55 protein-coding genes and 1 pseudogene (2 of these 56 running past the window's edge) are annotated in these 55,171 nt (G+C 70.7%); 9 read left to right on the plus strand and 47 right to left on the minus strand.

Annotated features, from left to right (window positions below; translation table 11 throughout):
- On the minus strand, positions 1–408 hold the 5' portion of the coding sequence (locus ACZ4VK_RS25970; protein ID WP_468356538.1) for a SpaA isopeptide-forming pilin-related protein. 1,305 nt of this gene lie to the left of the window's left edge; 408 of the gene's 1,713 nt are visible here — the first part of the coding sequence; its start codon is at positions 406–408; its stop codon lies beyond the left edge, outside the window.
- A gap of 500 nt (positions 409–908) precedes the next feature.
- Here ACZ4VK_RS25970 and ACZ4VK_RS25975 point away from each other — a divergent pair, with 500 nt between their 5' ends.
- From ACZ4VK_RS25975 to mihF, 3 genes are all read left to right on the plus strand, one after another.
- Positions 909–1,418, plus strand: coding sequence for a hypothetical protein (locus ACZ4VK_RS25975; protein WP_468356541.1), 510 nt, complete (start codon positions 909–911; stop codon positions 1,416–1,418).
- A complete protein-coding gene (locus ACZ4VK_RS25980) occupies positions 1,415–3,673 on the plus strand; it encodes a tetratricopeptide repeat protein (protein ID WP_468356544.1) in 2,259 nt (752 codons plus the stop codon). The genes ACZ4VK_RS25975 and ACZ4VK_RS25980 overlap by 4 nt, the downstream gene beginning before the upstream one ends.
- Before the next feature lie 74 nt (positions 3,674–3,747).
- Positions 3,748–4,062: an integration host factor, actinobacterial type gene (gene mihF / locus ACZ4VK_RS25985; protein WP_468356547.1), complete on the plus strand. Its 315-nt coding sequence runs from the start codon at positions 3,748–3,750 to the stop codon at positions 4,060–4,062.
- An 8-nt stretch (positions 4,063–4,070) separates the two neighbouring features.
- On the opposite strand, the gene ACZ4VK_RS25990 is transcribed toward mihF, so the two are convergent.
- Positions 4,071–4,937: a helix-turn-helix domain-containing protein gene (locus ACZ4VK_RS25990; protein WP_468356550.1), complete on the minus strand. Its 867-nt coding sequence runs from the start codon at positions 4,935–4,937 to the stop codon at positions 4,071–4,073.
- Positions 4,938–5,284: 347 nt separating this feature from the next.
- On the opposite strand from ACZ4VK_RS25990, the gene ACZ4VK_RS25995 reads away from it, so the two are divergent.
- Together ACZ4VK_RS25995 and ACZ4VK_RS26000 are read left to right on the plus strand one after the other, a co-directional pair.
- The gene (locus ACZ4VK_RS25995) at positions 5,285–6,358 is read left to right on the plus strand and encodes a hypothetical protein (RefSeq protein ID WP_468356553.1); all 1,074 of its coding nucleotides are present in this window, start codon (positions 5,285–5,287) and stop codon (positions 6,356–6,358) included.
- Between the two features lie 277 nt (positions 6,359–6,635).
- Positions 6,636–7,748, plus strand: a complete 1,113-nt coding sequence (locus tag ACZ4VK_RS26000) for a helix-turn-helix transcriptional regulator (protein WP_468356556.1) — start codon at positions 6,636–6,638, stop codon at positions 7,746–7,748.
- A 13-nt stretch (positions 7,749–7,761) separates the two neighbouring features.
- Here the strand turns inward: ACZ4VK_RS26000 and ACZ4VK_RS26005 are convergent, their stop codons facing one another.
- The 10 genes from ACZ4VK_RS26005 to ACZ4VK_RS26050 all read right to left on the minus strand — a co-directional run bounded on the left by ACZ4VK_RS26005 (position 7,762) and on the right by ACZ4VK_RS26050 (position 15,669).
- Entirely contained in the window at positions 7,762–9,720 is a 1,959-nt protein-coding gene (locus ACZ4VK_RS26005) for a hypothetical protein (protein WP_468356559.1), read from the minus strand.
- Between the two features lie 302 nt (positions 9,721–10,022).
- On the minus strand, positions 10,023–10,409 hold the full coding sequence (locus ACZ4VK_RS26010) for an SH3 domain-containing protein (RefSeq protein ID WP_468356562.1): 387 nt from the start codon (positions 10,407–10,409) through the stop codon (positions 10,023–10,025).
- Positions 10,410–10,909: 500 nt separating this feature from the next.
- Complete coding sequence (locus tag ACZ4VK_RS26015) at positions 10,910–11,038, minus strand: hypothetical protein (RefSeq protein WP_468356565.1); 129 nt, start codon at positions 11,036–11,038, stop codon at positions 10,910–10,912.
- Between the two features lie 202 nt (positions 11,039–11,240).
- Complete coding sequence (locus ACZ4VK_RS26020; protein WP_468356568.1) at positions 11,241–11,780, minus strand: hypothetical protein; 540 nt, start codon at positions 11,778–11,780, stop codon at positions 11,241–11,243.
- Between the two features lie 250 nt (positions 11,781–12,030).
- Entirely contained in the window at positions 12,031–12,387 is a 357-nt protein-coding gene (locus ACZ4VK_RS26025) for an SH3 domain-containing protein (protein ID WP_468356571.1), read from the minus strand.
- A 215-nt stretch (positions 12,388–12,602) separates the two neighbouring features.
- Positions 12,603–13,061 carry a hypothetical protein gene (locus ACZ4VK_RS26030; protein WP_468356574.1) on the minus strand — a complete coding sequence of 153 codons (459 nt, stop codon included), beginning with the start codon at positions 13,059–13,061 and terminating at the stop codon, positions 12,603–12,605.
- Positions 13,062–13,237: 176 nt separating this feature from the next.
- Positions 13,238–14,131 (minus strand): alpha/beta fold hydrolase, encoded by an 894-nt coding sequence (locus ACZ4VK_RS26035; RefSeq protein WP_468356577.1) that lies wholly within the window; start codon positions 14,129–14,131, stop codon positions 13,238–13,240.
- Positions 14,132–14,134: 3 nt separating this feature from the next.
- On the minus strand, positions 14,135–14,653 hold the full coding sequence (locus tag ACZ4VK_RS26040; protein ID WP_468356580.1) for a GNAT family N-acetyltransferase: 519 nt from the start codon (positions 14,651–14,653) through the stop codon (positions 14,135–14,137).
- 185 nt (positions 14,654–14,838) lie between these two features.
- On the minus strand, positions 14,839–15,171 hold the full coding sequence (locus ACZ4VK_RS26045; protein ID WP_468356583.1) for a hypothetical protein: 333 nt from the start codon (positions 15,169–15,171) through the stop codon (positions 14,839–14,841).
- Between the two features lie 45 nt (positions 15,172–15,216).
- Positions 15,217–15,669 (minus strand): hypothetical protein, encoded by a 453-nt coding sequence (locus ACZ4VK_RS26050; RefSeq protein WP_468356586.1) that lies wholly within the window; start codon positions 15,667–15,669, stop codon positions 15,217–15,219.
- 313 nt (positions 15,670–15,982) lie between these two features.
- Between ACZ4VK_RS26050 and ACZ4VK_RS26055 the strand changes: the two genes are divergently transcribed.
- Together ACZ4VK_RS26055 and ACZ4VK_RS26060 are read left to right on the plus strand one after the other, a co-directional pair.
- On the plus strand, positions 15,983–16,786 hold the full coding sequence (locus ACZ4VK_RS26055) for a GP88 family protein (RefSeq protein WP_468357263.1): 804 nt from the start codon (positions 15,983–15,985) through the stop codon (positions 16,784–16,786).
- Positions 16,787–17,201: 415 nt separating this feature from the next.
- Positions 17,202–18,728, plus strand: a pseudogene (locus tag ACZ4VK_RS26060) (MinD/ParA family ATP-binding protein); the annotation flags it as partial.
- A gap of 42 nt (positions 18,729–18,770) precedes the next feature.
- Here the strand turns inward: ACZ4VK_RS26060 and ACZ4VK_RS26065 are convergent.
- Entirely contained in the window at positions 18,771–19,169 is a 399-nt protein-coding gene (locus ACZ4VK_RS26065) for a hypothetical protein (protein ID WP_468356587.1), read from the minus strand.
- Between the two features lie 400 nt (positions 19,170–19,569).
- On the opposite strand from ACZ4VK_RS26065, the gene ACZ4VK_RS26070 reads away from it, so the two are divergent.
- The gene (locus ACZ4VK_RS26070) at positions 19,570–20,286 is read left to right on the plus strand and encodes a SpoIIE family protein phosphatase (protein ID WP_468356590.1); all 717 of its coding nucleotides are present in this window, start codon (positions 19,570–19,572) and stop codon (positions 20,284–20,286) included.
- A 73-nt stretch (positions 20,287–20,359) separates the two neighbouring features.
- On the opposite strand, the gene ACZ4VK_RS26075 is transcribed toward ACZ4VK_RS26070, so the two are convergent.
- Together ACZ4VK_RS26075 and mobF are read right to left on the minus strand one after the other, a co-directional pair.
- The gene (locus ACZ4VK_RS26075) at positions 20,360–21,109 is read right to left on the minus strand and encodes a hypothetical protein (protein ID WP_468356593.1); all 750 of its coding nucleotides are present in this window, start codon (positions 21,107–21,109) and stop codon (positions 20,360–20,362) included.
- An 80-nt stretch (positions 21,110–21,189) separates the two neighbouring features.
- Complete coding sequence (mobF, locus tag ACZ4VK_RS26080) at positions 21,190–25,404, minus strand: MobF family relaxase (protein WP_468356596.1); 4,215 nt, start codon at positions 25,402–25,404, stop codon at positions 21,190–21,192.
- Between the two features lie 350 nt (positions 25,405–25,754).
- Here mobF and ACZ4VK_RS26085 point away from each other — a divergent pair, with 350 nt between their 5' ends.
- Entirely contained in the window at positions 25,755–26,333 is a 579-nt protein-coding gene (locus ACZ4VK_RS26085) for a hypothetical protein (protein WP_468356599.1), read from the plus strand.
- A 129-nt stretch (positions 26,334–26,462) separates the two neighbouring features.
- Here the strand turns inward: ACZ4VK_RS26085 and ACZ4VK_RS26090 are convergent, their stop codons facing one another.
- From ACZ4VK_RS26090 to ACZ4VK_RS26245, 32 genes are all read right to left on the minus strand, one after another.
- Positions 26,463–27,077: a hypothetical protein gene (locus ACZ4VK_RS26090; RefSeq protein ID WP_468356601.1), complete on the minus strand. Its 615-nt coding sequence runs from the start codon at positions 27,075–27,077 to the stop codon at positions 26,463–26,465.
- A gap of 170 nt (positions 27,078–27,247) precedes the next feature.
- Positions 27,248–27,799 (minus strand): hypothetical protein, encoded by a 552-nt coding sequence (locus ACZ4VK_RS26095; protein WP_468356604.1) that lies wholly within the window; start codon positions 27,797–27,799, stop codon positions 27,248–27,250.
- Between the two features lie 28 nt (positions 27,800–27,827).
- Entirely contained in the window at positions 27,828–29,213 is a 1,386-nt protein-coding gene (locus ACZ4VK_RS26100; RefSeq protein ID WP_468356607.1) for a DUF3145 family protein, read from the minus strand.
- A 116-nt stretch (positions 29,214–29,329) separates the two neighbouring features.
- Complete coding sequence (locus ACZ4VK_RS26105) at positions 29,330–29,626, minus strand: hypothetical protein (RefSeq protein ID WP_468356610.1); 297 nt, start codon at positions 29,624–29,626, stop codon at positions 29,330–29,332.
- A gap of 255 nt (positions 29,627–29,881) precedes the next feature.
- Complete coding sequence (locus tag ACZ4VK_RS26110) at positions 29,882–30,811, minus strand: hypothetical protein (RefSeq protein WP_468356613.1); 930 nt, start codon at positions 30,809–30,811, stop codon at positions 29,882–29,884.
- 111 nt (positions 30,812–30,922) lie between these two features.
- Positions 30,923–31,642, minus strand: a complete 720-nt coding sequence (locus tag ACZ4VK_RS26115; protein ID WP_468356616.1) for a hypothetical protein — start codon at positions 31,640–31,642, stop codon at positions 30,923–30,925.
- A gap of 402 nt (positions 31,643–32,044) precedes the next feature.
- A complete protein-coding gene (locus ACZ4VK_RS26120) occupies positions 32,045–32,911 on the minus strand; it encodes a hypothetical protein (protein ID WP_468356619.1) in 867 nt (288 codons plus the stop codon).
- 58 nt (positions 32,912–32,969) lie between these two features.
- Positions 32,970–33,626, minus strand: coding sequence for a DUF5983 family protein (locus ACZ4VK_RS26125; protein WP_468356622.1), 657 nt, complete (start codon positions 33,624–33,626; stop codon positions 32,970–32,972).
- Between the two features lie 150 nt (positions 33,627–33,776).
- On the minus strand, positions 33,777–34,280 hold the full coding sequence (locus ACZ4VK_RS26130; RefSeq protein WP_468356625.1) for a hypothetical protein: 504 nt from the start codon (positions 34,278–34,280) through the stop codon (positions 33,777–33,779).
- Between the two features lie 91 nt (positions 34,281–34,371).
- Entirely contained in the window at positions 34,372–35,034 is a 663-nt protein-coding gene (locus ACZ4VK_RS26135; RefSeq protein WP_468356628.1) for a hypothetical protein, read from the minus strand.
- 159 nt (positions 35,035–35,193) lie between these two features.
- On the minus strand, positions 35,194–36,033 hold the full coding sequence (locus ACZ4VK_RS26140; RefSeq protein WP_468356631.1) for a hypothetical protein: 840 nt from the start codon (positions 36,031–36,033) through the stop codon (positions 35,194–35,196).
- A 213-nt stretch (positions 36,034–36,246) separates the two neighbouring features.
- Positions 36,247–36,795, minus strand: a complete 549-nt coding sequence (locus tag ACZ4VK_RS26145) for a hypothetical protein (protein WP_468356634.1) — start codon at positions 36,793–36,795, stop codon at positions 36,247–36,249.
- Between the two features lie 103 nt (positions 36,796–36,898).
- Positions 36,899–37,120 carry a hypothetical protein gene (locus ACZ4VK_RS26150; RefSeq protein ID WP_468356637.1) on the minus strand — a complete coding sequence of 74 codons (222 nt, stop codon included), beginning with the start codon at positions 37,118–37,120 and terminating at the stop codon, positions 36,899–36,901.
- 40 nt (positions 37,121–37,160) lie between these two features.
- A complete protein-coding gene (locus ACZ4VK_RS26155; RefSeq protein WP_468356640.1) occupies positions 37,161–37,442 on the minus strand; it encodes a hypothetical protein in 282 nt (93 codons plus the stop codon).
- Positions 37,443–37,606: 164 nt separating this feature from the next.
- A complete protein-coding gene (locus ACZ4VK_RS26160; protein ID WP_468356643.1) occupies positions 37,607–37,978 on the minus strand; it encodes a hypothetical protein in 372 nt (123 codons plus the stop codon).
- Positions 37,979–38,329: 351 nt separating this feature from the next.
- Positions 38,330–39,028, minus strand: coding sequence for a hypothetical protein (locus tag ACZ4VK_RS26165; RefSeq protein ID WP_468356646.1), 699 nt, complete (start codon positions 39,026–39,028; stop codon positions 38,330–38,332).
- A gap of 486 nt (positions 39,029–39,514) precedes the next feature.
- Positions 39,515–39,877: a DUF6354 family protein gene (locus tag ACZ4VK_RS26170; RefSeq protein ID WP_468356649.1), complete on the minus strand. Its 363-nt coding sequence runs from the start codon at positions 39,875–39,877 to the stop codon at positions 39,515–39,517.
- A gap of 68 nt (positions 39,878–39,945) precedes the next feature.
- Positions 39,946–40,293: a hypothetical protein gene (locus tag ACZ4VK_RS26175; protein ID WP_468356652.1), complete on the minus strand. Its 348-nt coding sequence runs from the start codon at positions 40,291–40,293 to the stop codon at positions 39,946–39,948.
- A 175-nt stretch (positions 40,294–40,468) separates the two neighbouring features.
- Entirely contained in the window at positions 40,469–41,053 is a 585-nt protein-coding gene (locus tag ACZ4VK_RS26180) for a hypothetical protein (protein WP_468356655.1), read from the minus strand.
- Complete coding sequence (locus ACZ4VK_RS26185; protein ID WP_468356658.1) at positions 41,050–41,847, minus strand: hypothetical protein; 798 nt, start codon at positions 41,845–41,847, stop codon at positions 41,050–41,052. Before ACZ4VK_RS26185 ends, ACZ4VK_RS26180 begins: the two co-directional genes overlap by 4 nt.
- Before the next feature lie 46 nt (positions 41,848–41,893).
- Positions 41,894–42,043, minus strand: coding sequence for a hypothetical protein (locus tag ACZ4VK_RS26190; protein ID WP_468356661.1), 150 nt, complete (start codon positions 42,041–42,043; stop codon positions 41,894–41,896).
- A 596-nt stretch (positions 42,044–42,639) separates the two neighbouring features.
- Positions 42,640–43,644 carry a DUF3427 domain-containing protein gene (locus tag ACZ4VK_RS26195; RefSeq protein WP_468356664.1) on the minus strand — a complete coding sequence of 335 codons (1,005 nt, stop codon included), beginning with the start codon at positions 43,642–43,644 and terminating at the stop codon, positions 42,640–42,642.
- A 449-nt stretch (positions 43,645–44,093) separates the two neighbouring features.
- Complete coding sequence (locus ACZ4VK_RS26200) at positions 44,094–44,570, minus strand: hypothetical protein (protein ID WP_468356667.1); 477 nt, start codon at positions 44,568–44,570, stop codon at positions 44,094–44,096.
- 591 nt (positions 44,571–45,161) lie between these two features.
- Positions 45,162–46,709, minus strand: coding sequence for a hypothetical protein (locus tag ACZ4VK_RS26205; protein ID WP_468356670.1), 1,548 nt, complete (start codon positions 46,707–46,709; stop codon positions 45,162–45,164).
- A gap of 804 nt (positions 46,710–47,513) precedes the next feature.
- On the minus strand, positions 47,514–47,891 hold the full coding sequence (locus tag ACZ4VK_RS26210; RefSeq protein WP_468356673.1) for a hypothetical protein: 378 nt from the start codon (positions 47,889–47,891) through the stop codon (positions 47,514–47,516).
- A gap of 451 nt (positions 47,892–48,342) precedes the next feature.
- Positions 48,343–48,816 carry a hypothetical protein gene (locus ACZ4VK_RS26215; protein ID WP_468356676.1) on the minus strand — a complete coding sequence of 158 codons (474 nt, stop codon included), beginning with the start codon at positions 48,814–48,816 and terminating at the stop codon, positions 48,343–48,345.
- Between the two features lie 125 nt (positions 48,817–48,941).
- Positions 48,942–49,880, minus strand: coding sequence for a deazapurine DNA modification protein DpdA family protein (locus ACZ4VK_RS26220; protein WP_468356679.1), 939 nt, complete (start codon positions 49,878–49,880; stop codon positions 48,942–48,944).
- Between the two features lie 122 nt (positions 49,881–50,002).
- Positions 50,003–51,214, minus strand: coding sequence for a DUF932 domain-containing protein (locus ACZ4VK_RS26225; RefSeq protein WP_468356682.1), 1,212 nt, complete (start codon positions 51,212–51,214; stop codon positions 50,003–50,005).
- A gap of 333 nt (positions 51,215–51,547) precedes the next feature.
- Positions 51,548–52,177, minus strand: a complete 630-nt coding sequence (locus tag ACZ4VK_RS26230) for a hypothetical protein (RefSeq protein ID WP_468356685.1) — start codon at positions 52,175–52,177, stop codon at positions 51,548–51,550.
- 951 nt (positions 52,178–53,128) lie between these two features.
- Positions 53,129–53,350 (minus strand): hypothetical protein, encoded by a 222-nt coding sequence (locus ACZ4VK_RS26235; protein ID WP_468356688.1) that lies wholly within the window; start codon positions 53,348–53,350, stop codon positions 53,129–53,131.
- Between the two features lie 84 nt (positions 53,351–53,434).
- Positions 53,435–54,115, minus strand: a complete 681-nt coding sequence (locus ACZ4VK_RS26240) for a hypothetical protein (protein ID WP_468356691.1) — start codon at positions 54,113–54,115, stop codon at positions 53,435–53,437.
- 23 nt (positions 54,116–54,138) lie between these two features.
- Positions 54,139–55,171: the 3' portion of a M23 family metallopeptidase gene (locus tag ACZ4VK_RS26245; RefSeq protein ID WP_468356694.1), read on the minus strand. The gene runs 23 nt beyond the window's last position; the window shows 1,033 of its 1,056 coding nt (coding positions 24–1,056); its start codon lies off the right edge, out of view — the gene reads right to left on this strand; the stop codon is at positions 54,139–54,141.

Genomic DNA, 55,171 nt, shown 5'->3' on the forward strand with positions numbered 1-55,171 from the left:
GGCCGCGGCCTGAGCCGCGTTCTGGGTCTGTCCGTACCGGCCGATCACGTAACTGGCGTACGCGACCTGGGCGTCGGGCACCTGCTTGCCGGTCACCGAGGAGGTCCAGTGGCTGGTGGCCGCGGGCTCGCCGTACCCGGCACCTTCATGGGGACCGGCCTTCTCCGGGTCGGCGCAGTAGGTCTCCCAGTCGCCGTGAACCCGCATCCCCGGCGGTCCGTACGCGCCGATGTGGCTGGTCGCAGCGTTGCCGTCGCTATCAGGGATCGACCACCCGGGGCCGAAGCGATCAGCCTGGGGTGCGGCCGACACCGAGGGGGCCCAGGCGAGGGTGCCGGAGACTGCGGCCGCGACCGCGACCGCAATGGACGCCGGACGCGAGAGGGCGCGAGCGGGGCGAAGGCGCATGTGCAGAGGGCTCCTTGAGTCGACAGTCGCCTGGAGAGTTGCGGAGGGCGGCCTCCCTGGCGGTGATCCTGGCGCGAAGTTAGTGCGGTCGATGGTCGCGACGCCTTTGCTTCCTATCCGGCGGTCACCGCAGCACCGGGGCTCCCGCCCCGCGGGCTGCTGCGAGCCGCCCCGGCCCGCCTGGCGAACCACATCGGCAGGAACCGGTGTTCCGCCAGTTGGGCCGGGGCGGACACCTGCCCGCCACAGGAGCGCTTGGTCGGCGGAGTGCCCGCCAGGCGGGAGAGCAGGAACTTTGGTGTGCGCACGCCGGGAGCGCACGTGATGACGAGGCTCCAGCCCGTGAGTGTGGGCGCAGTCCCGGATCGATGCCCGGGGCCGCAGCGGCGTGACCGGTGCCGCCGTGACGGATGACGGACTGCCCGGAGCCCTCAGGAGGTTCGATGCCCGAAGAGACACCACGATGGCTGGGCCCTGACCCCGCCATGGAGGGGGAGCGCATGGACCTCTTCGGGTCCGCTGAGGGGTGGGAGGACAGCACCCGGACCCAGTGGCTGATCAGCCCTGGTCCAGGCTGGCAGCGGCTCGAAGCCTCGTTCGCGGTGAGCAACATCCAGAGCGAGATCGAGGATGCGGCCCACTACGTCGAGAACGACGGCGGTTCCGTGCGGCAGTTGCGCCGCCAGCCCGTCATCCTGCACGCCTACCGCAGCCGGGGCGATGAGGAACTCGGCGACTTCTGCCTCACCGCCGTATTGCGCACCCCCCAGGGATGGCTGGGTGTGGACCGGCACGAGGAACCATTCGTCGACGACGGCGAAGACGACGAGGACGAGCATTTGCAGAACGGGCCGGTGGCATGGCTCCGGCCCACGCTGGTCGAGCTGCTCGCTACCGGCACATGGCACGACCTGGCGGACGGCGTATGGGAATCGTCGGAGACCCAGTTCTGCAGCACCTACCTCGCTCACGGTGCCGCCCACCTACTGACCAACAGGACCTCGTCATGAACCCCTCGGCCCGCCAGGGTCAGCCGCTCGAAGAGGAAGAGGCCGTCAGCGTCCACTGCGCGGAGGACGGGCTGCGGCGCGTGGCCCGTGCTCGTACGCTCGCTCACCAGGCCCCGAGCGGGTGGCTGCCGTGGCTGCAACTGGCCAATTCCATCAACGACTTGCTCGCATGGGACCTGTTCAACCATGGGCCCCTCGAAGTCACCGGCATCTCGCCTGCCGATGAGCTCGATGAGGAGGAGCGCGCGGCGCTGCGCCGTGAGCAAACCCGTGCCCTGAGCAGTGCCGGGGTCGTGCCGCAGGAACTGGCGCTGGCCCTGTGGCGGGAAGGAGACACTCAGCAGGCGCGCAAGGAGTTGGAGCACGCGGTGCGCTGGGCATCCGAGGACGCCGGCCTGCGCGCTCTGTGGGGCACCTTCCTGTGCGATCAAGGCGATCGTGACGCCGGGCTGGAGCAGCTACGTGCCGCCGTCCGGCTGGCTCCGGACAGTGCCCACTACCAGGTACGGCTGGGGCTGTTCGCGCAAGGGCAGGAGCGCCTGGGAGCCTTCCGCGCGGCAGACCGGCTGGAGCCGGGGCACGACTGCCTGCGCGAGCAGGTGGTCTTCGCCCTGCGGGACAGTGGCGGAGAGGAACTGGCGGACGCGGCGCTTGCCTCTGCGGGGGTCCAGCGGAGTGAACACGTCCACCCCCTGTGGTGGCAGCAGGATCCGCTGCGGGTGGCCGAGCACGAGGCGGTGCTGCGGGCCTGGCTGGAGTTCGCGCCCACGGACTTGGAGTGCGCCGAGGACCTGTACCGAGAGCTGAGCTACCAGTTGCAGTGGACAGGTGCCTACTTCGGGGTTGCCGAGTGGTGGGACCAGCCACTGTGGAGGGAGCCCGAGGGCCACGACGGCTGTGTGCCCTCGCAGCCCTACGTCGACCTCGGTCGTTCCCTGGTGCGCCGTGACCGTCCGGGCCAGGCCGAGCATGTGCTGCGCCGGGGGCTCGCCGTGCATCCGGACGATCCGGCGGTGCTGACCGAACTGGCCGGCGCCGCCATGGCACAGGGCCGCCATGCGGACGCGGAGCAGCAATTGCGCGCCGCGCTCGCCCATAGTCAGCCGCAGGACCCGCACGACAGCCACCGCCACCGGCTGCTGGGGGAAGTACTGCTGTGCCTGGCCCGGCCTGCGGCAGCCGCCGTCGTGCTGCGCCGGGCCATCACGCTGGACCCGCTGAACGCCGCCGCGCACACCGCGCTGGCCGAGGCTCTGGAGGCGCTTCGGCGCTTCGACGAGGCCATCGCGGCCGCCCGCCGAGCGGTGCTGCTGGCACCCGAACAGGGTTGGATGGCCGGGGTTTTGGGGCGGATACTGCTGGGACGTTCCGATGTCGCCGGAGCGCGCGAGACGCTGGAGGCAGCTGCCCGGCTGGACCCGAACAGCGCGGTGATCCAGGAAGACCTGGCCGAGCTGTGGCGCGTCGCGGGTCCGGATGCCCCGGCAGGGGCAGGGCTGGCTGCCGCCCGGCGCTGCCTCGAGCTGGGCCCCGAGCGGCTGGGCGGGTACGAGGCACTCGCCGCGGCGCTGCATGATCTGGGGCGCGGCGCCGAGGCGCTGCAGGTCGCGGCGGACGCCGTGACGCGCTGGCCCACATCCGGGCGCGCTCACAACCTGCACGCCCTCGCGCTGTGGGAGGCGGGTGACCAGGTCGGGGCGCTCGCCGCGGCGAGCGAGGCCGCGCATCTGGAGTGCAGCGCCCTTCACCTGCACAACTGGGCCTGGTTGCTGGTCCGTACCGGCCACCCGGCGCTGGCGTTGGCCTTGTACGAGGCCGCCCAGGACAAGGACCCCTACGACCCGCGGGTCAGTCACGGGTTCGCCCTCGCTCAGCTGTTGGCGGGCCGCCCCGGCGCGGCCCGGGTGCACTTCGAGCGCAGTCTCTCCCAGCGGGCGGACCCGGACACCGCGGGCCGGGTCCATCTGTATCTGGCCGCGCTGAGCGGGTGGGACGGCGACAGGCTTCCCCATCTGGTCTCGGCGCGCTGGGCGCGCAGCTACCCCGGTCAGCGCGGGTTCTGGTCCGGGCCGGCGGACCGGGTCCGGGGCCAGGAGGTCACTGCGGAGATCGCCAACCTGAGCTTGAGCGGGCTGCAGGACATCTCGGAGGCGCTGTCGGAGAGGATCGCCGCCGACCCCGAGCAGCCGGCGCTCCAGTGGGCTGCGGAACGACTCGGCCTGACCGCTCGGGCCTGGCTACCGTCCGCGGCGTAAATCGCCTGTTCACAGGGCTCGTTGTCAGGGCATGATGGCCGAAATTGATCGACGGAGAGAACGGGTGAGGCTCTATGGCGCTTCCTGCGTTGAGTCCCGAGGTGCGTGCCGAGGCGTTGCAGAAGGCTCTGCGGACGCGACGTGAGCGCGCGGACGTGCTGGCCGCGTTGAAGTCCGGTGAGCTGACACTTGCCGCCGTGCTGGAGCGTACGGACGACGTAGTCGGCAAGACGCCGGTGCAGCAACTGCTGCGCGCGCTTCCGGGAATCGGCACGGTGCGCGCACAGCAGCTGATGAGCGAGCTGAACGTCCCGGCGCGTCGCAAGGTCCGGGGGCTGGGACCGCGGCAGCGCGAGAGGCTGATCGGACTGTTTCCCGCCCCGGGCTGACCCTGCGGTCAGCCCGGGATGCCTCCGTCGAGCCATTCGAGGTAGTGCGGGTCGTCCAGTTCGGCGCGCCAGGCGGTGAACGCGGCAGTTGCCGCGGCCTGCTGGTACAAGGCGGCGCTGTTCTGAGCGAGTTCATCGAGTTCTGCGGCGAGGTAGCGGTCCTCGTCGGGCAGGCTGCGGGCGAGGTCCGCGCAGATCGTTGCTTCAGCGCGTACGCAGGCCACGGCGTGTGCCCAGGTCTGTCGTCCCAGATGGTCGGGGATCTCGCGGCGGCTGCGGCGCGGCCGGCGTTCTTCGCGGGCCGATCGCTGTGCCGCGAGGTCGATGGCGCAGGCAAGCGCGGTAACCGCCTGGCGGGCGCCTGAGCCGACCGGCTTGAGGCGGCGCAGGAGCTGCTCATCGTGCGGGTGGGGTCGGTGGTCGCTGACGGTCTCCAGCCGGCGTCGGGGGGCAGCGGCCTGTCGGGTCAGGACACGCAGTTCGTAGAGCCATCCCAGTGCTTCGCCAGGGGTGGGTCCGTCCGGGACATCGGCCCGGAAGCCGCCGTGCTCGCGTTGCAGGCAGAGAGGCAGCAGGCGGGCCAGCACGGGTTCTTTGACCCGGTAGGGCTGGCGGGCGGTGAGCCGGTCTTCCTGGAAGGGGAAGGTGGGCTGAGGTTCTGTCCGTACCAGCAGTTCCAGCCTGCAGCCCATGCCTGCGATCAGCCGCTGCAAGTCGGCGAAGGTGGGCTCGCGTTCCCCGGTGAAATAGCGGTGCACCGAGGGCTGGGCCACCCCGAGGAACCGGGCCAGCGCTGTCTGCGTGGAAGGTTCTTTGCGGGCCCGCTGCAGCAGCCATGCGGCCGGAACGGCTGTCATCGGATCTTGGACGGACACGACCCTCTCCCCGATCGTCGAGACGTATACCGATACGGTATACCCGCAGATGCGCGGGGGATTCCTATCCGACGCTCTGCGTCGGCATCCTGGCGGGCATTTCCTCGCCGCAGTCGGAGTTGGAGGCAAGGAGAGTCCTCCACGGGACAACTGAAAATCGAGGACGGCCGCGCGCGCATCTTCGTGCGTGCAGACGCTGGGGCGCGGGGCGATCGCGGGCTTTCGCGAGCCGCGGAGTGCGCAGGCGGCGCACTGCACCCCGGAACCGAAAATTGGTTCGATTGCACACTCTGTCGGACCGTAGGATTCCGCATCCGGCCTGATCAACCAAGGTGAGAGGGGCAGTAGTGACAGGGGGCGTAGAGCCGCACCAGCACCCCGAGCACGAGGACGTCTGTGCAGAGGGTGCCGAGATCTACGAGCACGCTCTGCGGTCGGGAGGATCCGTCCCCCGGGCCGAGGCCGAGCGGGCGCCGTGCCTGATCGACCTGGGTCTGCTCCACCCCGATCCCGACCGGCAGGATGTCTTCTTGGCTGTGGAGGCCGCTGTGGTGCTGCCTCGGCTGCTGGACACGATGGAGCGCCGGGTGGCGGTCGAGCGCGAGCGCGGCGCCCGCCTGGCTGATCTCCTCAACCCGATGATGCGCCTGGACGTGGCGCAGTCCGTTCAGGGCGGGCCGTTCACGATCCTGGAGGGCCCACCCCGGATCAAGGCCGCCATCGACGAGGCTGCGGACAACGCGCAGGAGCGGATGCTGGCCATTCAGCCCGGCGGAATCCGTTCCGAGTCCGCGCTGGCCGACGCACTGCCCCGCTCGCTCAAACTGGCAGAGCGGGGGGTTCAGATGCGCACCCTCTACCAGCCCTCCGCCCGCTACGGCCGCGGCTTGGTGGAGTACTTCACCGCCCTCGAGGGCATGGCTGAGGCGAGGATCCTGGATGAGCTGCCCGAACGGCTGCTGCTGTTCGACCGGACCGTGGCCATCATCCCGGCGCAGGAGGACCGCCAGGTCGCTCTCGAGGTCCGCCAGCCGGCGCTCGTCGACTATCTGGCCGGGGTCTTCGAACGGTTGTGGTCCACTGCGACTCCGCTGTATGCGCCGCCCGAGCCCAGCGTCGACGGGGTCACCGATCGCCAGCGGGCCATCGCTCAGTTGCTGGTCGACGGACATACAGACGCGATCATCGCCAAGCGCTTCGGCCTCAACGAACGGACGGTGCGCAACCACATCGTCAAGCTGAGCGATGCGGTCGGTGGCAGCAACAGCCGACTGCAGCTGGGCTGGAAGCTGGCTCAGGCGGGACTGCTCGACGTCTCCGACGCCGACTGCCGCGTCCCGCCGATGCGGGCCCGCCCCGCGTGCGAAGGGGCGGCGGGCCCCGGCGGGAGGCTCTCGGGGTCGCATCCCACCTCACGGTAGCCAGGCACGATGGCGCAGGACTGCCAGCCGCTCCGGGCGGGTCTCAGACGTGCCCATTCGGCCGAGAGGCGGGCCTCCGCCATGTTGTGACAGTCCGTTACTTTAAGCCTGAATCACCGCTTCGTCCGAGCTGTGCGGTCCAGACCAGGGCGGGTCATGACCCGTTGCACACCGCTACTCTCCCTCCCCCTGGTGACTGAGCGTGGCATGGGCGTTTATGGTTGTGCGCCATCAGGCCTCGGGCAGGGGGCGGCACCGGCAATAAGGACTACAGGGCATGTTCAGTGCGACGGTCGGACAGACCCTGCGTACCTACCGCACCCGGTCCGGCAGGTCCGCCGGAGACATCGCGCAGGCGGCAGGGATCAGCGCACAGCAGTACGAAGCCCTCGAATCCGGGACCGGCTGGCCGGGCAACCATGCCTTCACGGCAGCCGTCGATGCCCTGCAGATCCCCGCCGAGGCGCGTAGCCGCACCGGCCTGAACTTCTGCGGGCGGCCTCTCGGCACAGCCATCGCCGCCACGCTGAAGGGGTTCACGGTGCCGGCCATCGTGGTGGATCACACTTGGCGCATCGTGGACGCCAACCACGAAGCGACCGGGTTGCTGCCAGAGCTGGGGCGGCCGGGCTGGAGCCTGCTGCGCTGGATCCTGTGCTCGCCCGAAGCCCGCCGGCGGTTGGTCAACGCAGCCGATGTCGCTGGGACCTTCGCCGCGGTACTGCGCGAGACGCTCGCACTGACCCCCTCCGATCCGGACCTGCGTGCCCTGTACGAGGAGATCGGGACCGACCTGCGGGCACGCGGTGCGGCCGCGGTCGCGGACGTGGACGGACTGGACCTGGTGTGGCGCACCGACAGCGGGCCCTATCAAATGGTCTCCCTGTTCGTGTCCGTACCTGCCCGGCGTCCGGACCTGCGGCAAATCGCTCTGCACGTCGAGCCACTGCTGCTGCCCGGCCAGGATCTGGACTCCGCGCAGTGGTCGGACGCCGTGCTGGCGGGCATCGCTCACTGTGCAGCCTGCCGGTCGGCCATGGGCTACGAGTGGGGCCCGGTCTACCGGTGCCCGCAGGACTGCTTGACGCCGGTGGACGCTTCGGTCTTGGAGGAGGAGGTCGCGCAGCTGCTGCTGCCTCGCGTCTACACGGACGGGGCGCTCGCCGGGCTGGCCCGGCTACAGGAGGTCCTCGTGGCCTGCGGCAGCGAACCGGCCCTGCTCGCGCCGGTGTCCCTGCGGCATGCCCTGTACCAGTGGCGTCACCAGATGCCCATGTCTGTCCGCCGGGAGCTTGTGGCCGGCTGGGTGGCCCAAGTCTCGGTCGGTCGCGGCGGCGCGGCCTCGGCAGCCGGGCTGGTTCTGGACATCTGCTGGCTTTCCGGGCCCTGAACGGCTGTTGCCGTCACCGGCGCGGCGCTGCGGCGCCGGGGGCCGGTCCCCCCGGCTGCTGGTGCTGGTACCGAGTCCGGTCGGTCTCCTCTGCGACGGCGGATGCGCTGGCAGGCGGCGGCCCGGCAGCGAGGTCCTTTTGTCTCGCCGCTGATTCGGCGATGACCGTCAGGGCCGCCTCGCGGAGCCGGTCGGCCCTGCCCGCGTCGGGTGCCTGGGCGAACAGACGGGTCAGGGCGGCCTCCGCCCGGTGCAGTGCCGACGCCTCGCGCGCCGACGCCGACGGTGCGGCCTGGCCGGTCTGGTCGCGGAGGACGGCCAGCGCCTGGTCGGCGGAGCCGAAAACAGCCTCGATCCGCTCGCGCCGGGGCGCGGCCCGGTCGGGCCGGGCGGAGGCGTTGGCGAGCTGTCGGCGCAGCCAGAGAGCCTGTGCCTGGTCCTCGCGTGCTGCCCGGTCGGTGGCCATCGGCCAGTCGTACTCGTTCCACGCGTCGTCATGGTGGAGCTCGAGGTGCGCGGCCTGGGCCAGGGCTGACAGCTCGACCGTGACCCGGCGGCCGTAGGCAAGATCGGCGGTGATCTCGACGGGCCTGTGTGGGCTGTCGTGCTGCAGGAACTCCATCCACGCCACGGCCGCGTTGGGGCAGGGCTGTTCGTAGGCCGGGATCGACGTGAGGGCAGGCCCGGACAGTATGTAGCGCACGGCCTCTCGCGGCTCCTTGATGCCGCTGCGGCTCTGCTCGGCACGGTGGTCGTGCTCGGCACTCCAGTGGGTGTCGTAGGTGACCTGGGCCTGCTGGAGGACCGCTGCGAAGGGCACCTCGGTGCCACGGCTGCGTTCCTCGAGCAGGACCGCCATCTGCCCGGCCAAGCCGGTCTGCTTGGGCCAGGTGGGCGCAGTGGTCTCTGTTGGCTTCAGAAGCAGACGGCCGGGCAGCCCCTGGGTGTCGAGGAGCAGGGCAAGGTGGGCCAGGAGTGCGGCGGCCGTCTCCGGATGATCGGGCGCGTACGGCAGGCCGGTGCGCTTCAGGAAGCGGCGCAGTGCCTCGTCCAGTGCCTGGGCTGGGGAACTCTCGTACTCCTCCTGCTGGAACTCGAACTCGTCTCTCGCCTTCAGCGCCGCCAGGAGACTGAAGAGCATCACCGGCGAGTGGTTGCTCTCCTCGCGCACCTCTGGGGAGACCGGCTCGAGGTAGTCCGGATCGGCACGATGCGCCGCCTCCTTCCACGTCAGATGCGCCTGCTCGAACCCCGCGGCGCGGGTGTGGAGCCACTCCCCCGGCGTTCCGGCCTCCTCCAGGACGTTCTGCCACAGCGACGTGTGGTCGACCGGTCGGTGGCTGCCGTCGGCCAGCAGCTGGGTGACCTGTGCCGGGCGGCCGGGGCGGTCGTGGGCATGGAAGGCTCCGAGCGCGGCGATCGCGGTGGGCAGGTAGGAGTTCTCGGCTGCGGGGTCGGCGGACTGTGAGGCTACGGGGTGAAGGACGTATCGCAGGCCCGTTGTCTGCGGGGCGGCGCTCTGGGCGGCGTGCTGTTTCCAGTAGCTCTCGGCGTCCAGCCACTCCTCGGTGTAGGTCGCCAGCGCCTTGTCGGCCGCGTCACGCATGGAGACACTGTGCTCGGCGGCGAAGGTGACCAGTGCAGCGGCGAGGTGCCGGCCCGGCCCGTCGAGTTCCTTGTAGGGGCGCCGGGTCGACCGGGCGCGCACTTGGCGCAGCATCTCCTGGCCGCCCTGCCCGTGGACGTCCTCCCACAGCGCCAGGTCGGTCAGCAGGTCGCGCAGCACGACGGCTGCGTAGTCGCGGCGCACCTCGCCCCGACGGGTCCGGCCTTCGGCATCGAGGCCTGGGTAGCGGCGCACCGCTCGGGCCACGGCCTCGAAGTCCTCCATCCGGGAGCGGGCTTGCAAGAACGCGTTGACGGCCGCATCGGCGCGTTCGATCTTTCCTGTGAGGTCGGGGGAAGGGCGCACGCCAGAGCTCCTTTGGCAGACGGTGCCTTGCAGCCTGGCTACCCATGACGAACGGCGGCAAGAGGAGGATGCGGCTCTGTCGCCCGCAGCCCGGTACGCGGGCTGCGGATGCGTTGTCCTCCCGCCGGGCCGGCTGTTCCGGATGGGCTGGGCCCGCACCGCGCGCGGCGGGCGTCCTGGTGCCGTGGACGCGAAGCGCCCGCCCGGTTGCATGGGGCGGGCGCATGAGCGGGTCCGCGCATCCAGCGGCATGCGATGGCCAGTCGCATGGAGGCCGCGGCCCTCTGGCTGCGGCGTCCTTGTCAGGCGATGTGGGTCAGCGGGACGTAGACCCAGCCCCAGGTGCCGGTGTGGTTGCCGCTGATGACCCTGCCGTACATCCATTCGTCCATGCGGTTGCTGCTGATCCAGGTACAGGACACCCTGATCACGCTGCCCTTGGAGAGCTGGCCCTTGGAGTAGTAGCCGGTACTCGGGCCGTTGCGGAGATTGACGCTGCTGAAACCGGTGGCCCAGTTGCCACTGATGGTGTTGCTGTTGCAGCCGGCGGAGCCGACTGCGCTTGCCGAGGGCGCGGCTGTCAGCAGAGCACCGGCGGCGATGGCGAGCGCGCCGGTCAGTGTGGCCAGGCGCCGGCCACGGCGCTTCGGGGGCATCGCCTTAGCGCTGGTCGTGGGTGCGTTCGTCAAGGGTCTCTCCCAGGTAGTGGTCCGCCAGGCGGATGTGGTGCGGGTGCGGGTCGGAACGAGGGGTGATGCGGGTGGCGAACGGCAACTGTGCGGCGGCGTTCCGACCGCGCTGTGGCGCCTGCGGTGCGGGCGAGATCAGCGTGAGGCGAGCGGTGCAAACCCTGGCCCGGCGTGCCCGGCAGACGGGCTTGCCTTGCTTCCTAGGCCCACTGGGTGCGCGGAGAACTTCTAGGTATCCCGCCAGGCGGGCGGAGACGGTGGGGTCCTCGTCTTGGCTGGTGGGGCTCCGAGATCTACCGATCGGGAAACGGCGACGAAGAGCGGGCTGTGTCTGTTCCGGGCGCTTTCCGAGGGCAGGGCGGGCGCGCTCAGGGCTCCTCGGCTGCATGTGGTGGGTCCGCGCGGAGTCTGTTGGACTTTGCAGCGTGCGGACGCGAGTGCGCCCGCCCAGGATCGGGACCGGGCGGGCGCATCAAGGTGGCCGGGGGGGCCAGCGGACGTTACGGCCGGGCGTCGAGCTCCGACTCCGGGCGGAACGGGCGCTCCGCGAGACGCGCCGGGCGCTCGGACTGGAACGAGGGACGCGCGGACATCAGGGCCGGACGGACGGACTTGCACGGTCGGTTCATGAGAACTCCTCGTGGACTCGGGACTGGTACGGGGCTGATCTCAGCAGCAGACCGGTCCGGTGCCAAGGCGGTCTACGCAGTTGCCCGTCCCGCTCCCGTGGGACGGGCGGCAACCTTGCACGGAGGGTCAGCAGGCGGGCCGGGGCGGGCTGCCTCGGCCCGCCTGGCCAACACCAACCAGGTGCGCGAGACGGGACGGCTTCTACACAGTCGGGGATGCGCTGAAATGGATCGGGGCCTGGTAGTCCCTGCCGTCACCCGACCAGTCCAGCTGTATGTAGCCGTCGGCGAGGTAGCGGGCCGATGTGGCCTTGTACTTCAGCGTTCCCGTCTGGTACGAGCCGTTGCCCGTAGCGCTGCTGTTCCCGAGCGCACCCTTGAGTCCGGTGTAGTTGGCGTACTGCACGACCGGGTCCGTGCCGCTCACGCTCTTCTTGGTCTGGAGGTGGAAGCGCGCCTTGTTGAAGGTGAAGTTGTTGTTCGTGTGGGACGAGTAGGGGCCGTCCCAGTAGACCGTGGCCGTGGTGTAGATGTAGCCGCCGGACCTCTTGGAGCACAGCTTGACGTCGAACTCCCAGTTGTCGGAGTCGGGGCCGTTGTACGACGGGTCGTCGTACGAGCTGCTGCTGCTGGTCTTGCAGGAGTAGCTTGCCGCGGAAGCCGTTCCGGCGGTGGCGAGGGTCGTGCCGGTGACGGCGGCTGCGGCGAGCAGGGTGATGGCGATGCGCTTGAGCGCAGGCATGGTGTCTTCCTCCAGGAACGAGCGGGGTCAGCTGCGGGCCGTTCGTGGCCGGGCTGCTCATGAGGGTGAGGGGCAGGAGTCCCCCACCGGGTTGGTCACTGCAATCGCTGTGACCAGCGGGTTTAGTGGTCGTCCCGCAGGGTTTTCACGTCCTCTGCCGCAGCCGCTCCTGCTCCTGGCTCAGCAGGGAGTTTGGAGAAGGGGCACAGGGCTGGGGGCCCCACAGGAGGACGATGGGGAGGACGCGCGGTCAGCCGGCCAGTCCGTAGAGTCCGTCGCTGCGGACCCAACCGCGGGTGCCCTTCGGCAGTCCGGACTTGGATCGGGCGCTCAGCTCGGTGTAGTCCCAGTTCCCGCGGCTGCAGAGGATGTTGAGCCGGTCGCCGTTGTAGAGGTAACCGCGGGAGGTGTAGCCCGTGCTCGGACCGGTTCGCAGGTTCCAGCCGTTGTTCTTCACCTTGCCGGCGGCGTTGCTCCAGTTGACGGTGCACTGCTTGTTCTCGCCGACGGCGTGCGCGGCCGGGGCGGTGGCCACGGCCAGACCCGCGGTCACCGACAGGGCGAGCATGGCCGAGGCGGCCAGGCGGGCGGGAGCGCGAAACTTCATGGGATTCCCTTCATCGCGGCTGGGTGGCACTGTGTCGACCGGCGCCGTCTTGCTGGCGCCACCGACGTCAGCGGCCAGGGCGGGTACAGCCTGGGATGAGCGCTGGGGATCCCGTGCCCATATGCCCGGCAGGCGGGCACACAGGTTGCCGGTTCCCGCCGGGCGCCCGGGATTCGCCGTGGGCGCTCCCGCCCGGCGGGCGCCTCGGCAGCGGGTCAGCCGCAGTGGACCTTCTGGGCGCCGCCGTTGAAGGGCTGGTTGTCGCCGGGCTTGCGGTTGAGCCCGCCGGAGACGTTGATGCACTGGCCGCGCCCGGACACGTAGACCGGGCCGGCGTAGTAGCGGTAGTTGTTGGTGACGCCGTCGCAGTCGCGGGCGTATCCCTTGGTCTGCTCGATGCAGACCCAGATGTTCCCGGCCTTGCCCGCCAGGGAGGAGACAGGCCGGGTGATGGCGCAGTTCTTGCCGGTGGACCGCGAGTAGTAGACGTCGATGTACCCCGCGGTGCCCTCCCAGGAGCGGGTGACCGGATACGAGCCGACCTTGCCGTAGCTGCTTCCGCAGGAGCCGACCGGGGCCGCCGCGCTGGCGGTGGACGGCATGGCCAGGAGGCCGGCCGAGATTGCGGTGGCGGCGGTGGCTACTGCGGTGACGCGGCGCCCGATGCTGCTCATGTCTCCCCTTGCTGTGTCATTCCTCGCCCCGGGCCGTGGCTCTGGGCGCTGTCGGGCGAAAGCCTGGCCACGGGGTCGGCGAGGGGCGGGGGCTGTGCCCACACGGCGGGCACACAGGTTGCAGGTTCCCGCCGGGCGCCCCGGATTCCTCCGGGGCGCTCCCGCCGGGCGGGCGCTCAGGCGCTGCGCAGGCGCCGGAGGGGGCGGTGAATTGGCCGGGCCCGTCCCAGTCCGCACAGCCTCTCGAGCACGGCGCGGACTTGGACCGGCTGCTCGCTAAGCAGGCCATGGCGGCCGTCGGGGACCACATGGAGTTGGGCGTGAGGGAGTTGGGCTGCCAGGCGCAGGGCGTGGACGGCCGGAATGAGGCGGTCGTGTTCTCCAGCCATGACGTGGACGGGGACGGCGTACAGGGAGGCGAGGGATCCCGGCTCGACGTGGTGCTCGGTGACGGCGCGGTACCAGTTGGCCGCGACGTCGATCGGCGGCCTGGGGTCGCTGGTGGGTGACAGCAGGTCGCGGACGGTCTGCGTGGGTCCTGGCAGCCGCAGGCACAGGGCGGCGATGGTGCCGCGCGCTTTCCCCACAAGGCGGTCCAGCGGCGGGTGTTGCGCTCCGGTCAAGTCCATCTGACCGGAGCTGGTGGCAACCAGCAGGACTCCGGACAGGCCAGCCGCGACGGCAGGGTGGTGGACCGCGAGTTGCAGGACGCCCATGCCGCCCATGCTGTGTCCGCCGACCACGACCCGGGAGCGACGGCGGGTATGGCGCAACACGGCCGCCAGGTCGTCGGCGAGCAGCCGGGTGGAGGCGGTGCTGGTGCCGGTCAGGGACGCGCCGTGACCGCGCTGGTCATAGCGGATGACGCGGATGCCGCAGGCGGCAAGGTGGTGGGCGTGATCGTGCCAGATGCTCGCGGTGGCGCACCAGCCGTGGGCGAGGACCACGGTCACCGGGGCGGCGTCGGGCCCGTCGGTGTAGAGGGCCAGTCGGGCGCCGTCGGGGCGCGGCAGGTAGTAGTGGCTGGATGGCGGGGGCTGGCTGTCGGGGCGGGCGGGGGCGTGGTGCATGGCTCACCTCGTGACCGGGATGTCGAGGTCGACGGTGGACGAGGTGGGCGGTGGGAGAACCGCGCCCAGGTTGCGGGCGATGGTGAGCATGGCCCGGTTGTCGGAGCCCGTCATGACCGCGACGGTGTGGCAGTCGAGGCTGGCCGCGTGGGCGATGGCGTGGCTGGTGAGCTGGGTGCCCAGGTGCTGGCGCTGTCGGCTGTCTTCGATGAGCAGGCCCAGTTCGCGTACGCCGTCGCGGTCGGTACGCATCAAGTGGGCGACCGCGATGGCCTGTTCGGGTTCGTCGGCGAGGGCCGTGATCCAGGTCGTGCCGCGGGCCGGGTCGGCCAGCTGGCGCCACTCGGCGGGCCGCAGGTCGCGGCGGGCGGCCTGGTAGCGGCTGAAGCGGGTTGCCAGGGTGCAGCGGGCGTGCAGGGCGTTGACCCGGTCCAGGTCATCGACCCGGGCCAGGCGGGTCAGCGTGAGCTCGCCGGAGGCGAGCAGGTAGGCGGTGGCGTCGTCGAGGGCGGCGGCGGGCATGGAAGCTCCGGGGAGACGGGGGCAAGGGGGGCGGCGCCCGTCGAGGTTGAGCGAGGCCGTATCGGCACCACAAGGCTCGGGGTGACTGCGGACGGCCGGTGTCCCGGCTGGAGGGCAGCGGGTTTCGTTACCCGCCCGTACGGCGGGCACCCGGCTCTCCTGCGGTGCCCGGGTGTGGCCCGGCGCTATCGCCTGCCGTGTTCCAGGATGCTAGCTGTGATCCAGAACGGGGTGGTCAACAGCAGTGCCGCGCCGCCCAGCCGGGCGATTGTCGCAAGGGCGCTGTCGCCCAGTGCGGCCAGCACGACCAGCGGTGCCGGAAGCAGGGTTGCCGCGGCTAGCTGCAGCAGCAGGAAGGCGGCCGCGCCGGAGAGAGCCACCAGTACCAGGGCCACGGCGGCGAATGCGGGGACGCGCAGGCCGCGGCGCAGAAGGGGGTTGGCCGCCCAGCCCAGCGGCCCGGTCAGCAGTCGGGGAGTGCGCAGGGCGGCACGGTCGCAATCGGCATGGCCGTGCATGGAGTCCCTCCGGGAACGGGTTGAGTGAGAGGTGGGCGCGCCGCATCAGGCCGCGGCGAAGCCTTCGGGAACCGAGCGGGGAGCGCGGGCAGTGGCGGCAGGGACAGGCGCGGTGCGGGCCGGACGCTTCGTGGTGCGCACGATCCGGCCGCCGGGCATGTGGCGGGCGCAGGAGGTGCAGACTTCGGCCAGGTGCCAGACCCTGCCCGGCATCGAGCACACCAGCACCAGGGCGATCTCTCCGGCGCAGCTGGCGGTCTTGACGTCCCGGTGCCAGGTGGCGCACTGGCAGGCACAGTAGCGGGCCGGCTGCGGCGCGCGGGCCGTGTTCGCGTGGTGCGCCAGGTGGTTGATGGCGGCCTGGGCCAGGTGACGCAGGTCGCGGGAGCGCTCGGGCAGGTCGCATCCGGTGCTGCAGGACAGCTGTGCCTGGCGGTCGGCCCTCCCGGTGACGCGGACGGTCCACTGGCGGCCGGGGGTGCGCTGGAGGGTGCTCATGAGTGCCGTCCCTTTCGTGTGAGGCGGGGCGCGGCCTCGGCCGGCGGCGCCGGTGATCACTATGGGCGGGACGCGGGGCTGGGAGGCAAGCGCGTAGTGGGCCGCTTCCCGTGTGGCGGCCCGTTTCTTCGCCACCGGTCCGCAGGGCGGGCAGCGGCGCTGGTCGTGTGGCGGTCACCGAAGCAGGCTTCTTGGCCCGTGAGCCGGGAGCGCGGGGGGTGTGCTGCCCTCCAGGCGGTTTCCGGGCCGAACCGGGCCGGTGGCCCGGCACAGACTTCAGCTCTTGTTCGCCCTCGCCCTCCGGGAGTTCTCTGTGACGGACGCACCGATATCGGCTGCCCGGGAGCATCCAGCACCCGCAAGGCCCCGGTTCCTGCTGACCGTGATGCGCTCTGGCTGCGCGTCCGAGCGCATCTATCGATGGACACTGCCCGCCCACGAGGGCCGCCTGCCCGATGGCCGCGAGTACAACGCCTGCCCGACCGCCGGTGTCTGCGCGGACCTGTGTTACGCGCAGGCTGGCACCTACAAGTTCCGCAACGTGCTCGCCGCACACCAGCGCAACTTGCAGCACGTCATGGATGATCTGCCGGGCTGGGAAGCGCAGATGACGTCCGAGCTGCAGCACCGGCGCTATCGTTCCGCCGACGGCCAGCCCGTCCATGTGAGGGTCCATGACGCCGGCGATTACTGGTCGCTGCCGTACCTCAAGGCGTGGCTGCGGATCTTCCGGTCCGCCGAGCACGTGATCTTCTACAGCTACACCAAGCAGGTCGCGCTGTTCGAGAAGTGGGTGCGGCCCGATCCGCCCGCCAACTTCCGCTGGCGCTACAGCTACGGCGGCACGCAGGACGACCTGATCGACCCGCTGCTGCATCATCACGCCGACGTCTTTCCCGACGAGACCTCGCTCGATGAGGCCGGCTACACCTCGCAGACCCCCTCGGATCTGCGCGCGGCGTACGGGCCGGAGAAGCTCGGTCTGGCAGCCAACAACATCCCCCATCTCAGGGCCCGCCAGGGAGGGCGTACCTTCCGGGCGCTACAGCGGGCCGCCGACGCGGAGAAGGCGGCGCGGCGCGGCAAGCGCCGTGGTCCGTCCGGCCGTTCGGCATAGTCCCCCTGACCCCGCGGGCCGCCGCCCCTCCCCCGGCTCGGCGGCCCGCGGCTTGCCCGTACCGCGCGCCGCGCGGGAGTAGATCCGTGTGAGCCGCCCGGCGCGAGGCGGTGTCGACCCACCAGGAGGCAGCGTGCACAGCGAGCAGGATGCGGCCACAGCCTGGCCCGGAACCAACGGAGGCTGGTCCGGGGCCAGCGGGGATGCCGACTTCCCCTACAGCTCCCCGGCGGGCTGGTACACCCAGCCGCTCGCGGGTCCCGCGGCGGCATCCTCCCCGCCGGCCGCTGCAGCAGCGGCCGCGCCGCAGCCGGTCCCCGTGCCCGTGCCCGCGCCGCCAGTGCAACCGCAGCAGACGTCCCCCGAATCCGCGCCCCCCGTGGTCGTGCAGGGCGCGGACGGCGGGGCGTTCCCGGCGCCGCCCGCACTGTTCGCCGGCCCGCAGAGCGCCGCTGTTCAGGCGGCCCCTGCGCCTGGTCCGGCGCCCGCGGCCGCCGCTCCGCCCTTCCCCACCGCGCAGGTCCCGGTGCCCGAGGGGTACACCGTGCCGCCGGGGCCCGGGCCCCACGCCAGCGCGCCGTACGTTCCGTCCGGTCCGGCGGCGCCTGCGGCCGCGCCCACGTACGGGTATCCGCCCGCCACGCCTGCCGGGTCAGGCCAAAGCTACGGGTATCCCCCGCCGGTGGGGCCAGTCTCCATGCCTGGGTACCCGGCTGCGGGTGTCGTCCCGGCTGATCCGGCGTATCCGGGGCAGGTCGCGGCGCCGGGTTACGACCCTGCGGCACCGGTGGCTCCGGGCTCTGTTCCGGTGGCGCCCTTCCCCTATCCCTCGGGCGTTTCCCCGGCCGCTCCCCTGGCCGGGCACGCTCCTGCCACGGCGGTACCGCTGGGACACAGCGCGGCGACCGAGCTGTCCTCCGACCGGCTGCTGCGGGGCGGTAAGAACAAGGCCCGCAGCAGCCGCCCGGGCGCCCGGCCCTCGCGGTTCCGGCTCGGCGGCGCGAAGGAGGACGCAGCGCTGCAGCACAAGCTCGAGGTGATCCGCACGCCGGTGCACAGCTGCTACCGGATCGCCGTGATCAGTCTCAAGGGCGGCGTCGGCAAGACGACCGTGACCACCGCGCTGGGTTCCACCTTGGCCAGCGAACGACAGGACAGGGTCCTGGCGATCGATGCGAACCCGGACGCCGGAACGCTCGGCCGGCGCGTGCGCCGCGAGAGCGGCGCCACCATCCGCGACTTGGTGCAGGCGATCCCCTCTTTGCGCACGTATCACGACATCCGGGCCTTCACCTCGCAGGCTCCGTCCGGCCTGGAGATCGTCGCCAACGACGTCGATCCGGCCATCTCCATCGCCTTCAACGACCAGGACTACCGGCGGGCCATCGACGTGCTGGGGGCCCAGTACCCGATCATCCTGACGGACTCGGGCACCGGTCTGCTCTACAGCGCGATGCGCGGCGTCCTGGACCTGGCCGATCAGCTGATCGTCGTCGCTACCCCTTCGGTCGACGGCGCGTCCAGCGCGAGCACCACACTGGACTGGCTCAACGCCCACGGCTACGGCGACCTGGTGCGGCGCAGCCTCACGGTCGTCTCCGGGGTGCGGCACAAGGGCCGGGTGGTCAAGGTGGAGGACATCGTCGCGCACTTCAGCGAGCGCTGCCGCGGGGTCGTGTCGGTCCCCTTCGACGAACATCTGTCGGCCGGTGCCGAGGTGGATCTGGACCTGATGCGGCCCAAGGTCCGCGAGGCGTACCTGACCCTGTGCGCCCTGGTCGCCGAGGGGTTCTCCCAGCCCCGGCGGACCGCCCCGGCGGGCGCCGGGCCGGGCCCGGGCCACCCGGGCTACGCGGGCCACCCTCAGGACGCATGGCCCGGCGGTCCGGCCAGCGCCGGCGGGTACCCGGCGCAGCCTGGCTACCCCGGGCCGCCGCAGTAGCGAAGACGCCCGGGGGCCAGCCCGCCCTCCTGCTCGAGCCCGTCAGGCCCTGGGCGGCATGGTCGCTTCCCACGCCTTCTGCAGTTCTTCACGGCTCCAGCCACAGTCCTGATCGCAGTTGCCGGGGTGGTCCTCGATGAGGAGGCACGTCTCGTCAACGACCTGCCTGCGGCACCCCGGAGCCGTCCGGATCTCGCGGCGGCCGTCTTCGCCCCACAGCAGCCACCACAACACCAGGTCCCCCGCGCCGGTGTACTGCATCTGTACGCAGGCCGCGTGCCGCGTCTCTCGCGGGTGCGCCGCGAAGTCGCAGCCGAGTGGGTGTGCGTCGGCCGTGAAGTCGGCGTCGGGCAGGGCATTGAGATAGCGCGTCTCTTGGGCCGTGAGCGTGGCCTGCGCGCGGCAGTTGTTCGTCTGGGGAGATGTCTGGGGCGGGATCATCGAGTCCTCCGACTGCGTATGGGGTGGGCGCCTTCACTCTTCGGGCGCGGCAGGCAGCGAAACCGACAAAGAATCTTGGAAGCACCGGTGTGTTCCGCATCACTACGACGTCGGCTGGTGCCGGGCGCCACGGTGGAAGGGGCGGCATGGCACCCTCAACGGCTGCCGGCCACGGCCCGTCCGTCCCGCCGGGCTGCGTCCTGTGTTCCTGGCGGGAGGACCGGGCTGGTGCGCGTGCCCGGCCCGGCGTCGGCTCACGCCTGATGCGGCCGCGGGCGGCTTCGTCCCACGCGTCACACCCGCCTCAACTTCGCTGTCTGGCCCTCTTTGCCGCCATGTAGTTGCTCGGCGGCGTATAAGTGGCGGGCCCGTCGGGGGCCCGGACCCGAAGGAGGAACAGATGGACACGATGCTCACCCAGGCGTCCGAGATGGTGATGGTGGGGCTGGCGCAACGCCCGGGCACCGAGCCGCCGTGCGCTGACGGAGCGGACTTCCAGCGTCGCGGCAGCCGCGTGTGCGCCGTCGTCGTCGATGGTGCTGGGCACCGTGAGGAGGTAGTGCGCTATGCCGCGACGGTGCCTGCGGTGATCACGCAGATGGGCATGGTCGAGGGCGGCCTGGCCGGTCTGGTCACGGGTGGCCGGATGGCGTACGCGTACGACGTTCCACCGCATGCCAGCGCCGTGTATGCCTCGGTGGAGCCGGGCCGGCCGACTGCGGTGCACTGGATCGGCGATGCACGCGCCTACAGCTACGGGAACGGCGAACTCACGCTGTGGAGCACCGACATGACCATGGGGAACTATCTGCGCGGACAACGCGGACACGCGCCGGAGCTCGCCAAGGAGTACGACGACTACGCGCGGCTCGGCCTCGCGCAGGCAGGGTGGGCGACCTGCCGGCTCGTGGAGATTCCCGAGGAGGTCCCGCTGGTCCTTCTCGTCTCGGACGGAGTCTCGGACCACGTGGACCAGGGCACCTGGAAGCGGCTGTGCCACCTGCACGAGGCGGACCCGCAGGCCCTGGTAAACGCCTTGGTGGCGGCCGCCGAGGCGGACGCCGACGGGTACCGCGACGACTGCACCGTGATCGCCATCCGCCGCCGCACTCCCTGAGGGGATCCGTCGCGCACCGCGTAGCCGACTACACCGGCGCAGACGGTCCGTGCCGCGCGGGGACGTGTGCTGTTCAGCGCCGTGTCCGCTCGGCTCTTGGACGGCTGCGGGCGCCCGGCCGGGTCCAGACCCGGCCGGGCGCGCCTCGTGTCCGGGCAGAGACGGGGGTGGGACTGGTACGGCGGCGGGGCGCAGGGCGGCCCGCTCGCGGCGGCCGGACCAGGACGGCCGGGTGGCCGGGGTCGGGGGCGAAGCCGTAGCGCAGGTAGGTGCGGTACAGCGCTGGTGTCCGGGCCGTGGCGATGGCGCCGACGTCGTGGCCGTCGGCGTAGGCGAGGGCCGCGTGGACCAGGTGGGCCGCGGAGAGAGGGTCGTCTTCGCGGCAGGCCAGGTTGCCCACCGTCCACCAGGTTCCGCCGGTGCGGAGCCGGGCGCGACGGCAGGACTCGACTGCCCGAACGGTCCGGGCTGCGGCGAGTTGGCGGATGAGCCCGAGCAGCAGCAAGGCAGTGATCAGGGTGGTGGCGGCCGTCGCGCTCCACCGCGTCCAAGGGGCCGGGGCACCGGCGGCCTCGGCTGCCGCGCCGAGCACAGTCGGCAGCAGCAGGCCTGCGGTGAGGGCGAGCTCGGCCAGGAGCAGAGCGCCGGTCGCGGCCAGGGCGCGGGCGGGCGCAATGGCCGGGCCGCGGACGGTCAGGACCGCTCCCCCATAGGCGAGGAGCCGTCCCTGTGCGTGGGCGTAGGTGAGTTGGAACAGCCACAGCGTGGTGCCGGCGGCATGGGATGCACGAGTGCGGGCGGGCGGTCCCAGGCGGCGCTGCACCAGTGCGGCGTGGCGCGGAAGGTCGCGCCAGCGGGCCCGCAAATCGGTCGGCGCATGGGGCGTTGTGGGGTGGTGGAGGTTCACCGGGCGGGCCGTCTCGGCGTGGTCGGGGCGGTGGCGGCGGGCTGCTGTGCGGGCGGGGCGGTAGTGCGCAGCGCGGTGAGTTCGGTGTGCAGTTGCCGCCAGGCGCGGGTATCCGCCGGGTCGCCGGGCGGCGGGCCGAGCAGCTGTTCGCCAAGTTCGGGGCGGTGTTGATGCCAGGCGGCGAGCCGAGTGAACAGGACGCACCAGCGGGCCCGGTGGGCGCTGTCGCCGGGGCGTGGCGAGGGCATCTGCCCCATCCAGACGGCGGGGGGCGGGGCTCCGTCGAGCGCGCTCTGCCAGGCGGTGGTGGCGGTGGGCCAGGTGGCAATCTCCCGGGTGGCTGGGCGGGTGAGGGTGCGGATTCGGGTGGCGAGGTCGTTGTAGGCGGGCACGTCGTGGCCGCTGGTGGGGCGGGGCAGCGGACCGGTGCCGTCGGTGTCGGGCAGGGATGCAGTGCGGTGTCGCCAGGTCTCGACGAGCGCGGCGGTGGTCTGCCAGGCGCGGCGCTGCCAGGTGTCCTGGGGTGGGACGGGCCCGAGCACGGTGGTCCACGGGGGAGGTTCCTGGGCCAGTTGCAGGCCCCGGGCAGCGAGCAGCTGGCCCAGGACGCGGCGCCGTTCGGTGAGGTGGCCGCGCCAGTCGGCAGGGGTGTCCGGGTCGTGTTCGAGGCGGGCGTCGGCAACCCAGTCGGGGACCGGGCCGCTGTGGCGGGCGGCGTGGGGAGTGCGGTCGGGCAGGCGTGCGCGCAGGTCACGCTCGGCGCTGATGAGCTCGACGAAGCGGCTGGCGCGGGCGCGGGAACGGGCGTTGTGGTAGCGCTCCTTGGCGGTGGGGGCGCGGCGCTGGAGGTGGGCGCGGTGGGTGAGGGCGAGGGCGGTCAGGCGGGCGAGTTGGGTGTCGCTGTAGGCGGCCAGCGGCCGGTCGGCGGCGGGGCGCGGGGTGGTGGCGACGAGCTGGTAGATGCGGTCGGCCAGGACGGAGGCGGTGTCGTCTTCGCCGCTGTCGTCGAGCGGTTCGTTGCTGATCCGGGTGAGGGTGCGGCGGGTGCTGTGGCCGGCCAGCTCGGCTGCGGTGAGGGCGGCCAGCAGCTTGGGCCAGCCTTCGTCGGTGTAGGTCTGGTCGGCCAGGGCGGGCAGGATCTCACGCAGCAGCGCCCGGGCGCGGGCGGTGGCGGCGCGGGCAGCGGTGTCGGCGTACTGGGCGGCGTGGAGGGCCGGGCTGGTGGACTCGTCCTGCAGGTCGCGCAGGAGCTGGTGGGCGGAGGTCGCGGCGCGGCGGGCGTGGGCGATCTGGTGCAGGGCGGCGGCCTCGTCGGCCACCGGGTCCTCGGTGGGTTCGCTGATGCCGAGGTAGAGCTTGTTGCTGCGACGTCCGCGGGTGAGCTGGACGTAGACGCTTTCGCGGGAGGAGGAGGCGGTGGCGTAGGCGTGGGCGGTGTCGACTGTCATGCCCTGTGCGCGGTGGACGGTGGCCGCATATCCGAGCTCGACGTGGGCGGCGGTGTAGTCGGCGGGCAGGGTGATCGTGGCGTGATGGGCGGTGTTCTTCACCGTCAAGGAGCCGTCCGGGTGGACTGTCAGCACCCGCCAGGCATCGCCGTTCTTCACGAAGTCCCGGCCCTTCAGGACCGGCAGGGCACGGTTGTTGCGGCGGGTGACGATGGTGTCGCCGGCGTGGGCGCGGGTGCCGTCACGCAGTTGGCGGTGGGCGGTGACGTCGAGCAGTCCGCGGGCGGCGGCGGCCGTCTGGGCACGGGCGTTGAGTTCGCGCACGGTGGCCGCGTCGGGGGCCATCATGACGCTGCTCAGCCCGGCAGCGATGTCCGTGCTCCACGCGGCGTAGATCGCATCGAGCATGTCGGCCGGGTCCCCGGAGCGGATGCGCCGGTGCTGGCGGTGGAAGGTGAAGACGTCGGCCGGGTCGCCGTCGCGCAGTACCAGGGTGGCCGCGCCTTCGCCCGGGGTGGTGAAGCGGTGCAGTTCGTCCAGGCGCACCGTGTCGGGGTGGCGGTCGAGCAGGCGCGGCACGCCTCCTGCGTCGACGGCGGACAGCTGCAGGGGATCGCCCAGGAGCCGGACGTGGGCGCCTGCGGCGCGGGCCTGGGTCAGGATCCGCTGGAGGTTGAGGGTGCCGCCCATGCCCATCTCGTCGACGACGATCACGTCGCCGCGGGCGAGGGGGAACCGCTGGTCGGCCAGGCCTTTGGCGTGCTGGTCGCGGTGGTGCAGCCAGGCATGCAGGGTGGTGGCGGGCGCACCGAGGTCATCAGCGAGGGCCTGGGCGGCGCGGGAGGAGGGGGCCAGGGCGACCAGGCGGCGCCCGGATGCGGCCAGGGTGTCGGCCACCAGTTTCATCGCGGAGGTCTTGCCGGATCCGGCCGGGCCGATGCCGGTCAACAGCAGTTTGTCGCCGCAGGCGAAGGAGCGGGCGAGGGCCAACTGGGCCGCGCCCAGGTGCGGATGGCGGCGGGCTGCACGTGCGAAGTCGGCCTCTTCGGCGGCGGGAATGACCAGGGTGTCGGCGGCTGCCAGGAGGTCGTCCTCGGCAGCCATGAGCCGTCGGGTGGTGTAGGCGGGCGCCTCGACGCGCAGGAAGACGCTGCTGCCGTCGGGGCGCTGCTGCTCGGGGTGCAGGTCGACCAGGGAGGGCGGGCGCAGGTCGACGACGGGGTCATCAAGGGTGGGGTCCGACAGTGCGCGGGCGGTGATGCGCTCGGTCGCCTCGGCCAGGACCAGGCCCTGGGGCAGGGGGCCACGGGCGAGGTGGTAGCCGAGTTGGCGCAGCACCTCGGCGCGCACGTGCTGGGCGGCGAACACGCTGCGGCGTTCGGCGACTTCGGCCAAGGCGGCGGTGGCGACCTGCCGCTCGAAGGTGTCCGGATCCATCTCCTGCGGGGCCGGTTCGGCGTCGGCGGCGGCCTGGCGCACGGCGTCCAGCAGGGCCTGGGTGAGGGCTTCGTCGGGGCGTGCGTCGACGTCGCCGAGGGCCGCGCGGGCGGCGGTGAACCAGATCTTCTGCAGGGTGCGCAGCGGCCGCGCGGCGCTGAGTTCGGGCCGGTTGGTGACTGCGGCCTGCTGCGCGAGCGCGTACCAGACCGCCGGGGGCGGGGTGCGCTGGTGGCGGACGTAGTAGTCGGCGACCAGCCGTTCCAGCTCGGCCCGCACGGTCTTGCCGCGGGTGGAGAACGCGTCGATGAGCTCGTCGGGCAGGCCCGCGATCTCGAGGATCGGCCGCCGGCCTGCAGCGGTGATCCGCTCGCGGACCGCGAGTCCCAGGCGCTCGGACACCAGCCGCATGACAGTGGTGTTGTAGAGCTCGCTGATGGTCACTCCATGCGCGAGCAGCGGCCGCGCGTCGATCGTGCGCCACTTCCCGTCCGGGCCCTGGACCCGGTTGGCGACGATGATGTGATCGTGCAGATGGGGGTCGCCCGGGTCCCCGCGCGCGGTGTAGTGCCGCCACCGGGCGGCGACCAGGCCGGAGGTCACCTGTTCCTGGGCGATGCTGCCCTTGCTGGAGGCCCGGGTAGCCAGCGCGTGGTCCTCGATCCAGGCCAGGGCCGTCTCGAGCGCTTCGGTGTGCGCGGCGTCGATGACCTCGCGTGTCTCCTCCCCTCCCAGGATCCGCAGGGCCTGCAGCGAGCCTTGCGGGGCGGCCACGAAGCTCCAGCCCAGGCAGGGCTGGCGCACCGGCTGAGTGTGCATCCGCAGGTACCCGTCGAGCTCCTCGACAGAGGCCGGGCCTCGGTGGAACTCTGCGCGGAAGTACTGGGCCGCGACGTGTCGGCGGATCGCCCGGCGCTGGTCGTCGGTGAGCGGCCCTCCGCTGCGCGCGGTGGCCTCCGCGAGGACCTCCTCGATGCGCTCCAGCAGCGGGTCGGTGGCGGTCGGGTCGCTGAACTGGGAGTAGGCGGCGCCGAGTTTCCCGGCCCGCCAGGCCTTCTGCTCGCTGTCCCCGGCGGCGATCCGCTCGGCGGCAATCTCCACCGCACGCGGATGCCGGCCGAGACCGAACAGGGATTCCGCTTGTGCCCGCAGCACCTCCTGCCCAGCCACTTGCAGGACCTCAGCGGCACGCCCCATCCACACCCCCGGCGGGGCACCAGCGTTCAGGGAGCCGTCAGCGGCAGGCAGAGACTCGGCGCGGACCGTCTGCGCGAGCAGATACCGGTACCCCGCGGCCGCCGTCAGCTTGCGGATCTCTACTGCCACGGCATCGACGCTACGAGGCGATCAGAGTTGCAAGAGATGTCATTCCCTCCTCCTGTCCCCTCCCTCTGTCTCCCTCTTACAGCCCGGTGACCTGCACAGACACCAGCAGCAAGGAGCAGCGGGGTATGCAGGTTGTCCCGGAGAACGGGGTAGGACGACTTTGCTTCCTCCCGTTGGGTGGGCAGAAATCATGGTCGTGGCCCGTGGGGCGGGAGCGCGGACAGCTCGGTGGGGTGAGCCCTTCGATCGGGCGGGGGTGCCGGGTGAGGCTGCCTGTACGGGGTCCCGGGGAGGGCGGCAGGGTGCCGTCCGGGCGCAGCCCACGGTTCGGGGCCGGTTACGGAGTTGAGATGGCGAGGAAGCCCAAGGCGAAGGCGTCGGCTGCGGCGAACATGGTGGCGGCGCGGGAGCGGGCGCAGCAGTTGGCGATGGCGCCGATGGCGCGGCAGCAGCGGCTGGTGGAGCGGGCGACCGACTTCTTCGTGGCATCCGAGCGTCAGGACCTGGCGCGGGAGGACGGGGAGCGGGAGATCCGGGCGATCCGTGAGCGGGTGGTGGAGCAGGTGGAGGCGGCGCGGGTGGAGGCCGGGGCGGCGGTGGTGGCGATGCTGGGTGAGGACGAGCCGGTGGGGGCGGTCGCGGAGCGGCTGGGGCTGCGGCGGACCGATGTGCAGGAGCTGCGGCGGCTGGTCCGGGCGCAGGAGCCGGTGCAGGAGTCGGGTGCCCGGGGCGGAGAGGCGCGGCTGACGTCGGGACCGGGTGCCGGGGGCCCGGTCGGCACCGGGGCGGCGGATGCTCCGCATGCCGGGGGCGGGGGTGCGGCGGGCGGGGTCCGGCCGGTCGCCTCCGGTGGCCCGGGTGGGACGCGGCCGGCTGGTGGGGACGGGGGTACGGAGGAGGTCAGGGGGACGGAGGCCGGGGCGGTGTAGGGCGCGAGGCGGTGAATGCGGGAGGTGTGTCCCTGGGTGTCCCTGTGCCCCTGGAGGGGGCCTGACTGGGGGTGCGTGGGGAATGCCGGGAAGTGTGTCCCTGGGTGTCCCTGTGTCCCTGGGCGGCGGTCAGCGCATCCCGGGGTGGGCGCCGCCTTGCTGGGGCTGCTGGGGGTAGTGGCCCTGGGCGGGGTAGCCGGGCGCGGCGGGCTGCTGGGGTGCCGTCGGTGCCTGGGGCTGGGGTGCGGCGGGGGCCGGGCGCTGGGGGTTCATCCAGGGCGCGGCGGTACGTTCACCGGTCGGCTGGGGGGCGGCCGGCTGGGGAACGTACTGGGGCTGCGGCTGGGCGGCCGGGGCGGGCTGCTGGGCGGGCGCCGCGGGCTGGACGTACTGCTGCTGGGGCGCTGCGGCGTACTGCTGGACGGCCGGGGCGGGCGCGGCGTAGGGCGCGGGGGCCGGGGCGGGTGCAGGAGTGAACCAGACGTCGATGCTGTGGTCACCCGGGAGGTGGCGGGAGAAGCCGGAGTTGGCGACCTCGTACTGCGGCGTGCCCTCTCGGGTGGGGATCTCCGAGACGCGGTTGACGCCTGTGAGCCAGTGGGTCATGGCGTCCGGGGCGCGGCCGGATCGGGCGTCGCGTGGTTCGGTGAACCGGATGAGGGCGACGGTGTCGAGGATGGTGGCGAGTTCGGCGACGGTGGCGCTGGTGTCGGCGGGCCGCTTGGGCTGCGGTGCGGTGGTCACTGGTGTTTCCCCTCCCCCAGGGTGTGGGTGGTCTGTGAGGGGTGACGGTACCTGCGAGGTGGGAGGTGCGGGAGGCGTGTCCCGTGGGGCGGGAAGGGAGTGTGCGCGGGGACGCGAAAGGGCCCCGGCACGCTGGGTGCCGGGGCCCGTGGGGCGGGTTCGCGGGTAGGTCAGTGGCGGACGGGCTGGGTGAGGTAGACGGTGTAGTGGCCGGGCTGGCTGGGGCGGGTGGCGGTGGCGGTCGCATCGTTCAGGTCGTCCTGGAAGCTGTGGCTGATCCAGGCCAGGAGTCGGCGTTCCGCTTCGTCGGCGGTGGGGGCGTCGAGGGTGTAGACGGTGGTGGCGACCTGGTCGTCGTCGACGGTGGTGTCGGAGACCTTCTCGGTGTTCCAGTGGTCTGCGGGGACGGCTGGGAGGAGATCGGCGGGGAACCGGGTTCCGGGGCGCGGGGTGTGCTGGCCGTGTTCGAGATGCGTTGCCCGGTGGTTGAGGTTGGTCTCCTCGCGCTGGGCGTCGGTGATCTGCTCGGCCAGGCCCTGGGGGGTGAAGGAGGTGCCGCCGAGTCGTTCGGGGAGGAGCGCGGCGAGGGCGCGGCCTATCTCGGGGTCCTCGGCTGCGGTGCGCAGGGTGGTGAGGGCGTCGATGTGGCGGGAGAGGGCTTGGGCGCGGGTGCGGAGCTGGTCCGCCGTGGCGGGCGGGTGGATGGAGTGGGCGTCGGTCATCGTGGGGCCCTTTCGCGGGAGGTGGTGGTCAGTGGTTGTCGTCGGCGCGGAAGGCCGCGACGGCTTCGGGGGAGGCGGCGGATGCTTGCGCGAGGCGCAGCGCGGTGTCGGGGTCGGGCGCGCGCAGGTGGCGCACCCATCCGCTCAGCTGGTCGGAGACGTCGTGGCCGGCGGGCTTGTGCGTGCCGGGCAGGACGATCAGCGCGTCGACATCCGCGGGCGACTCGTTCCAGCGCACGCCGGTGACGGTCCACTCGGGGTCTTCGGTCTGGCCCGGGTGGTGGGCGGGGGTGTCGTCGCGTTCGACTTCGCTGGGGTCGGCGAATGCGATCTCGGTGACCTCCACGCCGAGGCGTTGCAGTGAGGCGGGGCCGTGGACTTCGTCGCCGAGGGCGCGGGCTGCGGTGTCGGCGGCGTTCTCGTCGTCGGCGGGGACGGTGAGGCGGACGTAGGTGGCGGGCACGGTGAAGCTGTAGCCGGGGCGAAGGTCGGGGGCGGGGAGAGGGAGGGGGCGGGAGCCGATGTGGAGGTTGACGGCGAGCTGCCCGTCGGGGGTGGTGCGCAGCGCGGGGTGGGCGGTGTCGTTGAGGATGCCGAGGGTCAGGGTGTAGGTGTCGTCGATGTACGCGCCGATGCGGAGTCCGGCCAGGGCGGTGACGGGGAAGGAGTGGTCGCGGTCGGCGGGGTCGGGCGGGAGGTAGAGCGCGGCCTGGTGGAAGTCGGCCGGGGTGGGTGCGGGGGCGTGGCCGGGGTCGTCGGCGTCTTCGTCGGTGACCGGGCACAGGTCGCGGCCTTCGGGGTCGAGCCAGTGGCCGTAGGGGGTGTCTGCTTCGGGGTCGTCGTAGTACCAGGTGATGTCGGTGCCGCAGGCGCCGCAGCGGGTGGCCTGGCCGTGGTCGGGGGTCTGGTCGGTGTGCTGGAACGCGTGCTGCGGGTGGTCGCTGGTGCGGGCGAGGGCGTGGCGTACGTGGGTGCCGAGGAGCGCGGGGGCATGGAGGGTGAGCCAGGTGCGGACGAGCATGTCGCGGGGGGCTTGGGCGAGGGCGTGGCGGACTTCTTCGGCCGGGATGAGGGGGGTGCCGTCGGCGTTGCACTGGGCGCGGAAGAGGCCGGTGTCGGGGTGGTAGGCGATGGAGACGCCGTCCTGGGTTTCGGCGGGGTCGTTGGAGAGTTCGAAGGTGGTGTTCGGAGCGGTGGTGATGAGGGCGGTGGCGAGGTGTTCGGCGGTGTCGGCGCCGGCGCGGGTGACGTAGGTGTGGCCGGGCTGGAGGTCGGTGAGGGGGTGGGTGTCGTCGGCGGTGAAGTCGGTTGCGACGTGGTGGGTGTTGAGGGCGTGCAGGACTGCTGGGAGGTCGCTGCTGGTGGTGGCGTGGATGGTGATCTGGAGGGCGGGCAGGTGGTCGTCGCTGAGCATGGGTTGTTCCTGTCGTGAGTCGGTGGTGGGGTGCGTGCCGGGCCAGGCCGGGCCGGGCGGCGTGGCTCGGCCGTGGGGGCGGAGCCACGCCGCGGTGGCGGGCGCTCGGCGCGGGCTTAGGGGTGCCGGTCCTGGAGCAGGGATCGCAGCGCCTGCGTTGTGCCGCAGAAGGCGGCGAGGAAGCGGAGCTGTCCGGCGGTGCCGCTGTTGTTGATGCTGCTGGCGTGCTGTTCGGCGTCGTCGTGGAACTGGTCGTAGGCGGCCCAGAAGTCCAGACCGTCACGGTCGCCGTTGACCTTGTTCGAGGCGGTGTTGCTGCACGCGTCGTGGACAAGCTCGTCCAGGTCGTCTTCGGTGAGGCTGAACTCGCGGGTGATCTCGTCGATCTCCGTGTCGGTGAGATGCGCGGTCATCAGGCGTTGTCTCCGGGTCGGGTGGGCGCGGGGATACGGGGTGAGCCGGGCGTCGCGCAGGACAGCGGGCCATGTCGCGCGGGGGCTGTGCTCGGCGGTGAGGGCGTCTTCGGCTGCCGGGGCGGTGGCGAGGACCGCAGCGGGTGGGTGTCGCGTCTGGGCCGGGGAACGTCAGTGCGTGGCGTGGCCGGCCGTGAGCTGGGCGCCGTGTGCGGCCCGGGAGTTGTTCGCCCGCCCGGGGCCGCACTGGTGTGGTCAGTCCCGGGCGCAGGCGACGCGGGCGTGCGCGGGGTGCTTGAGGACGAACAGGACCTTGTTCTGGCTGCCGGAGCGAATCAGCTGGGTGTACTGGGGTCCGCCCCACAGCGTCCACCGGTCACCGGCGATCTGCGGGGACCACGTGAGCGCGTACCGTTCGCCGTCGGCGGTGATGACGTCCCACCATCCCCGCTGGGGGCGGGCCGTGATGGTGGTGTCCGCGACTGCGGGTACCGCCGGGCGCGGTCCGAACCGGCGCTCGTTGTAGGCGAGGTAGGCGCGGGTCGGCACTATCGCCAGTACCGCCGTGTCCCGCTGGGTGGCGTGCTGGCGCCAGTAGGCACCCGGCGCGCACCGGAAACCGGCTTTGCCCAGGGCCGTGATCGCCGCGTCCGCTCCGGCGTGCTGCGGGCTGCGGTGGCTGCCGTCCAGCTTGATGGGCTCGTGGTTCTGGCCCCCGTCGGCGCCGATCAGATGCAACGTCGCACGCCCCGAGAGGGGAGAGACGTACACGTGCGCGCTGGTCGGCCGCGTACGCTCCTCCGCCTTTCGGTCCCGCTCACATGCCTGTTCTTCCTTCTGTTCGGCGGCCGTGCGCGGGGCGGGCGCCTCCTCGGCCTCCTGCTGCACCTTGATCCTCCGTACAGCCAACGCGACCGCTTCCGTACGGCTGGTGATGTTGTCGGCGCGGAGCACGAGGAACGTCCCGGCCTTCGTGGTGGTCGTGGTCTCGGCGTAGCGGACGACCCAGCGGCGCCGCATCCCTCCGCCGGTCAGAGGAAGGGACAGCATCGCGTGAACGAACAGGGTGACGCCGTGGGCTTCGAAGTCGTGTCCGGTGACGTCCTCGGTGGTGTCGAAGGGGGCGCCCGGCGTGACGAACGCGCGGGTCTTCTTCGTGAGCTTGGGGCCAGTGGTGTCGGTCACCGGTAGTTCCTTCCAGGTGGTGAGGTGATCTTGCGAGTGCGTGCGGCTGGGTGCTCCCCGGCCCGACTTGATCGGGCCGGGGACCTGCTGTGGCGGGGGCTGAGCGATGCTCTAGAAGGGAGGGCAGCACTGCGGCGTGCAGACAGCCGCGTGCGCTTCCGCCTCGGCCTCGGCGCGGGCCCGCTCGGCCTCGGCCTCGGATGCCGCCTTCCTGCGCCGCTTCACACACGGCCGGTCGTCGCACGGCCGGTGACCGATCAGGGCATCCGTGGACGCGTGGAAGGTCTCGATGACGCCGGTGTCCTCACACGACCAGCACAGTGGCGCCGGGGCGTGCAGGTTTGCGCCGTCCACGACGTCCACGCATCCGGTCCCGTTTGACGAGTCGTACCAAGCGCCCTGACCGTCGGCCTCGATCCACTCGATACGACGCCCGCAGTGCAGGCACTCGCGCTCCGGCTCTGGGGCCTGGACACCCAGGAATGCGGCGACGGCTTCCGCGCACGTCTCGGCCTGCGCCGCCGGCCGCACGTTGTTGTCGGAGAACCCGTCGTACACGAAGCGGGTGTTCGTCTCGTCGGTGACGACGGCGGCCACGGCCATCAGCTCACCACGCGGGATGTCGTAGTGGGTGGCGCCGTTACACGAGGCGGCGTGTATCCACACCGGTGCCCGGCCGGGCACCTCGGCCACCAGGTACTCGTTCGGCAGCGACGGCCACGGCTTGTCCACGCGGATGCTGGTGACGCCGTGGCGGGTCAGTGCGTCGCGCAGGAGTGCGCCCATGTGCAGGTCGGTTCCGGGGTGGGTGCGGGTCAGTACGGCGGCCATGTGATCGCTCCTGGTTCGGTACGGCGGGACGCTGCCCCGGCTGCTGGTGTCGGGGCGGAGTGACTCAAGGGGGCTGTCGTCACCTCGCCCCGACACATGCAATCTATGTTTTTCAGATCATCCATTCAATATGCGCTGCTCGGGAAGCCGCCCGAGAAATCCAGGTACACGGGGCATGGGACATCAGCCCCAGGGCCACCGCTCCCTTCTTCCTGCCGCGCCGTTTTCAGGCCAGGTGCCCCGCGGGGGCCGTGCTTGGCGGTGAAGGCGTCTTCGGCTCGCAGAGCCTGTACGTCGGGTGTGGTTCAGGTACGGCGGCTGGTCCCGTAGGGGGCGTGGCGGACTCCGCCGGGCTTCGGGAAGTGCAGGTCGGGGTTCTCAAGGCCGGGGAGTTCGGTTGTGTCACTGATCCGCCTGGGGGGTGTGGGCCTGGGCGGCAGCCTCGGCGGTGGCTTCGATGTCGGGCTCTCCGAAGCCGTGGTAGACGAGTCCGTCGCTTCCTCCGTAGGAGTCGAAGTCGGCGGGGTCGGGGCCGGTCGCGTGGGCGGCTGATCCGGTGCCAGCGCAGTGCGGGCAGTGTCCTTCGGGATGGGTGAAGGTGCTCTGCTGGTCGGTGATGAGGGCGGTGAGCATCCGCAGCAGGCCGGGGTGGACGTCGACGGTCGTTCCGGCGACGGTGACGGGCACGGGGGTGGTGTCGCTGGCCTCGGCCGGGATGGCGTGGGGGTGGCCGGTGTTCCAGGCGTGCAGGGCGCGGGTGAACTCGGCGGCGGGGACGGTGTGCGGAGTGCCGGGCGCGTCGGCGGCCACGGCCGGGGGCGGGGTCGGGTACTGGGCGCGGGCCCGGGCGACGACGTCGGCGGGGATGATCGCCACGGGCCGGTTGCGCAGGACGATGGTGCACGGCTCGCCGTCCTCGGCGGAGGCCAGACACACGTAGCGCCAGCCGGTGTCGGCGGTGCGGCTGTGATCGGCGAGAGTCCAGCTGTCCATGGCGTCGCAGGCTTCGCAGCCGGTGCACGGACAGGCGGGCAGGGAGTGCGGGGCGGCCGGGTAGGGGTCGGGGATGTGCTCGACGGGGCGGGGGCCGGGACCGGTCGCGCCGGTGAACTCGGCGAGCAGGAGGTCGCCGGGGCCGACCTGGTGGGCGCGGCGGACGACGGCGTCATCGAGGGTGAGACCGTGCGGGAGCGGCGGGTAGTCGTCGGTGGTGGGCCGGTCGGGCAGGGCGAGCGGTTCGGGGTGGCCGGCGAGGACCAGGGTGCGCATGACGGGGCCTTTCTGGGGGGTGCCGGACGGGGCGGCGCGGCAGGTGGCCGGGCGGGGGTCAGTCGTCGAACACCGGGAGCTGTTCGGTCGTGTCGGCGTCCGCGTCGAAGAGGATGTAGGCGCAGTCGTGGGCGCGTGCCAGCTGCACGATGGGCAGCAGTTCCTCGGGCCAGGCGTGCGTCCGGGCCAGGTCGGCGGCGCCCACTGGTGCGTACATCAGCCAGCCGTGTTCGAGGCGGTAACTCAGCACGCCCTCGATGGTGTTGAGGACGTCTCGGGTGGCTGGCGCCAGGTGCAGGGTGGACAGGTCGAGGAAGGACCGGATGCGGCGGTGAATGCCCGCGGCGGGCTGGGCGGATTCGTCGCGGGCGTGAGGGGCGACGGGAATGCCGTGGGCGTTGCACTGGGCGCGGCGGGTGCCGTCCTGGGGGGTGTGGGTGATGTACAGGCCGTTGTCGGCATCGGTGGGGTACTGGGTGATCGTGAATGCGGTGTCGTGGGTGGTGTCCAGCAGTGAGGCGGTGAGGAGTTCGCCGGTGTCGGTGGTGGTGCGGGTGGCGTAGACGCAGCCGGTGTCGACAGTGGTCAGGGGGTCGGGGTCGCTGGCCCCGGGGTCGACGGCGAGTCGGTACTCGTTGAGGACGTCGAGGACGGTCTCGCGGTCGTCTTCTCCGGTGGCGTGGATGACGGCCTGGAGAATGGTCAGCTTGGGCACAGGGGTGCCTTTCGTGGCGGGCACCGGCGCCCGGGGCGCTGGGAGACGCCGGGACCGGGCGCCGGTGCGGGTGGGGTGGTGAGCGGCAGGAGAGCGCGGTGTCGTCCACGGCGGAGCGAGAGGGCCGGGCAGGGCGCGCGCGGGGGTGGGTCAGGCGGACAGGACGATGCGCATGTGCTCGCAGTAGCCAGGCTTCTCGAAGCGGGTGAGGCCGTCGAGGACCCGCCCGATGGACCCGAAGCGGTCGCGGTCGCGGAATCCGCCCTCGATGGGCTCGGCGCGTCCGCCGTACATGGCGGCCACCTTGGCAGCGCGCCACCCGGGGCCGTCTTCGTAGTCGAACACCACGGCGTCCGGCCGCTGCTCGTCCTGGGCGAAGTGGCCGGTGAGCGCCTGGCGCAGCGCCGCCCACTTCCGCTCCGGTACGCCGTAGTTGCTCGGGGTGATGTCGCCGACGGGCCTGCCCTTCGAGCCCCAACCGCACCCGGTGCAGTACCGCTGTCCCCGCCCGTTGTGGGCGCCGCAGACGGCGTTGGCGCACTGCCACAGGTACCGGGCCGCGCGGGCGGCAGCGAGGATGTGGGGGACGCTTTCGCTGTCGGCTCGGTTGAGCAGCCGGTCGAGGACGATCAGGTCGTTGTCACGTTCAGACATGGGTCTCTCCGGAGTCGGGTCAGGAAGTGAGGGCGGGCGCAGCAGCGGGAGGGCGGGCCGGCCCGGGGGCAGGGCGGGCGCTTCGGCGGGGTTACTTCACCGCGTCGGTGAAGGACTTCACCGTGTGGATCAGGACTGCCAGATCGCCCCACAGGGAGCTGGTACGGGTGAGGGGGATCTCTTCCTCCGGTACGTCCCCGTCCTTGGGCCCACCGTTCAGCAGGCGGTGGTAGGCGCCGAAACGTCGGTACTCGGCGGCCGGGACGGTGAGGGTTTCGTGCACCGTGTCCCAGATGGAGATGTCGTTCCCGTCCGGCAGCTCGGCCAGCAGGCCGGAGTACGACATGGTGCTGCCCGGGTGCACTCTGGTGGGCATGGAGTGAGCGGCGAACGCCCGTTCCAGCATCATGTTGAGGCTCCCGCCGAACCTGTCGGTGAGATCGGTACCGCGCTCGGTCTCGGCGGCGTAGCGGGTGACGGCTTCGGCCGCCCACAGGGCGTCGGTGGCGGCGTCGGTGGCGGCGTCGGTGGCGGCGTCGGTGGCGGCGGGGCTGTCGTAGACGGCGGTGCCTCCTGCGCGCGCTGTCCAGCGGGGGCTGTCACCGCCGGTGGTGGTCACCGTGATCGGGGTGGCGTTGTGCAGTTCGACGGTCAGCACGTGCTTACCGGTCGGGGATGCGCTGAGGCCGTGGGTGGTCAGCATCGTCTGCATGGCGGTGATCGTGCTGTCCGGTCCAGTCTGGCTCTCGGCCATGGTGTGAGTCCTTCTGTTGAGAATCGTCGGTGTCGGGGCGGGGAGGTGGCCACTCCGCCCCGACACCTGCAATCTATGCTGTTGACGATCTCCATTCAATGAAGGTTGCGTATGCAGAGGCATCCTCGCGTCTGCACAGGGCTGGTCGGACTGTCGGGGCTACGGGACGCGGCGGTCCACGATGAAGGAGGCCGCGTTGTCCGCCACGAACATGCCGCGTGAGCCCTTGGGGCCGACGGCCGACCACACGCCGCACCACTCGCCCGTGACCGCGTGCGGGACCGGCTCCAGCGTCCAGTCGATGCCGTGCGCAGTGACGGTCACGACCCCGCCCTGCCGGGCGAAGGGCTCCAGCCCCTTCGCGCGCAGGGCCGCGACGAGCAGCGCCGACGACTCGGGGGCCTTCAGCGGTACTTCGACGTCCCGTCGGACGGCGTTGGCGCCCTGGACGGTCCAGGCATCCTCACGGACCAGGGCCGCGCCCGCCCACCGCTGCAGGAACAGGCGCGGGACGTGTCCGGCGGCGTGGACGTCTGCGAGGTTGAGCACGGTCCCGGCCCAGGAATGGACGACGTCGTCGTCAGCGTCGGTGTCGGTGGAGTGGGGCGGGTTCGGTTCGTCGAGCCGCACGCGCATTCCGTGCGTGCGGACGATGTCGCCCGCGCGGAGTTCGCCGGATGCCTTCGAGACGGTGGTGGTCGCTGGGCGGAGGTCCTTCAGCGCGGGGGCGTCGCTGTCGCCGTCCTCCCGCTCGACGCGTGCGACCACCTCTCCCCCGGCCGCCCACACGTCGCGTATCCGGCCTCGGCCGCCCGGCACGTACCGAGGGTCTTCCTCGGCGTCGACGATCCGGCCGTCGTACTCGACCAGGTCGCCCGGGGCGAGCCCGGAGGCGTCCATGGCCGTGCGGACATCCGAGGCAGAGGACTCCCCTGCCGGGGCCGGCGGATGGCCGGGGGCGTGGTCGGGAACGCGGGTGGCGTCGGTGTTCTTGGTCATGCGGAAGGGGTGCCTTTCTCAACAGGGCGGGGGTTGCGGGCTGCGCAGTGTCCCGGAGGGCCGGGGCCTTGCGGTTCTGTCCGGGCGTGTGGCCGACGCTGCTGGGTGCGGCCAGGGCGTGAGCGGTGCCCGGTGTCGCGTCCGGCGGCTATCGCGGGTGCCGTCGGCGGCGGGGGCTGCCCGGGCGCACCTGGGGGCGCGCCCGGGATCGGGTCAGTGCTGGGGGTCGGACTTCGCCGTGGTGGCCGGTCCGGGCTGCTGGTTGCAGGGGCGGGCGTTGTCGACGCCGGCCTTGCCCGCGAGGCGCATCCACTTCGCGAGGACGGCGAGCACGTTGCGGAACCACCGTTCGGTGTCGGCGGTGGCGGCGAAGGTGTCGGCGTGGAGCCGTTCGAGTTCGGTGCGCAGTACGGACTCCTCGGCGGCGGAGTTGGCGCTGACGGGGTTGAGCGGGGGCAGCTCCGGCAGGGGTGCGCTGGTCAGCGGTACCTCGATGTAGTCGAGGGCGAAGCGCGGGATGCGGGTGTCGGGGTGCTGGGCGATGAGGTCCTGCGCGCTGGAAAGTGCCGGGATCGCCGTGCCGAACGGGGCGTTCGTGGTGCCGTCGTAGGACTCGAACGCGGTGGCGGCGGCGTCCAGGTGGTCGGCGATGAGGCGCAGCACGGGGATGGTGGCGGGCGCGGCGAAGCGGTCACGGGCCACATCGGCGGCGATGCGGGCACGGATGGCGGCCTGCTGAGCGGGGTTCATCGCGTCGTTCATGAGGTACCTCTCTACGGTCGGTGAAGGCGGTCTTCCGGCGCCCGGGCTGGGACCGGGGGGGCCCGGCCGCCCACCGGAACGTGGTGGGCGCCGGGGGCGGCTGTCAGCGGCACTTCTCGATGGCTTCGGCCGGGCTCGCGGCGTGCACCACTCCGACGAAGCGGCTCATGTGCTCGGGCAGTTCCTCGTCCAGGTCCGCGGGGATGTGGAGGCCGGGGAAGACAGCGGTCACGGTCAGGGTGGTGATGGCCCAGTCGTCGAGGGTGGTGTGCAGGCCGGTCACGGTCCACTGCGGGAGCGCGGCGGTCGCCGGGTCCATGTGCATGGCGGTAGTCCTTTCGGGGCGGACGGGTCGCGGGCGGCCGTCAGCGGCAGGTGCAGCCCTTGGGGGTGAGGCGGAGGACTTCCGGCGGGGTGAACAACTCACCGCGCGCCATCTGGTGGGCGAACCAGTAGAGGGGGGTGGCGTAGCCGCCGCGCGCGGCGGCGTCCTCGGTGTCCGCGTGCCAGAACACGGTGCCGTTCTCGACCTTGTCGATGGTGCAGCGGTTCGTCTTGCCGGAGCACCGGTTCATGGGGTGGTGGACGAAGGTCCAGCCGGGCTGCGGCTTGGGCCAGCTGGGGTGCGGTGCGAGCTGGGAAGTCATGCGGTCCTCTCCCGGACGGGCGTGTTCGGTGTCGGGGCGGAGCGGCGGGGGGATTCACCACCCCGCCCAGACACCTGCAAACTATTCTTATGCGTCTACACATTCAATAGTTGGGCCCGGCGGTACGCACCGGCCCCCGGGGGCGGGCCGGTGCGTGCGGCAGGTCAGGCGTTTCGGCGTTCCGCGAGAGACGCACCGCGCCGGATGGCCTTGGCCTCGTCCCAGCCGAGCGCAGCGGACGCCTCGAACACGACTTCCGCGGCCGGGGCCAGCGTCTCCTGCGCCTGGAAGAGGAACAGCAGCCGACCACGGTCGGCACTGCCCTCGGGTGCGCCGAGGAAGAGCGCCTGCGGCGCCGCGAGAGCTGCGGCGCCGTGCTCGGTGACGTGCTTGATCTGGGCGATGTATCCAGCCCAGTAGCCACGGTTCACGGTGTCCTGGTCGGCCGCGTTCTTCAGTGCCGCGACGAAGGCGTCCGCGGCGTCCGTGAGCCGCTCGATCGCGGAGAGGGCTCCGGCGGTGATGTTCTGGGGCATGGTGTCCTCCGGTGGGGTGTGGTGCAGGGCGGCGCGGTGCTGCCGGGACGACTACCCCGCAGCACCGGGGCCGGTACGGCGATACGCCGCAGGGCCTGGCGAGTTGGACAGAAACGAACGTAAGAACCAGCCGGCGGACGGAAGCCACCGGGCCCGGTGGCCACAAAGGCCGGGCGGGCGGGAATGCCGGGAAGGCGGCGGAGCCGCGCCGGGCCGGGCGGGTGGCGGAGCCGGGGGCGGGAGCTCCCCACCCGGCCCGGCCCCGGGGGGCCTGTGCCGCCCGGGACTACATCAGGCCGCCGATACCGCGCCCGGCCATCCGACCACCCTCCACGGCGAAGACGTCGTCGGTCAGACCCGGGCGCGGGCGGCCTGCCAAGCCTTCGCGTTCCACTCGCGGGTCAGCTCGTCGGCGTAGGCGACGGTGCGCGCGGCCTCGGAGTCCAGCGCGGCCACGATCAGGACATTGCCCCGGATCTCGTCGGCGCGGCGCTGAGCGGCGGCGGCTTGTTCCTGGCGCGCGGTCTCCTCCTCCGGCACGCGCCGCACCAGGTAGATCTGCCCGTCCCTGGAAAGGATCACGATGTAGCGGCGGAAGTCCTCGATGCGTGAGGGCCGGGCCGGGCCCGTCGTGGTGTCAGCCAGAATGGCGCGGGCCTCAGCCAACAGCTTCGCCACCTCTACAGACGCCTTCACACCCGTGTCCCGGCGGTGCTGGTTGCGGCTGTAGTAGACGCGGGCCACGTCCCGGACGGGAGCGGACTCCAGCGGGGCGTAGGTGCTGATCATCCGGCGGGCGTAGTCGTCGCGCTGGTTCCGCTCGGCCTGGGCCGCGCGGGCGGTGTCGGTCACCTTCCCCTGCTTCCAGCCCAGCGCGGTCGCCGCGCACGACGTGCCGTAGTACGCGACGTCCTCAGCGGTGCCGTCCTCGTTCCCGTCCGCGTCCAGCGGCATCAGCGCCACCGTGCGCTTGAGCCCGCGACGGCCGCAGCAACCGCACGTGTCGAAGTCGTCGACGACGCCCTTGATCTTCCACTTCGGGACGCTCATGAATGGCTGACCTTCCTTGCAGGGATCGGATGCCGGGGCGGGGCGGCAGGCACCGCCCCGACAACCGCAAACTATGCTGACGGCAAGATCCATTCAATGAACGGAGCCACGGAGCTGTCCAGCACCGCTCACGCAAGGGGCAGCGCCGCGCCACCACCACCAGCCCCCCCATGAGCCGAACAGGACTCGCGCACCCGTCGACGTACGCCGGGAGGCCCCGCGCCCCTTCTCGCCGCCCGTCCGTCAAGGCGGGATGTGGCCCAGCTCTGCACCGGTCGATACCGCGGGACTCGGCCCGGCCGGTGAGGCCGGGACCGGGCCCACGTTCCCAAGCACGACCGCCAGCAAGCGGTCTCACCGCCGGCGGATCGCGCTTCGCCCCCGACCGCAACGGCCCCTGTCCGGCTCCCCTGCGGGCCGCCCCTCCGGCGAGCGTCGCGAAGTCGTCGCCAGTCAGGCCCGCGCGCGGGTCCATCACGTGTCCGATCACTTCTGCTCGGCCGCACCGCCCGGGGCGGAGACCGCGCGGTGGGCGGCTCGGGCGTAGTCGGCCGCGGTGGCTCCAGGCCGGTGGACCTCGCTGATGGCTGCCAGCAGGGCCAGGTAGAGCGGATCGGCCTCGGCCGGGTCCTCCAGCAGCTCGAATGCCGCCGACCGCAAACGGGCCAGACTGGCACGGGTCCGCTTGCCTTCATGACCCCTCAGGTCGTGCTCGACGACCAGCTGCGCCTGACTCTCTCCGACTTCGACAACCCGCAGACGCCTGTCACGGGGCTTCATATCCGGCGCCAGGTCTCGGTAGAGCTGTCCCACCGTTACATCACTCACGATTCGATTCTCCTTCTGCACAAAGCACTTGGCGCCCCTCCCCCGCGGGAGCCATCCAGCCCCGGGGCCGATGACGGGGCGCGCCTGGTCTACTGCTGGTGGGCGGCCAGGCGGGCGAGCTGGCTGGTCTGGTCGCCGGACCCGACGACGTAGCCGCCGAACCGGCCGTAGGCCGTCGTGGTCGCGCCGAGCCTGTCCGCCGGCGGGAGCACGAGGGACCCCTTGAAGGTGTCATCGCTGGGCTCGCTGCCTTCGTAGAGACAGACCAGCACCCGCCCCAGAGTGTCGACCCCGGTCGCCAGGACGTGCCCGGCAGGCGTGGTGGAGTCCACGCCGCTCCATCGCACGTCGAAGGCGGCCAGGCGCACGGACGGGGGCCGTTTGGCGGGAGCGCGGCCCGCGCCGTCGCATCGGCCGCCGGCGTGAGCGCCGACCATCCCGTCTTTCCTCAGGGCGAACTCTCCTGTGCAGACCGGACAGATACCGCGACTGCGGGTCATCGTCCCCTCCTCATCCATGTTGGCTACTCATGAGCGCCTTGCCCGGCCGTGGCCGACCGGGCAAGGCGCGCGGGGGCGCACCGGCGGGTCAGCCGGTGCGCCCCGGTGGTGGTCAGTTCGGCGATGGGCTGCTCGTGTTCCGCGCACTGACCTGTGCTGCCCACTGGGCGAGCACGGCGAAGTCGTGGTCGGTCAGGCCCGTGCGCGGGTCCACCTGGTGCAGCAGGGCCGGACCGGTGTGGTGGCGGTCCACGTACGCGCGGTCGGTGTCGTTGATCTGGTCGTCGATCCAGGCGAACGGCCGTCCGGCCGCGTACTCGACGACTGTCCACGTCTTGAAGTACGTGCCGTCGGGGCGCAGCACACTCTGGTCGCCGAACTCGATGACCGGCAGGTCCCGTTCGCGTGGGAAGCCGATGCGCCAGCCGATCCAGTCGTTCGCGTCGTGCTCCCACGTCGTGGCCCATACGAGGTCGTACGGCAGCGCCATGAGGGCGGGGCCGTGGGCCGGGTTCAGCCACACCCGCAGCGGCTTCACATGCCGCTCCGGGGTGCCCTCGTGCTGGGCGATCCAGGTGTCCGGCTTCATCCGGTGCGTCAGGTAGCCCGCCGGACGGCGGTGCGGCTTCGCGGCGAAGGGGTTGAGGGGCCCGTCCACGTCCACCAGTAGAAGCGGCAGGGGTTCTGTGTCCGTCATCGCCCGTCGTCCTCCGCGGTCGTCTCCTCGGCACCGTCCTCGACGGCCAGGTCGACAGTCAGGTCGGCGCCCTCCTCGGGCCGCAGGAGTTCAGCGAGTGTACCGAGGGCGGCGCACAGTACGTCGTCGTCCAGGTCGACGGTCTCGTTCGGGTCGTCCTGGCCCGGGGCATACAGCTCCACGTCGCAGACTCGGTAATCGCCGTGGCCCATGCCCAGCTTGGAGTCGCGGGCCTCGAACACGGCCGTGTCGTACTGACGGCCGTCACCCGGCACGAGGAGCCGGACCCGGCGGGCGATCACGTCGCGCAGCGCAGCCTCCTCGGCGTCGGCGGCGGTCTCCCGCAGTTCGGTCAGCGTCGCCGGGCCCATGGCGTCCAGGAGACGGCGCAGCGCGGTCCTGCGGGCCTGCCTGCGGGCGTGGCCGGCGGCGACCTGGGCGCAGCACTGCGCGCGCCAGCACACGCACCGGTGGCAGTCGGCGCAGGTCTGGGTCCGGTCGCAGCCGCACCGGCAGTCGAAGGGGCGGCAGTAGGCGCGGTGTTCCTTGCGCGGAGTGGAGGGGACGGCGGCCAGGGAGCGGGACAGCTCGGTGACGTCGCGGTCTTCCTCCACCAAGTTGGCGGCCAGGGTCTGGCCGTCGGCGCGGAGCATCGCGGCGAGACGGTCGCAGGTCTGCCGGTCGACCGCGAGGGCGTACGCCTCGACCTGCGCGCCGAAGAGCAGCGGAAAGGAAACCGGGCCGTCAGGGGCGATGCCGGGCACGTTGCCGGGAGTGATGCCGGGAGTAGTCATGATCGTCTCCAGTCGAGAATCAAGGGTCAGAGATCGGGGGTCAGGGTCATGGGGTGGGGGGTCCTGGAAGGGTGAACTCCCGCTCGTAGACGGCACCGAGGACGGCGGGCGGGTAGAGCCACGCCCCGTGATCGGGGTAGGCGACGCGGGCGTTGAACGCGGGGGTCCAGGTCGCTCCGCCGTCGTCGCTGTGCATGGTGGGGCCGAGGCAAGTGGCCCGGTGCCCCGGAGGGGTCGGTGACCGTGTCGCCCGGCCTGACCTCCTCACCCATGGCCGCGCGGCACAGACGACGGACGGCCTCACCGGCTCGTCGGGCCGGTGGAGTCCTCCGCACAGCGGACTGCGGGTCACGGTGCACGGCCGGGCGTCGGCCAGGACCGTACGCACCCCGGCCGCGATGCCGACGCGTCGCCGTCACGGGCAAGCCAGCCGGCGGTGAACAGCCCGGACGGGGGCGGCGCAGGGAAACACCCGTGTGGGAACCGCAGCGGATTCGTCAGCAGCATCACCGAACCTCAAAGCGGCGGGGCGGGGACGCGGCGCCGAGCCGCGCCCCCGATAGATCAGCGGTGCTCGGGGCGGGAGCCAGCGAGCCACGCGGTGTGGCGCTTACGCCCCTCCACCAGAACCGCACCCCGCCGCCGTGGGGCGGCGAGGCACGGCCCACCGGAGGGGCCCGTCAAGCGAGGGAAGCAGCAGCCAGCAACGGTTCAGGTCGGGCGCCGCACTCGGCGGCGGGGGCGGTGCGTGGGGCCGCAGAGCCACCACCCACCCCCCGGCAAATCGCCGAGCTACCCGGTTGTCGGGAGGGAGGTCCATACCTCGTCGGGCAGCGGGTGGTGAAGGCGCCACGTGATCGCCATGGGCTTGCTGCCCGTGTGCTGTTCGTACGTCGCAGGACCGAGGAGGGTCCACGGCTGGGCCTTGCCGATCGGCGTGTCCTTGTCGGCCCGCAGGAAGAGCAGAATGTGACTCCCCCGCTGTGCGTGCTGCTGATAGCGCTGTCCCGTAGGCGAGGTGTTGGCCGTCGAGTTTTGCGATTCCCAGTGGAACCGGGTTCGGCTCAGGGGGTAATCCTTGTAAGACGTCGTCGGTGAGAAGTCTCGCTCGTTCTTGTTCAGGGTGATCAGTAGAGCGTCCGTCCGGTTCTCCGCGTCCCACAGGACACCTTGGGCGAAATAGCCGGGCAGCTGCCCGCCGAGGCGAGCCACGCCCAGGGCAGCGAGGATTTCCGAGCGGTTGTAGGCATGGTGGACGCTCAAAGGGATGTGGGCGTGCGGGCCTGCCAGCGGCGTGGGCTGGCGCAGTGCTCTGTGTTGCATCAGATGGGCGAGGATCTGGCTGATTTCGCTCCGGACAGCGGGCTGCTGGCGCAGTGCGTCGAAGCCGCCCTCGTAGGAGGTGAAGCCACCGGCCTTGTCCCAGAGGTTGAAGAAGAGCATCCGGGCGAGGGTCTTGTCCCGCTCTGGGAGGCTTCCATAGAGGGGTGCGTCGTCGGCTACGAGCCGCATGTATGCCCCCGTGCGTTCGGTGTCGTCGGCGTGGAGGAAGACGTGCATGCGCTTGAGCAGTTCCTGCTCCCCTGGTGCAACGGGGCCAGGGACGAGGTCTGCGCGGCGCAGGACAGCTGTCCACGAGGTGTTGCCCCGGTACAGATCGGTGATGTCGCGGCCCGATCGATCAAGGAAGTCGGACAGCCGGGTCACACCGAGGGACTTGGCCTCTTGGGCGAGGTTGCTGATGGTCGGTTTCGCCGGGCTGGCACCGACGGGCTTGGCGAGTTCGGGATGGGGCATAGATCAGTTCCCTTTTCATAGAAGAGGCGCCGTTCAGGGGCCTCTGACTGGAGATGAGCGGGCGATGAAGGCGGGGCCGGTGATGCCCGCCCCTTGATGTGATGGGCAGGTGATCCGGGGCGACCGTCCACGGGGTGCGTCGCCCCGACGTAGTGCGACGGGAGCCGCTGCGGTGCGTTCCGCACCCGCTTGCCTCACATGCAAACTATGATGCCGCATGGATACATTCAATAGAATGGATGCGTCCAAGCAGGAGGTTGATTGAGGGAAGGAAAAGGGGCCGCGCACGGGGACGGTGGGGCCAGCCCGGACGGGCCCCACTCGCCCCTTTCCGCCGCCTCGCCCCACGTCCACCCGCGTCCGCTGGGGACGCCGGGCGGAGGGCTTACTGGTCGACTTGGCAGCACCAGCGCGTACTCGTGGGTGCGACCGGTGCCGGTTCCTTGCCCTTACGTTCCATACGGAGCGGCTGTACTGATTTCCCCCTCCCAGGTCAGGCAGAAGCCATAGGTGCGCTCCATGAGCGCGCGGTCATCGGAAGACGCGCAAAGGTCGCCGTACTGGTCATAGACCGACCATCCGTGGATCGTGTGCACCAGCGCGAGGCCCTCGGCGTTGCCTGGCGCCCAGAAGCGGATCTCGGCTCCCAGGTCGTCATGATGCTGCTGGCACAGCCGAAGGCCCAGCGCCTTCCGTCGGCCACAAAACCCCGCGCTCGGCATTCCGTAGGCCGTCTGCAGTCCGCACCACTGCCCGCCCCGCCACGGTTCATCGGTGAACGCAGGGTCAGACAACCCTGGCGACTCAACGACACGGAGCACGTGCGCGGTCTGCGACAGCTCGTCCCGGACCATGCGGCCCATGTGGCTGACTGCCGTAACGGTCTGGCCCTGCCGGGCGACTACGGTCCACGCCGTGCCGTCCATGGGCATTTCCCATGCGATCCGCGCGCCTCGCGCGCGACCGTCGCGGTCGACTACATATGCCGCCCCCAGGCCGGGATTCACGAATGTGTCCCCCGCTCTCAGGTCATCAGTCTTGATCTCGCGGGCGTCCCCCCAGGTGTAGCCGTGTGGCTCGGTCGGGGTAGATGTCTCCTTTGGCAGAGAACTAGACACGATCGCTTTCCTTCCTCGAAGGTCCCGCATTGGGGCTTGAGCGGTGGCAAGGAGCCGGGCGTCCCGTACGCACTGCCTGCGGACGAGGTAACTGCAAACTATGTTGCTCATGCCCTTCATTCAATATCTCTCCGAGCGGAGATCGGTGGGCAATCCGCACAGCCGCTTGGATGCAGGGGAATGGCTCGGCAGTGCGGAGCGTCGCCGCGGGGAGGGGGCATTCGGCATGCGCGGAGGCTCGTCTGAGACACTCCTTCCGTCCGTCACGGCCGGCGAGCACCGCCGAAGCAGGGCACTGGCTGATGGCCCACGAGAGGCCGTCGCGTGGGGCAAATTTGCATGGGCGCCGGGCCCCCAGCGGCGGGACCCGGGCCGGAGCGCCCGGGTCCGTCGGTGGACTCAGTGCCAGGCGATCAGTTCGCGAGGGGTCGCGGCCAGTGGATGCCACGGGGTGAGAACAGCCTCCTGGACTGGCCCCGGCACTGAAGATCGTGCTGCGTGCAGTTCAGCCCGCTCCTGGGGGGGTATGCCGAGCCGGTACAGCACGGCCTGGTAGCCGGTGACCGGCTCGTACCAGTCCTCGCCCTGAACCGCGGCGGAGATGGCGGCACCCATGAACGGGCTCACGGCGTCGGCGATCATCTGAGAGATGTTCCGGGTCCCCTTCGCTCCGGTCCGGGCGGGGATGTAGGTCCACGGGTAGTCCCGGCGGAAGCCCACGAGGACACCCAGATCCGGCAGGGAGACCTTGGCCGTGCCCTCACCCTGGGGGACTTCGGCCGGGCGGAACCGGACGCCGTACCAGGGGGCGGTGACGCACTGTCCGACTTCGTTGAGGGGGAACGACCCGCCGCCCATCGGTTTGCCGGTCTTGGGGTTGAGCTTGCGCTTGCCTCGGGTGTCAGCCCACCAGTCCGCCGGGAGGTTCAGGGCGTCGGCGACGGTCACCACCGGGAGGGCGGGGCGGCCCTGATAGGGCTCGATGCGGCGATCCAGCTCGGGAGTCCAGTCGGGCAGCTGGCCGGTCCGCTTGAGCACCTGCGCCCACATCTCGCGGGCCGCCGCCTGGCCGTCGACGTGGTCGGCGTACCGGGGCTGCTCGTAGCGGGTGGCGACCATCCAGGCCCGCTCGCGGTGGGTGGCCGCACCGTAGTCGGCAGCGTCCGCGATCTGCCATGAGCACCATGCCCAGCCGAAGCCTTCCACGCTGGTGATCTCGGACTGGATCGCCTCCGCCAGGGCCGGGGTCTGCCGCAGCAGGTTCGCCGACTGCTCCATCGTGATCGACACCAGGGGAGCGCCGATCTGCACCAGGCACATGGGCCAGATCAGCATTTCCGCCATGAGCGCGGTGCGCTCGTCGGAGACCACCGAAGCAGCCCACTCGCGGAACGCGGCGGGGGTCATGCAGGGGGGCAGGTGACCGCCGCCGCACTGCTCTCCCCACCCGTCGGCGTCGGGGTGGTCCTCCATGTCGTCGAGCACGTCTCCGAAGTATCCGTGCGGGCCGCCGTAGAGGCTGCACAGGTCGTCGACCTCCAGGAAGCCGAACGCCTCGGACGCCTGCCACATGATCGACTGGAGTTCGGAGATCTCCGCGCCGTTCCAGCCGGACCGCTTGCCCGCGTCGGAGAGGGTCTGGCAAGGCGGCGAACCGTGGAAACGGCGGGTGCAGCGCAGGGCGGGGTGGCGCGGGTCCAGCGTCCTGATGTCCGCCTCCACGACCCAGTGACCGGCCGCCCGGGCTGTCGCCGCAGCGTCCCGGTTCTGCTCGATGAGCACCCAGTCGCCGCCGTCGTCGACCAGCGCGCGCCCGGCGGACATGCCGCCTGGCCCGCCGAACGCCTCGACACCGCGCTCCGGGTCGCCCTCCTGCCAGTCCCGCGCCCAGTGCGGCGGGTACGGCGCGGCAAACGCCGTGCAGTCCTTGCAGTCCGCGCACGCCACACCGGCGCCGCACGCCCCGCAGTCGGCACAGGTCCACCCGTCCCACGCGAACGTGGCAGGCCGGAACCCGTTCGCATACAGACGCCCTTCCGCATCCGTAACTTCCGCATCGTCTGTCGCGGTTATCGCACTCATTTGGAACCCTCCCTGTCGGTGTGTCCAGGGCCGCCCTCCCGGCCACACATGCAAACTATTAAATTGATGGATTCCATTCAATAATTTGGCGCGCGTAAAGCGCATCTGAACTGCGCATATGGCGCTATGCGGCGGGCGGCGTGCTACCGGGCTGCCCAGCGGACCATTCCGCCCTTCTAGTCAGCTTCTTTCTGTTTCCTTTACGATTCCGGACAGAGGTGTGCTCATGGGCGTATGAGGATCGCGTGCGTCCCAATTCGCCGCCATACAACATGGCGGGCACCTCGGATGCGCTCGGGGCCATATGTCCAAGTGGCCCGACCGTTGGGGCTCCATGTCAGTTCGAATACTCCCCGCGCCGCTTGAAGGCCCCTGATCCGCAGCCCGGAGCGAAAGAAGCCAGAGTCAAGATCTGGGACGAATTCCTCGAGTACCACTCGCTGGAATCGCCGGCGCTGGACCGGGGTGAGTTTGACGAGATCGGACGCGAAGCGCTGCGACATCTCGTAGGTCGGCATGGTCTTCTCCGTGAACAGCACGATCGCCCCCGACTGCTGCCGGGGGCGATCTCGATTGATGGGTAGCGGTGTCCGGGCCTATGACGGTCGGGCTGGGTCTTCTCGGAGTGGGTCGGGTGCCTTCGTGGCCGGCGCCACGAAGGCACCCGCCTCAGCGGCGGGCAGTGCCTGACTTCTCCGCGGTGACCCAGTTGACGCGGGCGATCCCCGCTGCAATTTGGGCGAGCGCAGCGCGCGCAACGGTCGGTTTGAGGCTGCTGTCGAAGAGTCGCCTGGCGTCGTCGGGGTCCAGGCCGAGCGCGGCCGCGGCCACCACCTCGACGTTGAAGAGCAGCCCGTGGCGCTCGACCAGGCGTCGCCAGGCAAGGCGGCGAGAGTGGGTGTAACCAGCAAGATGTGCTGCCCAGCCGGCTGTGCACATGCGCACATTTTTGGACGGAGCATCTCGCGGGGACGGTTCCTCGGTGCCACTGAACCAGCGGGTCTGGTCGAAGTGATGTGGCTCGGCCTCGACGCGGTTGATAAGCATCTGGGCAAACTCCGCCGCAGGAGGAGTGGTGCAGGCCGGGCGGGACATCATCGGTGTCTCGGCAAGTCGCGTGAGGCGACCGCTTCGAGGGCGGCTGAAGCACTGTGCCTGACCGTCCTGGCCAGAGACGTGCAGGAGGTCTCCGAATCCGACGGCTCGCGTGTTGTAGGGCCAGGCGGTGCCTTCGTCGTCGCGGCCTTGGTGATGTCCGACAAGAAGGGCAGCTTCAGCGGCCTTTCGCGCGCTCGAGCTCCGGATGACAAACCTGAGGGGACGGCCGTCCTCGGAATCCAGGAATGAGGTCACCCAGTCGGTGGGCTGGTAGTCGGCAAATTCGCTACGCGCAGCTGGTGGATTGCTCTGGTTTCGGAGGGGGGGTGACGGTGAAGGCATCCGACATGGCGGGCTCCTACGTGGGGTTGGGGTGGTTATGCGCAGGTCCGGGCAGCACTCAGTGGCGGTCGGAGCCCTTGCGTAGGTGCTCGACTTCACCAGTGCGGAGGTCGACGCGGAGGATGTCCTCGTGGTCCGGCGGGTCGAGCTCGGCGAGTCGGCGGAGGGCGCTGCGCAGATCGGGATCCGTCAGTTCGGCAGCAAGGCGCACTTCGACAGTGGTGTAGGTCTGGGTGCTGGTCACGGTGTGGCCTTCGCAGGGACTCAGCGCGTCGATGAACGGGTTCCAGGTGGCTTCCCCGTGTTCCTCGGTGGTGGTGAAGTACGCTGATCCGCTTTCGTGTTGGTCGTCGGTGTCGTCCAGGAAGGCGCGAACGCGTTCCACCAGCAGGACTGCTAGGGCCCTCTGTGCGGCAGAGGGGATGGCGTCGGCGAGGGCGTCCAGGGCGTCAAGGGGAAGCAGGAGGAGGACCTGTTTGGCCTGTTCTGGTGTCGAGAGGATGGCTGCGACTTCGGCGGGGGTTGGGCGCATGGTGATGGGCTTTCTGAGTCAAGTGGGGCCCTGCGGTTCGGGATGCTCTCCCACAGGGCGAGCCGCAAACTATTGAGTCCAGTGCACTGATTCAATAGGTAGGGCGACTTCAGGGAATCTGGTGGTCAGTGCCAATTCACAAGGTCCCTGGGAGCTGCGGCGAGGGGGTGCCAAGGGGAGTCGAGGGCAGACTCCGGCAGGGAAGCGAGGAGTCGGTTGCGCCAGGCCTGGGCGTAGCGGGGGCAGTTGGAGCAGCTCTTGTGTGTACAGCCGGGTAGGGGCGGCCGGCGGCGGGCGCTGTAGGACCAGGCGAGGGAGTCGCTGGAGTACAGCTGGTGGCATGCCGCTCGTAGTCCGGTCACCTTGAAGCCGAATCCGTGAAGCCTGATTCCCAGGCCGGTCAGGGTCTCGACGATTGCTACGGCCTCCTGGGTGCTCTGGCGTCGGCAAACTGAGCCGAGGCCGACGCGCGGCTCCGCGGTGAGGTCGATACCCATGGCGTCGTACATCTCGACGCACCGAAGGTAGTCGTCTCGCGTCCACCCCTGCAGGACGGGCATCCAGGGAAGGTTTTCGTCGCGCCACAGGAGGTTGATGTAGCTGGCCACGGTGCGGCTCTGATGGTCGTAGACGGTCTGGCCCGTGCGCGCGAGGATCTCGGGTTCGCACATCCAGTCCTGTATCGAACAATATTCCAGTTCTCCGATTTCATCGTTGTAGCGGCGCACAGCGATGGCGTAGGACTTCGGGGACACGGTCCATTCCCCGTACATGGACAGTTCCGTGAACGCGCCGGAGTCCAGAAGCCAGGGGGTAACCGCGCGTGGGAGTGTGCGCCGGTCTGCCAGTCGGCGGTGCGATACGCACAGGGGGACGGCGCGGCTACCTCCGAATTCGTCGCGGGCCAGCCACGACGGTTCGTGTGTTCCCAGGTAGGTGTTGCGATCAGTTTCTTCGTACTCCCGGCGCTCCCGCCATCTTGGATCTGCGACCGGGTCCGGGTGCTCGACGGTATGAGGGCGTTGGTGTGCAGCGTCCAGCAGACGGGGGGTGGAAGGCGTCACGGTTCTGCTCCATGGTTGTGCGGTCGGTCCGCCGGCACATCGCTTGTTCGGCTGGTCGTTGGGGGGTGAGTGAGGTGTGGGGCCCCGCAGGTGCGGGGCCCCACATGTCAGGGACGCTGTGCTCAGCGCGCGGCGAGGGCGAGAGCGTCGATGGCCTTGGCTTCGAGAGCGTGCGCGGCGTCTGCGTCCTCGACCGTCTGGGCGACGGAAGTGAAGGCCTGCATGACCCCGCCGGCCGTGGTCTGGCCACCCTTGATGAAGTGGCGCAGAATCGCGTCCGCGGTCTCGTCCGGGATGTTGAGCTGCTTGGTGACTTCCTTGACGGTCGCGCCCGGGTCGTTGATCTCGGTTGCGGCCCGCTCCGTGATGCTCTCGATGAGCCTCTCCACGTAGTTGTGTGAAAGGAAGTGGGCCACGGCGTCGGCAGTCTTGGAGGTGATGAGTTCGAGCTCCTTGGTCTGCGTTGCCACCGACCAGTCGATCGTGCCCTCCTCCATCCGCGCACCCACGTGGACCGCCTGCATGGTGTCCTTCTCGATCGTCATGCCGTTGCGGCAGACGCGGAACACCGCTCGGGGAGCGATCCTGACGGCCCCACAGCCCACCTCGGAGTTGGTGATGACCAGTCCGGCGTGCACTTCGGGAAGTTCCGATCCGGTCTGACCGGAAAACGGGGACCGGTAGTCCTTCAGCAGTTCGCGCGCGGCGACCACGACCTGCGGAGCTTCGATGCGGACATACATCCTGCGGTCGCTGAGGTCGCAGCCTGTGACCTCGACCGGGTGTCCGGCCTGGTGGACGCCTTCCAGTGCGGCTATGAGGACGTCGAGGTTGTCCATCACCTTGTACTTGTCGCTCATCAGGGCGCGCGCCACACCGGTTCCCCGGCTGCGGTCCTGGAGGGTACGGACCATGAACTTGCGAGTCGGCTCGCTGGCGAGCCAGCCGTTGATGTTCGCGTCGTACAAGCCGATCTGCTCGCGCCGGGTCTTCTTGAGGTAGCCGACCGGGATTCCCAACTTGGCTCCGGCCTGCTCGTCGAGGACCTCCGTCGGCAGGAGCAGTGCTTCCGCGCGTCCCACGCCGCTCGCGGTGATCGCCGTCGGGTCCCCGGCGATTCGAAGCATTCCTCCCACCATGCGCAGGTCGGAGGCTGAGGTGATGATGTCCACCTTCGAGTTCCGCTGAGCGCGCAGGAGGGACACCATGTCGTCGAGGTTTGCGTTCCGCGCTCCTGTGATGCCTTCAACCGCAGGCGCGATGCGGGCGATGGTTCCGGCCGCCGCGTTCCCCTGGGGCTCTGCGGCAAAGAGCGTGTTGAGGTCGAGTTCCATTTCTGTGCCTCCGTCTTAGTGTGTCCGGACCTCCCGGCCACAACTGCAAACTATTCATTTGATGCTTCTCATTCAATAATGCTGGGGCGGAATTCGGCGGCATTTCGATGTGCCGCGGGGTGCGTCAGAAGCTGCCTGGGCGCCCCAGCCGCACCCCGCTCACCCCAACGGCTTGGCCCCGAGGGCAAGACCGCGCCCCTTCTCGCCAGATGCCCAGTGCTCCCCTTAGCTGCGGAGAGCCGGAGAGCCGCCGTGAGACGCTGCGCCCTCTGCCTCTCTGGCGCGGGTCGCCGCAACAGCCCGCACCAGAGAGGTGTTCTGCCGATTCAGGGTTCAGTGGGGCGTGCCCGGACAGGACACGCGGGGCCTTCCGCACCTCGCAGCATGGTGGTCCTCGACCATGCCAACAAGCTGCGGAAGTGTGTCTCCATGCTCGACGTCACACAGGCGTTGGCTGCACGCTGAGTGAACGAGCTCGAGATCGTGCTTGGCGGGGTCGTCGGAGCCCTGGATCTGGTAGTCATCCCAGCAGATCTCCGCGACGGGCGGGACCGGGAGGTCTGCTGAGGTGCTGGCCGCATTCGTTGCGGCGGCGATGGCCCAGGCTTGCGCGGCGTCCTCGTCGTCCTGTTCGCTGGCTGCTTCCTGGGGGGCGAAGGTCTCCAGTACGCGGCAGGCCTCGTCTGGGGCCTCCGTTGTCAGGCAGTCACAGCCCGTCGCTGCGTGGCGGAGCAGGTGTACGTAGCTTGTGCCAGGGAAGCGCCCTGCCGCGTTGAGCGTCGCGAGTTCGCGGCGCACCTCAGGCAGGAGGGCGCGCGCGGTTTCAGGGGTGTCCAGCAGGTCGCAGAACTCCCAGCCGACGGCGATGCTGTCGCGCTCGGCGTACAGCGCGTACAGGCCGGTGGAGTCGGATGTGGATGCGTCGGTGCCCTCAGGGTCCGACAGGGCTGCTACTGAGTTCATGGGATGCTCCGCTGTTTAGAGGTGAAGACTTGTCGCCCTCACGGAAGTCACCCGCAAACTATGTAACTAGACAGGCTCATTCAATGAACTGCATCCGTTGCTTTCGCCCGATGTTCCCGGGCCCCTTGAGCACGGGCGCCTGCCCTGGCTGAGAGGCGACGCACGGCGGTCAGGCCTCGTCGCGCGGGCGCCACTCATGCCGCAGGTTTTCGTGGTGGTTGAAGGCGAGCTGGGTGTGGACGCGTGAGTGGCTCACGCGTCTCTCACCTCACGAGCGGAGCGGCCTGTCCGCCTGGCCGCGCCCTCACTTGGGGCGGTCTGCCCACAAGACAGTGGGCATCTGGAGATGCAGGCCGTGTAGTCCGTGTGTTACTGCGGGGCCTTGGTCGGTCCGTCCCAAGCCGGATCTGCCAGCACGGCGTGGTTGGCGGAGTCCCAGGCAGGGTCTCCTGGCGTTGCCTGGCTGAGGGCGCCAGCTGAAAGCGCGCTGCCTGCCGCGATGCTGGCGGCCACCGCGAGGCCCAGTACTGCCGCAACTGCCGCGGCTCTGCGTCGGATCGCGCGAGAGCGGGTGGGGTGTTGGTCCGAAGGATGGTGCGCAAGGTGACAGGTGCGGTTGGTCGCTGTTGCTCTGGACAAAGGAGCCTCCATCAGTGGTGATTGGCCTGGGCCAAGTTTGCACTTGCGGGAACAGTACCCGCGAGGAGCAGAGCCGGAATGGCTACGCTCGTCCCGCACGGCGTTGCAAAAGGCCCTCCTGTCCCGCCTGGCGGGACGGGACCACGTGGACGTGGTGGTGCCTGAGACATGGCGACGGGCCAGCAACCACCCCTGCACCAAGTGCTCGAGGTACCGCGATCGATACTGTCGCGGCCTGGAAGGGGTTGCTGGCCCGTCGGTCCATCAGAGTAGCGCGCGCCGGCCGTGGTCCGCCACGGTCGGCTTTCCCAGTTACTGCTCGCGCGGGGCAGTTCGGCGCCGGTGCCGCCGGGTTTTTACGATGAAGGCGCCAGCTGCCGCGTAGCCGAGCAGGGAGTACCAGCCGTCCGGCGCTACTACGCGCCAGCTCCAACCGCTGCCAATGTAGGTGGCGCCGAGCGCGATGGTCACGGCGAAGTAGAGCAGGCCGACTACCATCGCGACCTCGACGAGGGTGAGTCTCCGTCGCTCCACGGCTTCACTTCTCCTTCTGCTCGTTGGCCGGGACCGGGCGTAGTGTGCCAGCCGCGAAAGTCAATAGATCATACGGGACTTGGGTCAGCCCATGCTCTCTGGTATCGCGGTCAGAGCGGCGTGATGGCGCAGCAGGCTCATCCGGGCCATTCCCTCGGCCAGCGTGTGGCGGCTTTGAGCTGCATTTTCGGGCCGTTGGCGGCGCCATGAGGCGACTGCGTTGTCAGCGCACAAGAGGGTCAGGCACGGATTCATCTGCTCGTTCCGGGTCTCAGCAAGCCAGAGCCAGGTCTCTGCAGCGGCCTCGAAGTTTCCGGTGAGCCAGGCGAGGTTCGCCCAGTCCTCGGCCGCGTGGAGAGTGACGGGGTGTTCGGCGCCGTACTGCATGGTCAGGTCGATGACGAGACTCTGTGCGTGGTCGGCTGCTGCCGTGGGTCCGCCGTTTGTGGCGAGTTGCCTGGTGGCCATCAGCCGTGCCTCGAGCTCGGGGTGGAGGCCGGCGGGCAGGGGGCGGGCCGGTGGCGTCTGATCTGGCGTGGTGATAGGGATGTGCAGGGTCTCGGGTGAGCCTTCCTGCTCGATGTGGGCTCGCAGGATGAGCTCGGGCCGGGCGCGGGCCCTGAGGTGGGCGAGGGCTGTTTCGGTTGGGGTACGTCCTGCCAAGACGGGAATGGCACTGCCGTCGACAGTCACCGTGTGCGATCCGATGGCCAGGTGGGTGGAGATGCTGCGTGGCTTTTGCGTGCCGGGGGCCTGGGGGGTCATGGGTGCTCCTCTGGGGACGTCGTTCAGATGGTGATGCCGTGCTCGCGCATGTACTTCACGGGGTCGATGTCGCTGCCGTAGGCAGGTCCGGTGCGCGCCTCGAAATGAAGGTGCGGGCCGGAGCTGTTGCCCGTAGATCCGGTGAGGCCTATGACCTGGCCAGTCCTGACCTGCTGTCCCGTCCTGACGCTGATGCGGGAAAGATGGCCGTACTGGGTGTAGGTCCCGTCGGACATCTTGAGGACGATGTTGTTTCCGTACGCTCCGCCCCATCCGGCCTCGATGACCGTGCCGTTGCCGACGGCGTGGAGTTCCGTGCCGGTGGCGACTGGGAAGTCCACCCCGGTGTGGCTGCCGGAGGACCACCTCGACCCGCCAGCCCTGTAGTTGTGGGAGGACTTGACGCCGACCGGTGCCTGCCAGGCCCCCGAGGCCTTCCCTGTCTTTCCGCCGTCACTGGGCTGCTCACAGTCGATGACGTCCGCACCCCACACTTGGGCGACGAGTTTGCCAGCGCTGGTTTCCCACTTCGCGTAGGCGTCGGGGAATCCTGAGCGCTGTACCCCTTGTGCTACATGGGCCAGGTCCTTGGTGTCCCAGTTGGGAATCTTCACCAGCCCGTCGTAGAACTTGTTCGACGCGTGGATCGGGTCTGTGACCTGAGCCACGGTGCCCCATCCCTGGCTGGGCCGCTGCTGGAAGAGGCCTTGGCTGTCGCGGTCACCGTGGCGCAGGTTGTTCAGGGTCGCCTCCTGCATCGCAGTTGCCACGGCGATCACAGCGGCCCTGGGCTTCAGATTCCTCGTCCGGGCGACGTTGGTGATGACGGCTGCGTTCTTCGTCTGCTCCTCGTTCCATGACGGCTGCGTCTGATTCCCGCGGGGGTTCAGTGGGACCTGGGGGCGTTGAGTGGTCCCTCCTTCGGCCGTGGATGCCTTGACGATGCACTGAGTTGCTCCGGTCATGTTCATGTCGTCAGCCGCCCCGCTGGCCCCGCCGGCCAGCAGCAGCACGAGTGCCAGCACCACGAGGGCTGGACTGAGCAGGATGGCTATT

It is taken from the genome of Streptomyces sp. NPDC028711, from assembly GCF_055565415.1.

Bases quoted from the DNA above. Each gene is read 5' to 3' on its own strand.
- ACZ4VK_RS26230 (WP_468356685.1), bottom strand. From the start codon at position 52,177: ATGAACTCAGTAGCAGCCCTGTCGGACCCTGAGGGCACCGACGCATCC.
- ACZ4VK_RS26200 (WP_468356667.1), bottom strand. From the start codon at position 44,570: ATGGACGGCACGGCGTGGACCGTAGTCGCCCGGCAGGGCCAGACCGTT.
- ACZ4VK_RS26150 (WP_468356637.1), bottom strand. From the start codon at position 37,120: ATGCACATGGACCCGGCGACCGCCGCGCTCCCGCAGTGGACCGTGACC.
- mihF (WP_468356547.1), top strand. From the start codon at position 3,748: ATGGCGCTTCCTGCGTTGAGTCCCGAGGTGCGTGCCGAGGCGTTGCAG.
- ACZ4VK_RS26085 (WP_468356599.1), top strand. From the start codon at position 25,755: ATGGCGAGGAAGCCCAAGGCGAAGGCGTCGGCTGCGGCGAACATGGTG.
- ACZ4VK_RS26225 (WP_468356682.1), bottom strand. From the start codon at position 51,214: ATGGAACTCGACCTCAACACGCTCTTTGCCGCAGAGCCCCAGGGGAAC.
- ACZ4VK_RS26000 (WP_468356556.1), top strand. From the start codon at position 6,636: ATGTTCAGTGCGACGGTCGGACAGACCCTGCGTACCTACCGCACCCGG.
- ACZ4VK_RS26210 (WP_468356673.1), bottom strand. From the start codon at position 47,891: ATGCTTATCAACCGCGTCGAGGCCGAGCCACATCACTTCGACCAGACC.
- ACZ4VK_RS26020 (WP_468356568.1), bottom strand. From the start codon at position 11,780: ATGCCTGCGCTCAAGCGCATCGCCATCACCCTGCTCGCCGCAGCCGCC.
- ACZ4VK_RS26160 (WP_468356643.1), bottom strand. From the start codon at position 37,978: ATGCCCCAGAACATCACCGCCGGAGCCCTCTCCGCGATCGAGCGGCTC.
- ACZ4VK_RS26050 (WP_468356586.1), bottom strand. From the start codon at position 15,669: ATGAGCACCCTCCAGCGCACCCCCGGCCGCCAGTGGACCGTCCGCGTC.
- ACZ4VK_RS26185 (WP_468356658.1), bottom strand. From the start codon at position 41,847: ATGACTACTCCCGGCATCACTCCCGGCAACGTGCCCGGCATCGCCCCT.
- ACZ4VK_RS26035 (WP_468356577.1), bottom strand. From the start codon at position 14,131: ATGCACCACGCCCCCGCCCGCCCCGACAGCCAGCCCCCGCCATCCAGC.
- ACZ4VK_RS26070 (WP_468356590.1), top strand. From the start codon at position 19,570: ATGGACACGATGCTCACCCAGGCGTCCGAGATGGTGATGGTGGGGCTG.
- ACZ4VK_RS26180 (WP_468356655.1), bottom strand. From the start codon at position 41,053: ATGACGGACACAGAACCCCTGCCGCTTCTACTGGTGGACGTGGACGGG.
- ACZ4VK_RS25975 (WP_468356541.1), top strand. From the start codon at position 909: ATGGACCTCTTCGGGTCCGCTGAGGGGTGGGAGGACAGCACCCGGACC.
- ACZ4VK_RS26120 (WP_468356619.1), bottom strand. From the start codon at position 32,911: ATGCGCACCCTGGTCCTCGCCGGCCACCCCGAACCGCTCGCCCTGCCC.
- ACZ4VK_RS26025 (WP_468356571.1), bottom strand. From the start codon at position 12,387: ATGAAGTTTCGCGCTCCCGCCCGCCTGGCCGCCTCGGCCATGCTCGCC.
- ACZ4VK_RS26140 (WP_468356631.1), bottom strand. From the start codon at position 36,033: ATGACCAAGAACACCGACGCCACCCGCGTTCCCGACCACGCCCCCGGC.
- ACZ4VK_RS26175 (WP_468356652.1), bottom strand. From the start codon at position 40,293: ATGGTCGGCGCTCACGCCGGCGGCCGATGCGACGGCGCGGGCCGCGCT.
- ACZ4VK_RS26130 (WP_468356625.1), bottom strand. From the start codon at position 34,280: ATGTCTGAACGTGACAACGACCTGATCGTCCTCGACCGGCTGCTCAAC.
- ACZ4VK_RS26100 (WP_468356607.1), bottom strand. From the start codon at position 29,213: ATGCTCAGCGACGACCACCTGCCCGCCCTCCAGATCACCATCCACGCC.
- ACZ4VK_RS26045 (WP_468356583.1), bottom strand. From the start codon at position 15,171: ATGCACGGCCATGCCGATTGCGACCGTGCCGCCCTGCGCACTCCCCGA.
- ACZ4VK_RS25980 (WP_468356544.1), top strand. From the start codon at position 1,415: ATGAACCCCTCGGCCCGCCAGGGTCAGCCGCTCGAAGAGGAAGAGGCC.
- ACZ4VK_RS26240 (WP_468356691.1), bottom strand. From the start codon at position 54,115: ATGACCCCCCAGGCCCCCGGCACGCAAAAGCCACGCAGCATCTCCACC.
- ACZ4VK_RS26215 (WP_468356676.1), bottom strand. From the start codon at position 48,816: ATGCGCCCAACCCCCGCCGAAGTCGCAGCCATCCTCTCGACACCAGAA.
- ACZ4VK_RS26135 (WP_468356628.1), bottom strand. From the start codon at position 35,034: ATGGCCGAGAGCCAGACTGGACCGGACAGCACGATCACCGCCATGCAG.
- ACZ4VK_RS26155 (WP_468356640.1), bottom strand. From the start codon at position 37,442: ATGACTTCCCAGCTCGCACCGCACCCCAGCTGGCCCAAGCCGCAGCCC.
- ACZ4VK_RS26115 (WP_468356616.1), bottom strand. From the start codon at position 31,642: ATGGCCGCCGTACTGACCCGCACCCACCCCGGAACCGACCTGCACATG.
- ACZ4VK_RS26165 (WP_468356646.1), bottom strand. From the start codon at position 39,028: ATGAGCGTCCCGAAGTGGAAGATCAAGGGCGTCGTCGACGACTTCGAC.
- ACZ4VK_RS26190 (WP_468356661.1), bottom strand. From the start codon at position 42,043: ATGCACAGCGACGACGGCGGAGCGACCTGGACCCCCGCGTTCAACGCC.
- ACZ4VK_RS26065 (WP_468356587.1), bottom strand. From the start codon at position 19,169: ATGATCCCGCCCCAGACATCTCCCCAGACGAACAACTGCCGCGCGCAG.
- ACZ4VK_RS26195 (WP_468356664.1), bottom strand. From the start codon at position 43,644: ATGCCCCATCCCGAACTCGCCAAGCCCGTCGGTGCCAGCCCGGCGAAA.
- ACZ4VK_RS26145 (WP_468356634.1), bottom strand. From the start codon at position 36,795: ATGAACGACGCGATGAACCCCGCTCAGCAGGCCGCCATCCGTGCCCGC.
- ACZ4VK_RS26015 (WP_468356565.1), bottom strand. From the start codon at position 11,038: ATGAACCGACCGTGCAAGTCCGTCCGTCCGGCCCTGATGTCCGCGCGT.
- ACZ4VK_RS26105 (WP_468356610.1), bottom strand. From the start codon at position 29,626: ATGACCGCGCATCTCACCGACACGGAGATCGACGAGATCACCCGCGAG.
- ACZ4VK_RS26095 (WP_468356604.1), bottom strand. From the start codon at position 27,799: ATGACCGACGCCCACTCCATCCACCCGCCCGCCACGGCGGACCAGCTC.
- ACZ4VK_RS26040 (WP_468356580.1), bottom strand. From the start codon at position 14,653: ATGCCCGCCGCCGCCCTCGACGACGCCACCGCCTACCTGCTCGCCTCC.
- ACZ4VK_RS26030 (WP_468356574.1), bottom strand. From the start codon at position 13,061: ATGAGCAGCATCGGGCGCCGCGTCACCGCAGTAGCCACCGCCGCCACC.